This window comes from Mycobacterium sp. 852002-51057_SCH5723018 (genome assembly GCF_001667035.1).
Lineage (GTDB): Bacteria > Actinomycetota > Actinomycetes > Mycobacteriales > Mycobacteriaceae > Mycobacterium.
In genome coordinates, this window is sequence record NZ_LZIR01000025.1 from 1 (window position 1) to 57553 (window position 57553).

Sequence of the window (57553 nt, forward strand, 5' to 3'; positions counted from 1 at the left end):
ACCAGCCCAAGTCCTCAACCGAGTACTGTCGAACCCGACAACAACCACTGTTGCAACTAAACCCTGAATTCACCCCGTTGACGCGTCGTAGTTTGCACGCTCGGCGGTTGAGGCCGCCATCCCGCAGCGCGCATCGCTGCAACCACTCGGGCAATCAGGGTGCCCTGCCGATAGCGCAGCAGCTCGCTGCTCACCCTGACAATCGTCCAGCCCTGGTCGAGCAATGCCGTGTGCCGGTCGATATCACGGTCCCGCTGCGCGGGGTCCGTCCAATGCTGCGGCCCGTCGTACTCGACGCCGACCCGCAGATCCCGATACCCCATGTCGACGCGGGCAACGAAGTCGCCATATTCGTCGCACACCGTGATCTGAGTCTGTGGCGCGGGCAATCCGGCGTCGATGAGCACCAGCCGAGTGCGTGTCTCTTGTGGCGATTCGGCGCCACCGTCGACGAGCGGAAGTACGCCCCGAAGCCGGGCCAGGCCGCGCGTGCCGCGATGTTCAGCCATCACTGCTTCGACGTCGGCCACCTTGACGTCGGTGGCATTCGCCAGCGCGTCGAGCCGTTGCACAGCCTGCAGCCGCGAAGACGTCCATCGGCCAATGTCGAAAGCCGTGCGCGCCGGACTTGTCACCGGCATGCCGTCAACGTCGACCACCTCACCGGGAAGCAGAGTTTCGATGTGCACCGCGATGCCGGCCGGTGGGCGCCGATTGGTGTGGATCAGCTCGGCGTCGAGCGCCGGGCTCACCCACTTGGCGTCGAGCAGCGCCGCCGCCGAGTTGCCGGCGACGACGGCGTGGCGCCGCGACCACAGCCATGCCGCCCGCGCTCGTAGGCGCGCGGTCAGCTCGAAGCTGGCGGGCACGTAAACACCCGGGTACACCGCCTCGTAGAGCGAGCGCATCGCGCGCTCCGGCATGGCCTTGGCGGCCAACGCCTCACGGACCAAGAAGACTTCGGTCATGCCGACATGCTGCCGGCCCACGCCGACAGCACCACGAATGTGCAAACTACGACGCGACACGCCGTGGAAGCGTCGTAGATTGCACGCTCGACGGCAAGGAGAGGCTAGAGCCGTTCGATGATCGTGACGTTGGCCGTGCCGCCGCCCTCGCACATCGTCTGCAACCCGTAGCGGCCGCCGATGCGCTCCAGCTCGTTGAGCATGGTGGTGAACAGCTTGGCCCCGGTGGCGCCCAGGGGGTGACCCAGCGCGATCGCGCCGCCGTTCGGGTTGACCTTCTCGGGGTCAGCCTTGATCTCCTTGAGCCAGGCCAGGACAACGGGCGCGAACGCCTCGTTGATCTCGACGGTGTCGATGTCTTCGATTGACAGCCCGGTTTTTTCCAACGCGTAGCGGGTGGCCGGGATGGGGCCGGTCAGCATGAACACCGGGTCGGCGGCGCGGGCACTGATGTGGTGGATGCGGGCCCGCGGGGTCAGCTTGTGGTCCTTGACGGCCTGCTCGGAGGCCAGCAGCACCGAACTGGCGCCGTCGGAAATCTGGCTGGCCATCGCGGCCGTCAACCGGCCGCCCTCGACCAGCGGCTTGAGGCCGGCCATCTTCTCCAGCGACGACTCGCGCGGGCCCTCGTCGACCCGGAACGGCCCGGTTTCGGTTTCGACGGTGATGATTTCGTTGTCGAAGTGGCCGCTGCGGATCGCCGCGAAAGCGCGCTCGTGGCTGGTCAGCGCGTACTGCTCCATCTCTTCCCGGGATAGGTTCCACTTCTGGGCGATCAGCTCCGAGCCGCGGAACTGGGAAATCTCTTGATCGCCGTAGCGGTGCAGCCACGACTTGGATTCGTTTGTCGGCGAGGTGAACCCGAACTGCTCGCCGACGGTCATGGCCGACGAGATCGGGATCTGGCTCATATTCTGCACCCCACCCGCCACGATCAGGTCGGCCGTGCCGGACATGATCGCTTGCGCACCAAAGGAAATCGCCTGCTGGCTGGAACCACACTGGCGATCGACGGTGACGCCGGGAACCTCTTCCGGGTAGCCCGCGGCCAACCACGAGAGCCGGGCGATGTTGCCAGCCTGCGCGCCGATGGCGTCGACACAACCGGCGATCACGTCGTCGACGGCGGCGGGGTCGACGTCGACCCGGTCGAGCAGTCCGCGCCACCCCAGGGCGCCGAGGTCGACCGGATGCACCCCGGCCAGTGCGCCGTTGCGCTTGCCGACCGCGGTACGTACAGCTTCAATGACGTACGCCTCGGGCATTTCAGACTCCTTCTTTGGTGATCCCGCCAAGCACGATGGCGAGATATTGCTGACCGACCTGCTGCGCGGTGAGCGGTCCGCCGGGTTGATACCACCGCACCGACACCCAGGTGGTGTCACGGATGAAACGGTAGACGAGGTCGACGTTGAGGTCGGGCCGGAAGTAGCCCTCGTCGATGCCCTGATGGAGCACCTCGACCCACATCTTGCGTTGCTGGCGGTTCATGTCCTCGATGTAGGAGAACCGGGGCTGCGCCAGCAGTCGCTTGGCCTCGTCCTGATAGATCACGACCTGCGCATGTCGGTCCTCGATCGCCTCGAACGACGCCATGAACAGCCCGCTGAGCCGTTCCAGGGGGTTGGGCTCGCTGTCGATGATTTCGCGGTACCGGGCGAACAGCCAGTCCAGGAAGCTGCGCAACAGCTCGTCGACCATCTCCTCCTTGGAGGAGAAGTGGTGGTACAGGCTGCCGGACAGAATCCCGGCGCCGTCGGCGATGTCGCGCACGGTGGTGGCACGCAAGCCGCGCTCGGCGAACATCGTCGCGGCGAGCGCCAGCAACTCGTCGCGGCGGCTGTTTGCTTGACCGGGCACTCGGTCCACTCGACCAGGGTATCAACCAAGCGCTTGCTCGGCCAGCCGTCGAGCGCTGACGTGGCGCCTTCCGCTTATGCAACTGCGAATCGCGTCGCTGATCCCAGCATCCGCTGCACGAAAAATAGGGAAATTTCCCGATGATTTGAGCCCGCCCGTCGGCGCACGCTCTCCACAAGTCTACTTGCGGCTCGGTTGTCGGGGTTGGTATCTCACCGGGGCGGCCGGGGAAACGTGTCGGGGTTCTTCAACGTGGGAACCAGGGTGTCGGGCCTACTTAACCTCAGTCGGTTGCCATAGGCTCACGCATGCTGGCTGGATACCGAGATCACCTCTCCGGTCAGGTAACTCGAGTAGTCGCTGGCCAGAAACGCGATGGTGGCCGCCACCTCCCACGGCTCGGCGGCACGGCCGAACGCCTCGCCGGCCGAAAGCCGGTCCAGCAGGTCGGCCGAGGTCGTCTTGTCGAGGAACTTGTGCCGGGCGATGCTGGGCGAGACGGCATTGATGCGCACCCCGTACTCGACGGCTTCTATTGCGCTGCAACGGGTTAGCGCCATCACCCCGGCCTTGGCCGCGGCGTAGTGCGACTGCGAGTGTTGCGCCCGCCAGCCCAGCACGCTGGCGTTGTTGACGATCACCCCGCCGTGCGACGCCTCGCGGAAGTACCGCAGCGCCGCGCGGGTGGCGCGGAACACCGACGTCAGCGTCACATCCAGGACGCGGTCCCACTCGTCGTCGGTCATGTCGACCACCGGGGTCTGTCCACCCAGCCCGGCGTTGTTGACCAGCACGTCGAGGCGGCCCATCCGCGCGGTGGTCGAGTCGATCAGGGCGTCGACCTGGGCGGTGGACGTCACGTCGCACACCACCTTTTCGACCCGGCCCAGCCCCAGCGCGGTCAGCTCGTCGGCGGTCTCCCCCAGCCGCCGTTCGTGGTGGTCGGAGACCACGACGTCGGCGCCTTCGACCAGGGCCCGCCGCGCGGTGGCCGACCCGATGCCGGTGCCGGCGGCCGCGGTGACGACCACCACCTTACCTTCCAGAAGCCCGTGCCCGGCAATCTCTTTGGGCGCTTCGGACAGACTCATCCCTTTACCTCTCGGGGTAAGCCGAGCACCCGCTCGGCGATGATGTTGCGCTGGATCTCGTTGGATCCGCCGTAGATGGTGTCGGCGCGGGTGAACAGGAACAGCCGCTGCCATTCGTCGAATTCGCCGTCGGTCATGCTCATCCCGCGCTTGCCGATCACATCCATGGCCAGCTCGCCGAGATCGCGATGCCAGTTGGCCCACAACAACTTCGACACGTTGTCCTGGCCGGGCTGCTCGATATCCATGGTGGCCAGGGCATACGAACGCATGGCCCGTAGGCAGGCCCAGGCCCGGGTCAGCCGCTCCCGGATGAACGGGTCGTCGGCGGCGCCGTTGCGTTGTGCCAGCTCGGCCAGGTTGGAAAGCTCACGGGCATAACGGATCTGCTGCCCCAGCGTCGATACGCCGCGCTCGAAGGTCAACGTGCCCATCGCGACCCGCCATCCGTCGCCGGGCTGACCCACCACCATCGAGGCGTCGGTGCGGGCGTCGTCGAAGAACACCTCGTTGAACTCCGCCGTGCCGGTGATCTGGACGATCGGCCGGATCTGCACGCCCGGCTGATCCAGCGGCACCAGCAGGTACGACAGCCCGGCATGGCGCTTGGACCCCTTCTCGGTGCGTGCCACCACAAAGCACCACTGCGACAGATGCGCCAGCGACGTCCACACCTTCTGGCCGTTGATCACCCATTGGTCGCCGTCGAGTTCGGCGGTGGTCGAGACGTTGGCCAGGTCGCTGCCGGCGCCGGGTTCGGAATATCCCTGGCACCACAGCTCGGTGACGTCGAGGATGCGTGGCAGGAAGCGCTGCTGCTGCGCCGGCGTCCCGAACGCGATCAGCGTCGGGCCGAGCAGCTCCTCGCCGAAGTGGTTGACCTTGTCCGGCGCGTCGGCGCGGGCGTACTCCTCGTAGAAGGCCACCCGATGCGCGGTGGAAAGCCCGCGCCCGCCGTGCTCGACCGGCCATCCCAGGCACGTCAGCCCAGCCTTGGCGAGGTGCCGGTTCCACGCCCGGCGTTCCTCGAACGCCTCGTGCTCTCGGCCCGGGCCGCCGAGGCCTTTCAGCGCAGCGAATTCGCCGACCAGATTGTCGGCGAGCCACTCGCGGACCTCCGCCCGGAACTCCTCGACGTCCTGCATGCCCTGTAGGCTAACCTACCAAGCACTTGCTTTGTAGGCCGTCGGTGACAGGCGGCCTCGTGAAGGAGCATTCGATGATGAGCGATCCCCGCACCGTGCCCGCGGCGCTGGATCGTTTGGCGGCCCAGCTTCCCGAGCACCCCGCGTTGATCACCGACGAGCGCTCGTTCACCGCCGCCGAACTTCGCGACGAGGTGCACCGGGCCGCGGCGGCGCTGATCGCACTCGGCGTGCGGGCGGGAGACCGCGTGGCCATCTGGTCGCCGAACACCTGGCACTGGGTGGTGGCCTGCCTGGCGATCCACCACGCCGGCGCCGCCATGGTGCCGCTGAACACCCGCTACACCGCCGAAGAGGCCAGCGACATCCTGGCCCGCACCCGCGCGCCGGTGCTGTTCGCGATGGGCCGCTTCCTTGGCACCGACCGGGTGGCCCGCCTCGACGGCCCGAACTCTCAAGCCCTGCCGGCGCTGCGCCACGTCGTGCGGATCCCGATCGAGGCCGCAGAGACTGGTGTCGGCACGTGGGACGACTTCATCGCGCGCGGCACCGACTTTCAGACTGTCGCCCAGCGCGCCGCCGCCGTCACCCCCGACGACGTCAGCGACATCCTGTTCACCTCCGGCACCACCGGACGCAGCAAAGGCGTCCTCTGCGCGCACCGGCAGTCGCTGTCGGCGTCGGCGTCGTGGGCCGCCAACGGCAAGATCACCGCCGACGACCGCTACCTGTGCATCAACCCGTTCTTCCACAACTTCGGCTACAAGGCCGGCATCCTGGCCTGCCTCCAGACCGGAGCGACGCTGATCCCGCACCTGACCTTCGACCCGCCCCGGGCGCTGCAGGCCATCGAGCAACACCGCATCACCGTGCTGCCCGGGCCGCCGACCATTTACCAAACCCTGCTCGACCATCCGGCGCGCCACGACTACGACCTGAGCTCGCTGCGCTTCGCGGTGACCGGTGCGGCCACCGTGCCGGTGGTGCTCGTGGAACGCATGCAGTCCGAGCTCGACATCGACATCGTGCTGACCGCCTACGGCCTGACCGAAGCCAATGGCATGGGAACGATGTGCCGCGCCGACGACGACGCCGTCACCGTCGCCACCACCTGCGGGCGGCCCTTCGCCGGCTTCGAATTGCGCATCGACGCCTCGGCTCCCGGCGAAGCGGGCGAGGTGCTGCTGCGCGGACCGAACGTGATGCTGGGCTATCTCGACGACCCGGACGCGACCGCGGCCGCCATCGACGCCGAGGGCTGGCTGCATACCGGCGACATCGGCGCCGTCGACGAGGCCGGCAACCTGCGCATCACCGACCGGCTCAAGGACATGTACATCTGCGGCGGGTTCAACGTCTACCCCGCCGAGGTCGAGCAGGTGCTGGCCCGGATGGAGGGGGTGGCCGACGCCGCCGTGATCGGGGTTCCCGACGAGCGGCTGGGCGAGGTCGGCCGCGCCTTCGTGGTGGCCCGGCCCGGCGCCAACCTCGACGAGCAAGCGGTGATCACTTACACCCGAGAACATCTGGCGAATTTCAAGGCACCGCGCTCGGTGCGGTTCGTCGACGCGTTGCCGCGTAATGCGGGCGGCAAGGTGGTCAAACCACAACTGCGAGAGCTGGATTGATGGATCTGGATTTAGACGAAAACACGCGGGCCTTCCAAGCCGAGGTCCGCAAATTCCTCGAAGCCAACGCCGAGTCGATCCCGACGAAGTCCTACGATAACGCCGAAGGCTTTGCCCAGCACCGTCATTGGGACCGGGTGCTGTTCGACGCCGGCCTGTCGGTGATCACCTGGCCCGAGAAGTACGGGGGCCGCGACGCGCCGCTGCTGCATTGGGTGGTGTTCGAGGAGGAATACTTTCGCGCCGGGGCGCCTGGGCGGGCCAGCGCCAACGGCACCTCCATGCTGGCCCCGACGCTGTTCGCGCACGGCACCGAGGAGCAGCGGAACCGGATCCTGCCGAAAATGGCCAGCGGCGAACAGATCTGGGCGCAGGCCTGGTCGGAACCCGAATCCGGAAGCGACCTCGCCTCGCTGCGGTCCACCGCCACCAAGACCGAGGGCGGCTGGCTGCTCAACGGTCAGAAGATCTGGAGCTCGCGGGCGCCGTTCGCCGAGATGGGATTCGGGCTGTTCCGCTCCGACCCCGCCGCCGAGCGGCACAACGGCCTGACCTACCTGATGTTCGACCTGAAGGCCGACGGCGTCACCGTTCGGCCCATCGTCCAGCTGAGCGGCGACACCGGCTTCGGCGAGATCTTCCTCGATGACGTCTTCGTGCCCCACGAAGACGTGATCGGCACCCCCAACGACGGCTGGCGCGCGGCCATGAGCACGTCGAGCAACGAGCGCGGCATGTCGCTGCGCAGCCCCGCCCGGTTCGTGGCCGCCGCGGAACGGCTGGTGCGGATGTGGAAGGACCGCGGCTCCCCCGAGGCCTTCGCCGACAGCGTCGCCGACGCGTGGATCAAGGCACAGGCCTACCGGCTGCAGACCTTCGGCACGGTGACCAGGCTGGCCGCCGGTGGCGAGCTCGGCGCGGAATCTTCGGTGACCAAGGTGTTCTGGTCGGACCTGGACGTGGCGATTCACCAGACGGCGCTCGACCTTCTCGGCGCCGACGGGGAGCTGGCCGGCGCGTGGACAGAGGGTCTGCTGTTCGCGCTGGGTGGCCCGATCTACGCCGGTACCAACGAGATTCAGCGCAACATCATTTCCGAACGGTTGCTGGGCCTGCCGCGAGAGAAGAAGTGACCGTGAGATTCGAACTAGACGAACAGCAGCGCGACTTCGCCGCCAGCATCGACGCCGCACTGGGCGCGGCGGACCTGCCGGGCGCGGTCCGCGCCTGGGCTGCAGGCGATCTCGCGCCCGGCCGCAAGGTGTGGGGGCAGCTGGCCGACCTGGGCGTCACCGCGCTGGCCGTGCCGGAGAAGTTCGACGGCATCGAGGCCCATCCGGCGGATCTGGTGATCGCCCTCGAGCGCCTCGGCCGCTGGTGCGTGCCCGGCCCGGTTGCCGAATCCATCGCGGTGGCACCGCTTTTGCTCGCCACTGACGATCAAGCCGAGCGCAGCGCCGGGCTGGCCTCGGGCGAGCTGATCGCCACCGTCGCGATGCCGCCGCACACACCGCGCGCCGTCGACGCGGAGATGGCCGGGCTGGTGCTCTTGGCTAGCGAGAGCGGTGTGACAGAGGCCGCCCCGGGTGAAGAGCACAAGTCGGTCGACCCCAGTCGCCGCGTGTTCGACGTGACCGCGACCGGCAACGCTTGGCAAGCGGATGTCAAGCGCGCCTACGCGTTCGGCGCCCTGGCCACCGCAGCGCAGCTGGTCGGCGCCGCCCAGGCGCTGCTCGACGCCGCGGTCGGCTACGCCAAGCAGCGCAGCCAGTTCGGCCGGGTGATCGGTTCGTATCAGTCGATCAAGCACAAGCTCGCCGACGTCCACATCGCGGTGGAGCTGGCCCGACCGCTGGTGTATGGGGCCGCGCTGTCGCTGGATGCACGCGACGTCAGCGCGGCCAAAGCCGCGGCGGCCGAGGCGAGCCTGCTGGCCGCGCGGGCCGCGCTGCAGACCCACGGCGCGATCGGCTTCACCCAGGAACACGACCTGTCCTTGTGGCTGCTGCGGGTGCAGGCATTACGCTCGGCCTGGGGTGGCCCCGAGGCGCATCGCCGCAGAGTGCTGGAGGCATTGTGACTGAAGAGCGGGAGTTGCTGCGGGAGACCGTGGCAGCCTTGGTCGCCAAGCACGCCGACCCGGCGGCGGTGCGCGCCGCGATGGAGTCCGACCGCGGCTACGACGAGTCGCTGTGGCAGCTGCTATGTGAACAGGTCGGCGCGGCCGCGCTGGTGATACCCGAGGAGCTCGGCGGCGCTGGCGGCGAATTAGCCGACGCCGCAACCGTTTTGCAGGAGCTGGGACGAAACCTGGTGCCCTCTCCGCTGCTGGGCACCACCCTGGCCGAGCTGGCGTTGCTGGCCGCGCCCGAGCCGGACGCCGGGGCGCTGGAGGGCCTCGCCGAGGGTCGTTCGATCGGCGCGCTGGTCCTCGACGCCGACTACGTGGTCAACGGCGACACCGCCGATGTCGTCGTGGCGGTAGCCGAAGGCCAACTGAGCCGGTGGACCACATTCAGCGCGCAGCCGGTCGCCACCATGGACCCCACCCGTCGCCTGGCGCGGTTGAAACCCGAAGAGATCCAGGCGATCGGACCCGACCCGGGCCTCGCCGACACCGCGGCGATCCTGTTGGCGGCCGAGCAGATCGGCGCCGCGGAACGTTGTTTGGAGCTGACCGTCGAATACACGAAGAACCGCGTGCAATTCGGCCGCCCGATCGGCAGCTTCCAAGCGCTCAAGCACCGGATGGCCGACCTGCATGTGGCGGTCGCCGCGGCCAGGGCCGTCGTGTCCGACGCGTGCGACAACCCCACCCGCACCAACGCCGCCACCGCGCGCCTCGCCGCCACCGAGGCGCTCGGTAGGGTGGCCGCCGAGGGCATCCAGCTGCACGGCGGCATCGCGATCACCTGGGAACACGACATGCACCTGTATTTCAAGCGCGCCCACGGCAGTGCGCATCTTCTGGCCTCCCCGCGAGAACTGTTGCGCCGGCTGGAGTCCGAGGTACTGCCCACGTCGTGAACGCCTCCGTCTCGCTGCGCGCCGGCATCCCGCCCTTCTACGTGATGGATGTCTGGCTGGCCGCCGCCGAGCGCCAGCGCAGCCACGGCGACCTGGTGAACCTGTCGGCCGGCCAGCCCAGCGTGGGCGCACCGGAGCCGGTGCGGGCGGCCGCGGCGTCAGCGTTGCACCTCAACCAGCTGGGCTACACCGTGGCGCTGGGCATCCCGGAGCTGCGCGCGGCGATCGCAGCGGATTACCAACGCAAGCACGGAATTGACGTCGAGCCCGACGCGGTCGTCGTCACCACGGGCTCCTCGGGTGGTTTCCTGCTCGCCTTCCTGGCGTGCTTCGATGTGGGCGACCGGGTGGCGCTGGCCAGCCCCGGCTACCCCTGCTACAGAAACATCCTGTCCGCCTTGGGATGTGAGGTCGTGGACATCGCATGCGGACCTGAGACCCGGTTTCAGCCCACCGCGCAGATGCTCGCCGAGCTAGACGCGCCCGTGCGCGGCGTCATCGTCGCCAGCCCGGCCAATCCCACCGGGACGGTCATACCGCCGGGCGAGTTGGCCGCGATCGCGTCCTGGTGCGACAGCGCCGGGGCGCGGCTGATCAGCGACGAGGTGTACCACGGCCTGGTCTACGCTGGTGCGCCCCAAACCAGCTGCGCCTGGCAGACGTCACGAAACGCGGTGGTGGTCAACAGCTTTTCCAAGTACTACGCGATGACGGGCTGGCGGCTGGGCTGGCTGCTCGTGCCGACCGAGCTGCGCCGCGCGGTGGACTGCCTGACCGGCAACTTCACCATCTGCCCGCCGGTGCTGTCGCAGCTCGCCGCGGTGGCGGCGTTCACCCCGGAAGCGACCGCCGAGGCGGACGGTAACCTTCGGCATTATTCGGTCAACCGCTCGCTGCTCCTCGACGGGCTGCGCGAAATCGGCGTCGAGCGGCTGGCGCCCACCGACGGCGCGTTCTACGTGTACGCAGACGTGTCGGATTTCACCAGCGACTCGCTGGGCTTTTGTTCAAAGCTGCTGGGCGACACCGGAGTTGCCATCGCACCGGGCATTGACTTCGACACCGCGCGCGGCAATTCTTTCGTCCGGCTGTCGTTCGCCGGACCGACCAGCGACATCGAGGAGGCCCTGCGGCGAATGGGCCCGTGGTTGGCGGCCCGCTAATCCTCGAGAGGGCAGTGGCTGTCGCGGTGGGGTGGGCAAAAAGTGCACAAACCCCACCGAGTGACTGATGTGACATGCGTTATCCCAAGCCTGGGCCCGGCGCCGCCCCGCTAGGCGTCGAGGATCTCGTCGATGCAGGCCTCGAGCGCACCCCGCTCGCCCGCATCGGTCACGTTGATGCCGAACCGGTCCCCGAGCGTGTCGACCACGGCCGCCGCGTCGTCCAGGCGCATCTTTTCGCTGCCCTCGGCGCGGTGAATGGTCAGGTCGCGGCCGGCCAGGTTCACCCGGGCACCGTCGATCACCCGGGCGGCCATCAGGCCGGTCACGAAGTGCGACGACGGGTGGGTCGAGACGAACCAGCTACCCACCTTCAGGTCGATGTCCGGTGCGGTCCGCGTGCCGAATTCGTAAAGCGGCGTCCACTCGCCGCGGAGCTGGGCCTGCAGGACCAGCCCGTCACGGCGGTCCTCGAGCCGGTACGGCTCGAGCGTGGTCTGTTGGACGCTGCCGGTCTCGATGCGGATCGGAGAGGTCGGTGTCTGGCCGCCGAAACCCACGTCGACCAGATATGGCCCCTGCGAGCCCGGGAACGTCACCGCCAGCACCGTGTGTGTCTGCGCCGGCGTCGGCGCGCCGGGCGGGGCCATCCAGATCACCCGACCGGCCAGTCGCCGCACCCGGAAGCCGAGTTCGCCCAGCACGTAGCCCATCAGCCCGTTCTGCTCGTAGCAGTAGCCGCCCCGGCGCCGGCGCACCAGCTTGTCGATGAGGGCCTCGGGGCCGAGGTCGTCGACCGGGACTCCCATCAGCGGATCGAGGTTCTCGAACGGAATCGTCTGGGTATGGGCGGTGACCAGTCCTCGCAGCGCCTCGAGGTTCGGCTCCGCGGCGCCGCGGTAGTTGATCCGGTCGAAGTATCCGTTCACATCGAGCGTCATATAGCCATTCTGGGCGGGCAACGCCGTGCACTGCATCGACCGGGCTTGTTTTATATCTGTCGAAGATGGGGAATCGGTAGGGGCGCGTGCCACAGCACGCGCACACACGAAACGACGGAGCCCAACATGAGCACCAGCACTATTTGGATCGTGGTCGCCGTGGCAGTGGCCGCCGTGGTGTTTGTCGCCATCCTTCTGGCCGCCACCAGAGCAGCGCGTCGACGCCGCCAACGGCAGGCCGAAGAGATCCGCGAGCAGGCCAAGGTGGAAACGGCCAGGGTGGAACGGCGTCAAGCGCTGGCCGACGAGACGGCCGCCAAGGCGCGCGCGGCGCAGGCCGAGGCCGAAGCCAAGGCCGCCGAAGCCGCCAGGCTGCAGGAACGAGCAGCGTCGCATCACAACGAGGTGGCGAACTCGCGCGAGCAACTCCAGGAACGGTTGCAGCACGCCGACAGCATCGACCCGACGGCGACGACGCGCGACGCGTCGGATCAGCCCGAACACGGTCGCGACGAGGCGTGGAGCGAGGAGACGCCCGTCAGGCACGATGACGTGCAGACCGACAATTTCCGCGACGCCGGCAACTACCGGGCGCCGTCCAGCTGAGTCGGGCCGGCCGACACACCCGGTGGGCCGCCCCCTCAGCGGGCCACCGGGTGCGCCCGGTCAAATTCACACGAGCTGTAGAGCTTCCCGCCGGCATCGGCGGGCGATTTGCTGCTCGCGGGCATACAGCATCCCGTAGCTGAACCCGTTCTCCCCCACCGTCGTTCCCGCCGACACCGCCATCTGCCGCAGCGCGGCGGTAGCCACCACCGTGTCCTGGTGGTCACCCAGCACGCTTTGAATTTGCTTGTAGTGCTTGACCGTTCGCTTGGTCCCCTGGCCCAGGGGCTTGCACAGTTCGCCGGCGTAGCGGGCGCGCTTGGCGGCCTTGCGCGCCCTGTGCAGCATCGCGTCGTCGCCGGAGTGCAGTGCCGCGGCCAGCCGCCGATCCGCCTTGCGCTGTGCGCGCCGGGCCCTTTTTCGCAGCGTCTTGACGTCGATCCGCCGGTCGACGGGCGGCTCGTCGCGCCAGCCGCGCAGCACCGTCAACAACGCCCGGTAGCGCTCGGAGTCCATGGCCTCGCTCAGCCGCGCGCGGGCGGGCAGCTCGACGGCTTGCAGTTCGTTGCGGATGCGGGACCGAACCGGTCCCAGGACCAGTTCTTCGGGCATCGCGTCGAGCGCCTCGTAGAACCGGCGCCGCTGAACCTCACAATCACGGACCTCGCCGAGCAGCGCGGCGAACCACTTCAGTTCACGGTCCACGTCGCCGGTGTCCCCCTCCAGCGCCTTGGCGAATACGCGCAGGGTGCTGCGCAACCGCCGGATCGCCACTCTGGTGTCGTGTATCGGGTCCTCGCCCCGCTCTTCCCCGTGGCGCAACTGCCCGTCGCCGTCTTCTATCTGGTCGATCTGAGCGTTCAGATAATCCACTAACGCTCGGGGGGCCGAGTAACGCATAAGGACCTGCATTCCCGAAAACCGGTGGCCGCCAAACATCAAACCGCGGACGCGCAGGAGTGACTTAAAGCCACGTGTCCTGGGTGGTCGCGGTGAGGAACGCCTCCAGGTCGTCGCGCCACTGCGCCGGCGTGGTCTTGTCGGGCTCGATGCCGGTGTAGTCGCCGCGATAGAACAGCAGCGGCCGTGGCTTGATCTTGGGCGCCTCCGACAGCGATTGCACCGCGCCGAACACCACGAAGTGATCGCCGCCGTCGTGCACCGAAGCCACCGTGCAGTCGATGTAGGCCAGCGACCCCTCGATGATCGGCGATCCCAATTCCGAAGGGCTCCAGTCGATTCCGGCGAACTTGTCGGGCTCCTTCGATCCGAACCGAGCCGACACATCCTTCTGCTTTTCCCTCAGCACGTTCACGCAGAACCGGCCGGTGGCCTCGATGGCCTTGAACGACCGCGACACCTTGGTGGGGCAGAAGAGTACCAACGGCGGATCCAGGGACAGCGCCGCAAACGACTGGCAGGCGAAGCCGACCGGCACGTCGTCGTGCACCGTGGTGATGATCGTGATCCCCGTGCAGAACTGACCCAGCACCTGGCGGAAGGCCCGCGGATCGATCTGACCTGTCATGGCTGGCCTCAGGTTAGGCCTTGAAGCCGACCGAGAAGTCGTGACCCCACAGGCTCACCGCGGTGCTTTCCCGGGCGATCCAGTCGCCATCCTCGACTTTCCTACCCTCACAACCGAATTCGATATCGAACCCGCCGGGCGTCTTCATGTAGAACGACAGCATCAGGTCGTTGACGTGCCGGCCCAGGGTGGCCGACATGGGCACCTTGCGGCGCAACGCCCGGTCCAGGCACAGGCCCACATCGTCGGCGTTTTCCACCTCAACCATCAGGTGCACGATCCCGCTGGGCGTCGGCGCCGGCATGAATGCCAGGCTGTGATGCCGCGGGTTGCAGCCGAAGAACCGCAGCCAGGCCGGCGCACCGTCGGCGGGCCGCCCCACCAGCTGGGGCGGCAGGCGCATCGAGTCCCGCAGCCTGAAGCCCAGCACGTCGCGGTAGAAGTGCAACGACTCGGCGTCGTCACGGGTGGACAGCACCACATGGCCCAGACCCTGCTCGCCGGTGACGAACTTGTGCCCGTACGGGCTAACCACCCGACGGTGCTCCAGCGCGGCTCCGTGGAAGACCTCGAGGCAGTTGCCCGACGGGTCGGCGAACCGGATCATCTCGTCCACCCGGCGATCGGCCAGTTCGGCGGCCGTGGCCTCCTTGTACGGTGTGCCCTCCACGTCGAGACGATCGCGGATCTCTTGCAGCCCTTCGGCGTTCGCGCATTCCCAGCCGGCCTCGGAGAGCCGGTCGCGCTCGCCCGGCACGATCACCAGTCGCGCCGGAAAGTCGTCCATCCGCAAGTACAGGGCGCCCTCGGTGTCGCCTCCCGAAGCAGGTGAGCCCTCGACCATGCCGAGCACCTTCAGGCCATACTCGCGCCAGGCCGCCATGTCGGTGGCCTCGATGCGCAGATAGCCCAGCGACCTTATGCCTGCGCCGCTCATCTCGCGCCTCCCAGGAAATCAATGGTGAGTCTGTTGAACTCGTCGAACTTCTCCACCTGCGCCCAGTGCCCACATTGCCCGAAAACGTGCAGCTGCGCACGCGGAATGGTCTTCATCGCGACCAGCGCGCCGTCCAGCGGATTGACCCGGTCTTCGCGCCCCCAGATCAGCAACACCGGCTGGCGCAGGCGGTACACCTCGCGCCACATCATGCCGAGCTCGAAATCGGCCCCCGCGAACGACGTTCCCATCGCCCGGGTCGCCGTCAGCGACTCCGGGGTGCTGGCCAACGCGAAACGCTGATCGACCAACTCGGGGGTGATGAGGTTCTTGTCGTAGACCATCACCCGCAGGAAGGCCTCCAGATTCTCCCGGGTGGGAGCCCCGGAGAACGCCCCCAGGCGCTTGACCCCCTCGGTCGGGTCGGGCGCGAACAGGTTGACGCTCAGCCCGCCCGGACCCATCAACACCAGGCGCCCGGCCAGGTCGGGGTAGTCCAGGGCGAAGCGGACGGCGGTGCCGCCGCCCAACGAATTGCCCACCAGCGGAACGCGTCCCAGGCCGAGTTCGTCGAAGAGCCCCTTGAGCGCCCGGGCGGCGTAGCGGTTGAACTGTTCGTGCTCGGCGCGTTTGTCGGAGTGTCCGTACCCCGGCTGGTCGACGGCCAGCACGTGGAACTGCTCCGCCAGCACCGCGATGTTGCGCGAGAAGTTCGTCCAGCTCGACGCGCCCGGGCCGCCGCCGTGCAGCAGCACCACGGTCTGGTCGTTGCCGATCCCCGCCTCGTGGTAATGCAGCTTGAGCGGTCCGTCGACGTCCACTTCGACGAATCGCGAGGTGGACTCGAAAGTCAGCTCGTCAACCTCGGACCGGGTACTAGCCATCAGACCATCGTGTCGCCGGGCGGCAACCCGAACTCGTGGTTCCCGAAGATCACGTAGGCGCGCTCGGGATCGTTGGCCGCGTGCACCCGGCCGGCGTGAGCGTCGCGCCAAAACCGTTGCACCGGCTGGTCGTTGGCCAGCGCGGTGGCACCGGACGCCTCGAACAACCGGTCGATCGAGGCGATCGACCGGCCGGTGGCGCGCACCTGGTCACGACGGGCGCGGGCGCGCAGCTCGAACGGGATCTCCTTGCCCGCCGCCAACAACGCGTACTCGTCGCCGACGTTGCCGATCAGCTGCCGCCACGCGGCGTCGATGTCGCTGGCCGCCTCGGCGATGCGGATCTTGGCGAACGGATCGTCCTTGGCCTTCTCGCCCGCGAACGCCGCGCGCACCCGCTTGCCCTGGTGCTCGACGTGCGCGGCGTACGCACCGTAGGCCATGCCCACGATCGGCGCCGAGATGGTGGTGGGATGCATTGTGCCCCAAGGCATCTTGTAGACCGGGGCGGTGTTGGTCTGGTATCCGCCGGCGGTGCCGTCGTTCATCGCCTTGTAGGACAGGAACCGGTGCCGCGGCACGAACACGTCCTTGACCACCAGTGTGTTGCTGCCGGTGCCGCGCAAGCCGACGACGTGCCACACGTCGTCGATGCGGTACTCGCTGCGCGGGATCAGGAAGCTGCCGAAGTCCACCGGCCGGCCGTCCTTGATGACCGGGCCGCCCACGAACGTCCAGCTGGCGTGGTCACATCCCGACGACCAGTTCCACGATCCGTTGACGAGGTAGCCGCCGTCGGTCACGACGCCCGCACCCATCGGGGCATACGACGACGAGATCCGGGTCTTGGGGTCCTCGCCCCAGACCTCGACCTGAGCCTCCTGGTCGAACAGCGCCAGGTGCCAGTTGTGCACGCCGATGATCGAGCTCACCCAGCCGGTCGAGCCGCAGGCGCTCGCCAGCCGGCGGACCGCCTCGTAGAACAGGGTGGGATCACACTGCAGCCCGCCCCACTGCTCGGGCTGCAGCAGCGTAAAGAACCCGACGTCCTCGAGGTCCTGGACGGTCTCGTCGGGCAGCCGGCGCAGGTCCTCAGTCGCCTGCGCGCGCTCGGAAATCCGCGGCAGCAGCTCGTCGACGGCAGCCAAAACCTGCTGCGCGTCGCGCTGTTGAATGGACGTCACTTAGGTTTGCCTCCTGGGCCAGACTTACAAGGTGGACTTACACCAGAGACTAGAACACGTTCCGATTCGTGTCGAGCAGGGTATTCCTGCGGCTGGTAGCGGTACAAAACGGGTTTTCTGTAACATGTTCTAGTTGTGCGTGGCGATCGCAAGAGCGGCGCAGCCGGTCGCAGCGGGGTCGCCACGTGTTGTGAAGGAAAGGCGGGACGGGTCTTGACCGAGGCAATCCCAGACGAGCCACTCGGCACCCACGTCCTGGAGCTGCAGATCGCCGAGGTCGTCGCCGAAACCGACGACGCGCGGTCGCTGGTCTTCGCGATCCCGAGCGAGGAGGGGGACCCCGACATCCCTCCAGGGCGGCTGAACTACGCACCCGGGCAATTCCTGACGTTGCGCATTCCCAGCGGGCGCACCGGCTCGGTGGCCCGCTGCTACTCGCTGTGCAGCTCGCCCTACACCGACGGCGCGCTGACGGTCACGGTGAAACGCACCGCGGACGGGTACGCGTCCAACTGGCTGTGCGACCACGCGCACGCGGGCATGCGCATCCACGTGCTGGCGCCGTCGGGCACCTTCGTGCCCAAGACGCTCGACGACGACTTCCTGCTGCTGGCCGCCGGCAGCGGGATCACCCCGATCATGTCGATCTGCAAGTCGGCGCTCGCCGAGGGCAGCGGGCAGGTGACGCTGCTCTACGCCAACCGCGACGACCGCTCGGTCATCTTCTGCGATGCGCTGCGCGAGCTGTCGGCCAAGTATCCCGACCGGCTCACCGTGCTGCACTGGCTGGAATCGCTGCAGGGGCTGCCCAGCGCGACCGCGCTGGCAAAGCTGGCCGCCCCCTACACCGACCGGCCGGTGTTCATCTGCGGCCCCGGCCCGTTCATGGACGCCGCCCGCGCCGCGCTCGAGACTCTGAAAGTGCCTGCGGCACAGGTGCATATCGAGGTGTTCAAGTCGCTGGACTCCGATCCGTTCGCGGCGGTCAAGATCGAGGACACCGCCGAAGGCGACCAACCGCCGGCCACCGCGGTGGTGGAGCTGGACGGCGAGACCCACACCGTGTCGTGGCCGCGCAACGCCAAGCTGCTCGACGTGTTGCTCGCAAAAGGTTTGGATGCGCCGTTCTCCTGCCGAGAGGGCCACTGCGGCGCGTGTGCCTGCACCCTGCGCAGGGGCAAGGTCGACATGGAAGTCAACGACGTCCTGGAGCAGCAGGACCTCGACGACGGCCTGATCTTGGCCTGTCAATCTCGCCCGGAATCTGATTCGGTAGAAGTCACCTACGACGAGTAGTCCGGTAGCGAACAGGGAAGGGTAGCGCGATGAAGCGGCTGACAACGGGGTTTGCGGTCGTCACGGGCATGCTGGCGCTCGTGCCCGGCCCGGTGTGCTCGGCGGCGAGCAACGACGCCACGACCCTGTTTCCGCTGGACGGCCCCAACCAGCTGGAGACGCACGCCTTCCTCAATTGCTTTAAATCCGATGGTCATTGCGATTTCACCGTGGGCGCCGACATGCGCACGCCCGACGGCGTGACGGGGTTCCCGCCCGGCCTGTGGGCGCGGCAAACCACGGAGGTCCGGTCGACCAACCGGATGGCCTACCTGGACACCCACGCCGCCGGCCAGTACGAAAGGGTGCACAAGGCGATGGGCAACGACGAGATCACCACCATTTACTTCGGTGAGGGTCCCCCGGACAAGTACCAGACGACCGGACGGATCGACTCCACCGATTGGTCGACGGGCCAACCCAAGACGGACATCAATGTCATCGCGTGCACGCATATCCAGGTGGTCTATCCCGGCGTCAACATCACCTCGCCCAGCACCTGCGCGCAGACCACGTTCTCCTAGGCTCTTCCCAAGCCGGGTTTCGCCGAGCCTGTAATCCGCAGGCAAAGTGCGAGGAGAGTGAGGGCCTGTGAAATTACAGGCTCGACGGAAACGGCTAGCGCGGCAGGCCGAGGAGCCGCTCGGCGGCGACGGTGAGCAGGATCTGCTCGGTGCCGCCGGCGATCGTCAGGCAGCGGGTGTTGAGGAAGTCGAACATCGCCCGGTTGTCGACCAGGCCGCCGCCTTCGGAGACATCCATCATGAATTCGGCCAGCGCCTGCCGGTAGCGGACGCCGATCAGCTTGCGCACGCTGGACTGTGCCCCTGGGTCCTGGCCGCCCACGGCGAGTTGGGCGATGCGCTGATCCAGCAGCGCGCCCGTCTGGGCGGTGGCGATCAACCGGCCCAGCCGGTCCTGCTGGGCGGCGTCGAGATCGAGCTCGGACAGCACCTTGAGCAGCTCTTCCATCGGGTTGCCCAGCGCGGTCCCGGTGGCCATCGCGACCCGCTCGTTGGCCAGCGTGGTCCGGGCCAGCCGCCAGCCGTCGTTCACCGTGCCGACCACCATCTCGTCGGGGACGAACACGTTGTCCAGGAAGACCTCGTTGAACAGCGAGTCACCGGTGATCTCGCGCAGCGGGCGGATCTCGATGCCCGGCGATTTCATGTCCACCAGGAAGTAGGTGATGCCCTTGTGTTTGGGGGCGTCGGGGTCGGTGCGCGCCAGGCACACGCCCCACCGCGCCTTGTGCGCCGCCGACGTCCACACCTTCTGCCCGGTCAGCAGCCAGCCGCCCGCGGGATCTTCCGAGCGCACTGCTTTTGTGCGCAGCGACGCCAGGTCGGACCCGGCTCCTGGCTCGGAAAACAGCTGGCACCAAACGAATTCGCCGCGAAGCGTGGCCGGCACGAACCGCTCGACCTGCTCCGGCGTGCCGTGCTCGAGGATCGTCGGCGCCGCCCACCAGCCGATCACCAGGTCCGGACGCACGACGCCAGCCGCCGCTAGTTCCTGGTCGATCAGCAACTGCTCGGCCGGTGTCGCGCCGCGACCGTACGGCGCCGGCCAGTGCGGCGCCAGCAGCCCCGCCTCGGCCAGGGCCACCTGACGCTTCTCCTCGGGCAGCGCGGCAACGTCGGCGATGGCCGCGGCGATCTCGGCCCGCAGCCCCTCCACCTCGGACAGGTCGATACCGAGCCGGCGGCGCACCCCCGCCTGCGTCAGCTCGGCGATGCGGCGCAACCAGCGCTCGGCACCTCCCAGAAACCTCCCGATGCTGTGGACGCGGCGCAGGTACAGGTGCGCGTCGTGCTCCCAGGTGCAGCCGATGCCGCCGAGCACCTGGATGCAGTCCTTGACGTTGGCCTTGGCGGCGGCGATGCCGATGCCCGCGGCCAGCGCCGCCGCGATCGAGAACTGATCCGGGTCGGCGTCGGCCGCCGCGCGGGCGGCGTCGGCGGCGGCCACCTCGGCCTGCTCGGCGCGGCACAGCATCTCCGCGCACATGTGCTTGATGGCCTGAAAGCTGCCGATCGGCTTGCCGAACTGCTCGCGCACCTTGGCGTAGGCGACGGCGGTGTCCAGCGACCAACGGGTGACGCCGGCCGCCTCGGCGGCCAGCACCGTCGCGGCCAGCTCGGAAACCCGCCGTTCCGACGCGCCGAGCACGGTGGCCGGCGCCGAGGTCAATACGACCCGGGCCAGCGGCCGGGAGAAGTCGGTGGCCGGCAGCGGTTCCAGCTCCACGCCGTCGCCGCCGGCGTCGACCACCAGCGCCTGTCCGCCGGCGAGGACGATCAACACGCCGCCTTCCGCGGCGCCCAGCACCCAGGGCAGCGCGCCCGAGGCCGTAGAGGTCTCGGCGTCGAACCGCACCTCACCCTCGAGGCCCAGCCCGGCGAAGCGCTCCCCGGAGGCCAGGGCGGCCAGCAACTCGGGGCAGGCGCCCGCCTCGGCCAGGAGCACGGTCGCCAGCGCGGTGGTCGCGACCGGGCCGGCGATCAGCGCCTTCGCGGTCTCCTCGACCATCGCGCACAGGTCCTCGATGCTGCCGCCCGCCCCGCCGTGGTCCTCGGGGATCGCCACCCCGAACAACCCCAGGTCGGCCAGGCCGGCGAACACCGGCCGCCAAGCGTCGGGGTTGCCCTGCTCGACCTCGCGGATCGCCGCGGTCCCGCCGGGCCCCGAGGTGGTGTTGCGGGCCCAGTCCCGCACCAACGCACGCGCGGCAAACTGTTCGTCGGTGACGGTCGCTACCACCCTGAGGTCCTCCGCGTCATGAATTCACCGGTTATGGCCGGTACCAATACCACTAGAACGTGTTCTAATAGTGCCAGCGATCGAGCGTCAAGTCGAACGCCATCACAGCAGTACACGTGGTCGCGCCCGGCGCGGGGAGGTGGGAAATTTACGCACAGCTTGCGTATCGTTTGCGAGCGAACCACCTGGAAAAGGAGCACCCCCTCAGATGTCGTCGGCGAACCCGAACTCGGCCCGTGTTTCTGACTCGCAGCCGCGCGAGGTGATGAACGTGGCGGTACTGGCCGAGTCGGAACTGGGCTCGGAAGCGCAGCGGGAACGCCGCAAGCGCATCCTGGACGCCACCATGGCCATCGCGTCCAAGGGCGGCTACGAAGCGGTTCAGATGCGCGCCGTGGCCGACCGCGCCGATGTGGCGGTGGGCACGCTGTACCGTTACTTCCCGTCGAAGGTGCACCTGCTGGTATCGGCGCTGGGCCGGGAGTTCAGTCGCATCGACGCCAAGACCGACCGCTCCGCGGTGGCCGGGGGCACGCCGTTCCAACGGCTCAACTTCATGGTCGGCAAGCTCAACCGCGCCATGCAACGCAATCCGCTGCTGACCGAGGCGATGACACGTGCCTACGTCTTCGCCGATGCGTCGGCGGCGACTGAAGTCGACAACGTCGAGAAGATCATCGATTCCATGTTCGCCCGTGCGATGGCCGACGGGGAGCCGACCGAGGAGCAGTACCACATCGCCCGGGTGCTCTCGAACGTATGGACGTCGAACCTGCTCGCCTGGCTCACCCGGCGGGCATCGGCGACCGACGTCAGCAAGCGGCTGGACCTGGCCGTGCGATTGCTGATCGGCCACCAGGAATCCAGCTAGCGGCGATCGCAAGCGCGGCCGGAGCCGGGCGCGGCGGGTCGCCGCCAGAAGGCTAGCGGCGATCGCCGCCAGAAGGCTAGGCCGGCGCGCCGGCGGTTCGGCCGCGGATCAGCTCGGTATCAAGGAGTTCGACGACCGGCAGGCCCGACCGGGGCGGCTTGAGCAGCAGTTCGCCGGCGCGGTGGCCCTTGCGCAGGCTCGGCTGCGCCACCGTCGTCAGCCCGCGGCTGATCGCCTCGGGCACGCCGTCGAACCCGGTGACGCTCATCTGGCCCGGCACGTAAATGCCATGGGCGCGAAGGTAATCCATGGCAGAGAGCGCCAGGATATCGGCGGTGCACATCAGTGCGGTGATCCGGGGGTTGGCCTCCAGCGCCACCTTGGCGGCGGCCCCGCCCGATTCCGGTAGGTGCTCGTAGCTTTCCACCACGGTCAACGAATCCGGGTCGGCGCCGGCGCGCGCCATCGCCTCCCACACGCCGATCATCCGTTCGCGCTGCACGTCGAAGGCCGGCGATTGCAACCGGTCGGCGTCCACCAGGCCCTGCCGGCGGTCCCGACCCAACCGCATGGTCAGCAACCCGATCTCGCGGTGCCCCAGCCCGAGGACGTAGTCGGCCAGCTCGCGCATCGCCGCCCGGTCGTCGATACCGACCCGCGACACCCCCGACAGGCCCTTCGGCTGGTCGACGACCACCACGGGCAACCGCCGCTGCAGCACCACCTGAAGGTAGGGATCTTCGTCGCAGACCGAATACACCAGGAAGCCATCCACACCGGCGCCCAGCACGGCGGCCGTCCCGTCGTCGAGGCTGCGGCTGGCGCCGACCGCTACCAGGAGCAGCCCCTGGCCCAGCTCTTCGCACGATTGCGCCACCCCGGCAACGAAATCCCGCGCCGCCGGGTCGCTGAAGAAATAGGTCAGCGGTTCGGCCATCACCAAACCGACCGCACCGGCCTTGCGGGTGCGCAACGAGCGCGCCACCGGGTCCGGTCCGGCGTACCCCAGCCGCTTCGCCGTGGCGAGCACCCGTTCGCGGAGGTCGGCGGAGAGCTGATCCGGCCGGTTGAAGGCATTCGAGATCGTCGTGCGCGAAACCTTCAACTCGTCGGCCAATGACGCCAGAGTCGCACGCCGGCGCGGTGTGGGACTCACGTTCGGTGACGCTACAGCGGATCGCCCATCGGGCCTACGCGACACGAACCGCCTGGCGGTCGACGGGCCGGCCCCGGGACAGGTCTATGCCAGCACCGGGTGGATCGCCATGCGCGGCCAGCGGCTGGACGACAGCGTGCGTTGACCGTTCGGAACAACGTCGCCATCGACATCGTGACGTGCGTCCACCCAAGCCGGTTCGTCGAACAGATCGCGGCCAAGGTGGCCGGGCAGTAGGCGATGCGACGGGACACCGCCGCAATAAGCTAGGCGGGTGGCCGTCATCGACCTCAACGCCGACTTGGGGGAAAGCTTCGGCGTCTGGCGCCTCGGCGATGACGACGCCATGCTCGGGATCGTCAGCAGCGCCAACGTCGCCTGCGGCTTCCACGCCGGCGATCCCACCGGGCTGTTGCGGGTATGCCGGTCGGCCGCCGAGCGTGGCGTGCGCATCGGGGCGCAGGTGAGCTACCGCGACCTGGCCGGGTTCGGCAGGCGCTTCATCGACGTCGCGGCCGAGGACCTCATCGCCGACGTGGTGTACCAGATCGGCGCCCTACAGGCCATCGCGCGGGCGTCCGGCTCGGCGGTGTGTTACGTCAAACCCCATGGTGCGCTGTACAACACGATCGTCACCAACCGCTCGCAAGCCGCGGCGGTCGCCGAGGCGGTGCGATTGGTGGACCCCGCGCTTCCGGTGCTGGGCATGGCGGGCTCGGCGTTCTTCGACGAGGCCGGCCGGCGAGGCCTGCGCCGGGTGGCCGAGGCGTTCGCCGATCGCGCCTACCTGCCCGACGGCCAGCTGGTTTCGCGTCGCGAGCCGGGCGCGGTGCTCGACGACCCGGCGGCGATCGCCGACCGTGTGGTGACGATGGCGAGTTCGGGCCGGGTCACCGCGATCGACGGCACCGAGATCGCCGTCAGCGTGGAATCGGTTTGCGTGCACGGCGATTCGCCCGGCGCGGTGCAGATCGCGACCGCGGTGCGCGATCGGCTGAAGGCCGCCGGCATCGACCTGAGGTCGTTCTGCTGATGCGACTCAAGCTCGGCCGGCCGGACCTGGCGCGCTATTCGGACCGGTTCGACGTGCCCGCCGCCGGACCCGACGCGCCGCTTTCGGTGACCTGGATGGGGGTGGCGACGCTGCTGCTCGACGACGGCTCGTCGGCGCTGATGACCGACGGGTACTTCTCGCGCCCCGGCCTGGCGCTGGTGGCGGCCGGCAAAGTCTCACCGTCGCCGGCGCGCGTGGACGGCTGCCTGGCCCGCGCGAAGGCGTCGCGCCTGGAAGCCGTCGTCCCGGTGCACACCCACATCGACCACGTGCTGGACTCCGCCTTGGTCGCCGACCGCACCGGCGCCCGATTGGTCGGGGGCCGGTCGGCGGCCAACGTCGGGCGCGGCTACGGGCTGCCCGAGGACCGCATCGTCGTCGCCACCTCAGGCCAGCCAATCCGGTTGGGCGCCTACGACGTAACGCTGGTGGAGTCACACCATTGCCCGCCCGACCGGTTCCCGGGTGCGATCGAGGCGCCCCTGCGGCCGCCGGTGAGGGCGTCGGCCTACCGCTGCGGTGAGGCGTGGTCGACGCTCGTGCATCACCGGTCCTCGGACCGGCGGCTGCTGATCCAAGGCAGCGCCGGCTTCGTCAAGGGCGCGCTGGCCGGCCACCGCGCCGACGCCGTGTACCTCAGCGTCGGACAGTTGGGGCTGCGGCCGCGGCCGTATCTGCTCGACTATTGGGACCAGACGGTGCGCGCGGTGGGCGCGCGCCGGGTGATCCTCATCCACTGGGACGACTTCTTCCGCCCGTTGTCAAAACCGTTGCGGGCCTTGCCGTACGCGGGCGACGACCTCGACGTGTCCATCCGCGCGCTCGACGAGCTGGCCGAACGCGACGGTGTCGCACTGCACATGCCGACGGTGTGGCGGCGCGAAGATCCCTGGATGTGAAGCGGTTTCGACGTTGGGACTGACCGCTGCGCTGTTGCTGCTTGCTGCCGTGCTCGTGTTCGCCGTCGCCCGTCCGCGCGGCTTGCCGGAGGCGGTGGCGGCGGTTCCGGCGGCCGGCATCCTGATCGGGGTCGGCGCGATCTCGCTGCGGCAGGCGGCCGACGAGGTCGCCGGACTGTGGGAGGTGGTCGCCTTCCTGGGTGCCGTGCTGGTGCTGGCCAAGCTGTGCGACGACGAGGGCCTGTTCGAGGCGGCAGGCGCGGCGATCGCGCGGGGTCGCGTCGGCTCGGGCGGCCTGTTGCTGCGGGTGTTCACCGTCTCCTCACTCATCACCGCCGTGCTCAGCCTCGACGCCGCGGTGGTGTTGCTGACGCCGGTGGTGCTGGCCGGGGTGCGCCGGCTGCGGACCCCGGTGCGGCCCTACGCCTACGCCACCGCTCACCTGGCCAACGGCGCCTCGCTGCTGCTGCCGGTGTCCAATTTGACCAACCTGCTGGCCTTTCACCTGGCCAAGCTCTCGTTCACGAAGTTCACCCTGGTGATGGCGGTGCCCTGGCTGTGCACCGTCGCCACGCTCTACCTGGTGTTCCGGTGGTTTTTTGCCCGGGACCTGCGCACGCAGCCCGACCCCGAAGAACTCGGGCCGGCGGCGAGGCCTCCGGTGTTCGTGTTGGTGGTGGTCGGGCTGACGCTCGCCGGGTTCGCGGTCGGCGAGTCGGTGGGGGTGGCCCCGGCCTGGGTGGCCGTGGTCGGCGCCTCGGTGCTCGCGGTGCGCAGCCTGAGCCGCCGGCACACCACGGTCGCCGACATCGCGCGGTCGGTGCACGTGTCTTTCCTGGTGTTCGTGCTGGCGCTGGGCATCGTGGTGCAGGCGGTGATGCTCAACGGCATGGACCGGGCGATGTCGTCGGTGCTGCCGTCGGGTTCGGGGCTACCCGCCTTGCTGGCGATCGCCGTGATCGCCGCCGTGCTGGCCAACGTCGTCAACAACCTGCCCGCCACGCTGGTCCTGCTGCCGCTGGTGTCGCCGGGCGGCCCGGTGGCGATCCTGGCCGTGCTGATCGGGGTCAACATCGGCCCGAACCTGACCTACGTGGGTTCGCTGTCGAACCTGTTGTGGCGGCGGGTGTTGCGCCGCCACGATGTCGACGCCGGGGTGGGCGAATACACCCGCCTGGGCCTGAGCACCGTGCCCCCCGCGCTGGTGCTGGCGGTGCTGGCGCTGTGGGCGTCGGCGCGGCTGCTGGGCGTCTAATTCCGATGGCGGCGACCCGCTTCACCCGGCTCCGCCGCACTCGCGATCGCCGCCGGCCCGATGGCGGCGACCCGCTTCACCCGGCTCCGCCGCACTCGCGATCGCCGCTGGCCCGATGGCGGCGACCCGCCGCTGGCCTGATCAGTCGCCGCCGCGTCGGCATCGCATGATCGAAGCCAGCTCCTCGCGGGATTGGGCTCCTACCCGCTGGCAGGCGCGGTATACGTGGCCCTCCACCGTGCGCACCGACATCACCAGCTGGTCGGCGATCTGGCGGTTGGACAGGCCGGCCACCACGAGCTCGATTACGTCACGCTGGCGACCCGACAGCTTCACACCGGCCGGAGTGCGCAGCGCCGGCGTGTGTAAACCCCCGCATTCGTCGGCCAATTCGCGAGCCAACGCCGCCGCATAGAGCCCGCGCTTGTGTTGTTGGCTTTCGTCGAACGCGACCGAGGCCTGCGCCGCAGCGTCCGCGGCCGTAGCCCGATCACCGATCCGCCGGTACGCGGCCGAGGCCGCCAGCAGTCCTTCGCCCTTTCCGGCCAGCAGCGCCTCGGCATGCGACGCAACGGCATCGGCCAGCGGCAGCGATAAAGCCGCGGCCAGTTCCCGGGCCCGCGGCGCCCCCGACGCGTCGCCCCACTGCGCCGCGGCCTGTATGCAGGCCAGCTCGTGGGTGGGCTGGCCTCGGTCGCGGGCAAGCCGTGCCGCCTCCTGCGCGGTCGCCACGGCCTCGTTCAAGCGGCCGCTGGCCGCCATGGCCCACCCGCTGGACAGCGACATGGCGGTATGCATGAACAGAAACCCGGGCGACACACACGAGCGTGCGTTGGCCACGGCGTCGTTGGCTTCGGCGGGTTGTCCGAGTTTTGCGTGTGCCTCGGCCAACGCGAAATAGCTCGCCGGCTGCAAACCCGTCGTGATGGCGTGCCGTTGCACACCGGCCAGCGCTTCGTGCAACAGCCGGGCCGCGTCGCCGACGGCGCCGCGGGCCAGGTCGGCGTGCCCCAGCAAGAAGGCCAGGTTGGCGTAGGCCAGGCCGGGAATGTCGCGGGCAGAGTCGGCCACCTGCCTTGCGGTGCTGACGAGTTCCTCGAGGCGCCCGGTCAACCGGCAGGCGCGGCCGTACACGGCGCCGAACCAGAAACGCATATGTGACGCCTGAAACGACGTGGTGGCGCGTCGCAGCGCCAGCTCGGCAACGGTCGGGAGCCCGTCGACGCTACCCAGCGCCCCCATCGCCATGATCAGCGCAAGCGAGGCCATCATCGCGTGAAAGTCCGAGAGCGCCGGGAAATCCAGCGCGGCCCTGGCCCTTTCGGCCGCCAACTCGCAGCGCGCCGACACCGCGTCCAGGCACGCCTGCACCGCCTGCCGCTCCGCCACCTGCGCCGCGGTCTCGGGTGCCTTTGAATCTGGGTGGGCAAGCCGGTCCAGTATCACCGCCGCGTCCGCGGGCTTGCCGAGCATCCAGATCAGGTTGGCCGCCCGCACCGTCGACCAGTAATGGCCTTCGGGCGAGTCGTTATCGGCCAGCTCACGCAGCGCCGTCTCGGCCTCCTCGCCGCGTCCCAGCAGCCACAGGTTCATCGCCCGCACCTCGGCGGCCCCGGGCGCCCCGGCCTGCGCGGCGGCGGTGGCGAACCGGTCGGCCAAATCCAGATCCAGCAGCGTCATCGCGTGCCGCGCCGATTCCAGATACAGCTCGGGCTGGGGGTCCAGGTCCGACTCCAGGCTGAGCAGGGCCCGGCGCACGGTTGCCTGCATATCGGCGTCGCCGGTCTTCGCCAGCCGCGTCGCGAGCTTGCCCCGGATCGCCGACAGATACATCTCGCCGGCGGTCGCGCGGCGCAGCTCGCCGAAGAGCGGGTGCGCCAGCCGGGCCATCAGCCCGCCGACGGTGCGCTCAACGCTGACCAGGCCCATCGTCTCGGCGACTGCCAGGTCGCGGCGGGGCACCAAATCGCACAGTACGTCGACGGCCAGCGGCTCGCACTGCGACAGCGTGTCGACCACCAGCGCCAGCCGTGGGCTCAGCCGACCCAGCCGGCGCCCCACCGTGTCGGACAGGCTCGCCGATACTGCGACGTCGCCGTCCCACATCCACACCCCGGCCGATTCCCGCATCCGCCTGGCCGCCACCTGGTCGGAAAGCAACTGCCGGAGGAACAGCGTGTTTCCGCCGGTCAGCTTCCGGAACCGGGCCGCGCTGCGCGCGTCGACCGGGCCGCCCAGCGCGCTCTCGATCACCTCGCGGGTGGCCGCGACCGAAAGCGGTTCGAGATCCAGGCGAACCAGCAACCCGTCCTTCCACAAGGCTGTCACCGCATCGGGCTCTTCGGCGCCGGTGCGCACGGTGACCACCAGCCGCGCCCCGCCCGATTGCGCCAGCTCGTGAATGACGAGGCCGGACAATCCGTCCAGCAGGTGCGCGTCATCGACCCCCACCACGACGCGGCCCCGATGCTGTTGCGCCACAAAAGAATTGATCACGCGTCGCACGTTGGTGAGGGGATCCGACATGGCCTGGCCCAGCAACCCGATGAACGCACCCAGGGGCAACGCACGCGCCGATTCGGTGCCGACGATCCACTGTGTGCGCTCGCCGGAGGCCTCGGCGCACCGCAGCGTTTCGCGGGCCAGCCAGGTCTTGCCTACGCCAGCAGCTCCGGCGATCACCACGCCGGAGTGGTTGCCCGCCCCGCTCAGGGCGCGGCGAATGAACCGCAGTTCGCTATCACGCCCCGCCAGCGGTTTAGCGCTGATCACTCGGCGACTATAACTTTGCATCCGCTTAGGTGGGCAAATTTATCGGCACGAATTGCGTAGCTGACTACGCTATCGGCGCCTACGGTTCGCTGTGAGCATGGCCTTCGTCAGCTAACGGCTGGGTGAAGGCGGTGGGACATGGGCGACGGCAGGGCATCGATCGGCAGTCACGCGGTGGTGTTGGGAGCGAGCATGGCCGGTCTGCTCGCCGCGCGGTCGCTCGCCGACTTCTTCGACGCGGTAACGGTGGTGGATCGCGACCCACTGCCCGACACCACGGCCGGTCGCCGGGGCGTGCCACAGGGCCGGCACCTTCACGCCCTGCTGGCCCGCGGCGCCCAGGCGATCGAGGAGCTGTTCCCCGGCATCCTCGACGAGCTGGTGCACGACGGTGCGCAATACGTCGACGGCCAGGATCTGTCGCGGCTCTACTACAGCCTGGGCGGGCACCTGATGGCGCGCAGCGGCAGCGCCACCTCGTTCACCGCCTACTGCGCGACTCGGCCCTTCCTGGAGGGTCACGTCCGCCGGCGAGTGCGCGACATTCCCAATGTCACGCTGCTCGACGAGCACAACATCGCGTCGCTGACCTGGACGCCCGACCACCACCGCGTCACGGGCGCCCGGGTGGTCGACCGTCGCACCGGCGAAGGAAGCACGCTCAACGCTGATCTGGTGGTCGATGCCACCGGGCGCGCCGCCCACACCCCGACGTGGTTGGAAGGCGCCGGGTACGACCGGCCGCCGGAGGACCGGGTCACGGTGCATTTGACCTACGTGAGCCAGCGGCTGCACATGGCGACGGGCGCGCCACACGAAGATGGGTTCCTCGTCGGGATCGTGCCGGGCAGGCCGAGAGGGGTCGGCCTGCTCCACTGCGAGGACGACACGTGGCTGTTCACCGTGATCGGCGTGGCCGGTTACGAGCCGCCCGGCGACCTCGCGGGCATGTGCGAATCCGTGCAGGACTGGACACCCGCCCACCTGATCGCCGCGGTGCGGGGCGCCGAACCCGTCGACGACCCGGTGCGGCACAAGATGCCGTGCAGTCGCTGGCGCCGCTACGACAAGATGCGGCGCTTCCCCGAGGGCCTGCTCGTCACCGGCGACGCGGTCTGCAGCTTCAACCCGATCTACGGGCAGGGCATGACGGTGGCCGCGCTCGAGGCGTTGGCCCTGCGCGACTGTTTATCATGCAGCACAGAGGATTTGGCGCGGCGATTCTTCCGCGCGGCGGCGGCGCCGATCCGCCAGGCCTGGCAATTGTCCGCCGTGCCCGATCTTGCCCTGCCCGAAATCGAGGGCACTCCACCGTTGCTGGCGCGGCTGTTCAACGGTTACTTCGAGCGTGTTTTGACCGCCGCGGAATCCGACCCGGTGATCGTCGATCGGTTCGCCAGAGTGACCTCGCTGCTCGACCCCGCGACACGGCTGCTGCGCCCGGAGGTGGTGTGGCGCGTCGTCCGCGCCATCCGTCGCCGACGCCTCGATCGCATCGAAGGGCAGGACGCGGCGGCCGGTGTCCTCGCCGAAAGCGTGCCGAGCTAACCCCGGTGGTAGGCCGGCGGCAGCGGCATGCCGAGCTCGGCCAACACCCGCCGCAGCAGTGTCGGAAAGTCGGTGATGATGCCGTCGACGCCGTAGCCGATCTGCTGCCGCATTGCGTCGGCGTCGTTGACGGTCCATGGAATCACCTTGAGCCCCAACGAATGCGCGTGATCGACGGATGGCCTGCCGGTGACCAACTGGTACCGCGGCGAGACCATGTTGGCGCCCACCATCAGCGCCCCGATCATCGGGTCGCCGACGACGGTGGCGTCGACGCCGTTCAGCCACGGCGAATCCGGTGCCCAGGTCTCCTCGTTGTACAGCGCCACCAACGGAATTGACGGCTCGGCCCGGTGCACCATCGGCAGGGTTCGCCAGTCGAAGCTCTGAATCTCCACGCGCTCGACCTTGCCCGCCGACCTGATCGCGGCCAGGATCACGTCGACGAATTCCTGCGGTTCGGCCGACGCGCCCGGATGGTCGGCCTCGACCTTGGTTTCGATGTTGTAGCGGACTGAGGCACCATATGCGTCGGCGAGCGCAAACACCTGCGGCAGGGTGGCTATCTTGTTGTCCCGCACCGCTTCCGCATGCGGGAACTCGGCGAGCCGGCGGCCGCAGTCCAGCGTCTCGATCTGCACCAGGGTGAGCTCGTGCACCAGCTTCCCGACGTAGGGGTAGGCCGGGTCCCCAGCGGAAGCCGGCCCGGTGTCAGCGCACTTCTCGGCATCGATGGTGGGGTCGTGCCACACCAGCGGCTGGCCGTCCTTGGTGATGCCGATGTCGAGTTCGAGTGTGCTGACCCCGAGTTCGAGCGACTTGGCGAACGCGCGCAGCGATTCCTCGGTGGTCTCGCCGCGCCCGCCGCGATGGGCCTGCAAGTCGAACTCGGACGGTTGCGCAGACGCCGGCGGCGCAAGCAGCCCCGCCAGCGCCAGCGCGAACGCCAGCAGGGCGGCCAAACTCCGCGAGCAGACGTAAAAGCCCCCGAAACTCCGGCGTGTCGGGGGTTTTTGCGTCTGCTCGGCGAAAGTAGTCACCTAATGCCTGCGCTGGCGGGCGATTTCGGCGAGGACCACGCCGGCGGCCACCGAGGCGTTCAGCGATTCGGTGTCACCGGCCATCGGGATGGACACCACCTCGTCGCAGTTCTGCCGCACCAGCCGCGACAGCCCCTTGCCTTCCGAGCCGACGACCAACACCAGCGGGTCGGTGCCGTCCAGGTCGTCGAGCGTGGTGTCACCGCCGGCGTCCAATCCGATCACCCGCAGCCCGCCGTCCGCCCAATTCTGAAGCGCGCGGGTAAGATTGGGGGTCCGCGACACCGGGACGCGGGCCGCCGCCCCGGCGCTGGTGCGCCAGGCCACCGCCGTCACCGAGGCCGAACGGCGCTGCGGGATCAGCACGCCGTGGCCGCCGAAGGCGGCGACCGAACGAACGATGGCGCCGAGGTTGCGCGGATCGGAGATGTTGTCCAGCGCGACCAACAAGGCCGGCGGCGTTTGATTGGCGGCCGCGAGCAGGTCGTCGGGATGGGCGTAGTTGTAGGGCGGCACCTGTAGCGCGATGCCCTGGTGCAGGTGGTTGGCGGTCATCCGATCCAGGTCGGTGCGCGGTACCTCCAGGATCGCGATGCCCGAATCGGCCGCGCGGGCCACGGATTCGGTGAGCCGCTCGTCCGCTTCGGTGCCCAGGGCGACGTAGAGAGCGGTCGCCGGTACGCCGGCGCGCAGGCACTCCAGCACGGGATTGCGGCCGAGCACCGTTTCGGCCTCGTCGGTGCGCTTGGCGGGCCGCCGCGACGGGGATTGGGCCCGCTTGGCTGCGGGGTGGTTGGGGCGTAGGTGCGCCGGCGGGGTGGGCCCGCGTCCCTCCAGCAGGCGGCGCCGCTGACCGCCCGAGCCGACGGTGGGGCCTTTCTTGGTGCCGGACTTTCGTACCGCCCCGCGGCGCCGCGAGTTGCCGGCCATCTACTTGCCGTCACCGCCCAACGTCCACTGCGGCCCGTCGGCGGTGTCGGTGACCTCGATGCCGGCGTTTTTCAGCCGATCGCGGATCTCGTCGGCGAGCGCCCAATTGCGTTGCTGCCGCGCCTTTTCCCGGCTTTCCAGCTCCGCCTGCACCAGCACGTCGACGGCGGCCAGGGCGGCCGACGTCTCGTCGCGGGATTCCCAGCGCTCGTCGAGGGGGTCGCAGCCCAGGATGCCCATCATCGCGCGGATCGCGCCGGCGTGCTGTAGCGCGGCCTCGTGGTCGCCGGCGTCGAGCGCCCGGTTCCCCTCGGCGCGCGCATGGTGCACCTCGGCCAGCGCGATCGGCACCCCCAGGTCGTCGTCGAGCGCCTCGGCGAACTTCTGCGTCCACTCGCCAGGCTCGACGCCACCGATGCGGCTGCGCACCCGGTGCAAGAATTCCTCAACGCCGACATAGGCTTTGACCGCGTCCTGCAGCGCGGTTTCGGAGAATTCCAGCATCGACCGGTAGTGCGCGCTGCCCAGGTAGTAGCGCAGCTCGGCCGGCCGCACCCGCTGCAGCATCGCGGGGATGGCGAGCACGTTGCCCAGCGACTTGCTCATCTTCTCCCCGCCCATGGTCACCCAGCCGTTGTGCAGCCAGTAGCGGGCGAAGCCGTCTCCGGCGGCGCGGCTCTGGGCGATCTCGTTCTCGTGGTGCGGAAACACTAAATCCATTCCACCACAATGGATGTCGAATTCCGGCCCGAGGTAGGTACGGGCCATCGCCGAGCATTCCAGGTGCCAGCCCGGGCGTCCGCGGCCCCAGGGCGTGGGCCAGGACGGCTCGCCGGGCTTGGCGCCCTTCCACAGCGTGAAGTCGCGCTGGTCGCGCTTGCAGGTGGCCGCGCCCTCGCCCTGATGGACGTCGTCGATCTTGTGGCCGGACAGCTGGCCGTATTCGGGGTAGCTGAGCACGTCGAAGTAGACGTCGCCGCCCGCCGCGTAGGCGTGGTCGGTTTCGATCAGGCGCTCCATCAGTTCGACCATCTGGGTGATGTGCCCGGTGGCGCGCGGCTCGGCGGACGGCGGCAGCACGTCCAGCGCATCGTAGGCGGCGGAAAACGCGCGCTCGTAGGTGGCCGCCCACTCCCACCACGGCCGGCCCGCCGCGGCGGCCTTGTTGAGGATCTTGTCGTCGATGTCTGTGACGTTGCGGATGAACGCGACGTCGTAGCCGCGCGCGATCAGCCAGCGGCGCAGGATGTCGAAGGCCACCCCGCTGCGGACGTGCCCGATGTGCGGCTGGCCCTGGACGGTGGCGCCACAGAGGTAGATCGAGACGTGCCCGTCGCGCAGCGGAACGAAATCACGCACGGCACCGGCTGCCGTGTCGTGTAGCCGCAGGCGGGCGCGATCGGTCACGACGTGCCAGCTTACCTGCCCAATTGCGGCAACCTGCGACCGCGAGCCGGGTTATCCGGTCGGCACCACCAGCGCCGTCGCGATGGCGGCCACCCCCTCGCCGCGCCCGGTCAGGCCCAGCCCGTCGGTGGTCGTCGCCGACACCGATACCGGCGCCCGCAGCAGACCGGACAACACCTGCTGCGCCTCGGCGCGCCGCGGCCCGACCTTAGGCCGGTTGCCGATCACCTGCACGGCGGCATTGCCGACCCGATAGCCGTGCCCGGCGACCAGTTCGACGACGTGGTGCAGCATGTCGGCGCCGCTGACGCCTTCCCACTGCGGGTCGTCGACCCCGAACACGCCGCCGATATCGCCCAGGCCGGCGGCCGACAACAGCGCGTCGCACAGGGCGTGAGCCCCCACGTCGCCGTCGGAGTGACCGGCACAGCCGTCGGCGTCGTCAAAAAGCAGGCCCACCAGCCAGCAGGGTCGGCCCGGTTGGATCGGGTGCACGTCGGTGCCCAATCCGACCCTTGGAAGGGGGAGCAGCTCGCTCACCGGCGGACGATCGCTTGGGCCAGCAGCAGGTCGAGCCGGGTGGTGATCTTGAACGCGAGCGGGTCGCCGTCGACCACGTGCACCTGGCCGCCGAGTTGCTCGACGAGCGACGCGTCGTCGGTGAAGCCGGTGACGCCGGCCCGCTGGTAGGCCCGCAACAGCAAGTCGGTGGCGAAGCCTTGCGGGGTCTGCACCGCCCGCAGGCCGGCCCGCTCCGGCGTGCCCAGGACCACCCCGTTGGCATCCACGGCCTTGATGGTGTCAGACAGCGGCAGCGCGGGCACCACGGCGGCGCGACCGCCCCGCAGCGCGCCGACCACACGCACGATCAGCCCCGGCGGCGTCAGCGCCCGCGCGGCGTCGTGCACCAGCACGAAGTCGGGGCTCCCGGCGAGGGCGGCCAGGGCCAGGCTCACCGATTCGGTCCGGTCGGGCCCGCCGGCGACGACGGTCGCCCGGTCACCCAGGGCGCGCTTTGCCACGTCGATGCGATCGGCGGGGACCGCCACCACGACATGGTCGACAACGCCCGATTCGAGCAGCCCGGATACGGCGCACTCCAGCAGAGTGCGCCCGTCGAGTTCACAGAATGCCTTCGGAATGCCGGCGGCCAACCGCTCCCCCGACCCCGCGGCCGGAACCACCGCGGCTACCGCGCCAGAGGTTTCCCCGACCACCGAAGCGTCAGGGCCTTCAGGAAGCGGCGGCCAGGACCTCGTCCAGGATGGTCTCCGCCTTGGCGTCGTCGGTGCTCTCGGCCAGGGCCAGCTCACCGACCAGAATCTGGCGGGCCTTGGCCAGCATGCGCTTCTCGCCGGCGGACAGGCCGCGTTCCTGGTCGCGGCGCCACAGGTCGCGCACCACCTCGGCCACCTTGTTGACATCGCCGGAGGCCAGCTTTTCCAGATTCGCCTTGTAGCGGCGGGACCAGTTCGTCGGCTCTTCGGTGTGCGGAGCACGCAGCACCTGGAAGACCTTGTCGAGGCCTTCCTGCCCGACGACGTCGCGGACGCCGACGTACTCGGCGTTGTCGGCGGGTACTCGAACGGTCAGGTCGCCCTGCGCAACTTTCAAGACGAGATACTCTTTTGGTTCCCCTTTGATGGTCCGGGTTTCGATCGCCTCGACTAACGCAGCACCGTGGTGTGGATAGACAACGGTGTCGCCGACCTTGAAGATCATCTGATTAGAGCCCCTTTCGTTACTTCATCCTAACACGTGGACCCAAGCCGTGCGGAACAACGTTGCAGGTCAGGGGCACGACACGCGCAGATTAGGGGTTGACAGGCGGAGCAAGACGTGCAAGGACACACATTACCAACGCCGTTATGGGACCCCTGCACGCACCCCGGCGGGTACTCTGCGCCCCGGCTTGGCGCCCTGCGCTACCGCCCGAAAGGCGTTCCTACTACTGTGCATAGTTGCACAGTCGAACCAGGAGGCATGCAGTGAACCGCTTCGCCGTCGTCGGTCTGTTCGCCCTGGTCGCAGCGTTGCTCAGCGGTTGCGGTGCCGGTCAGGTCTCGCAGACGGCCAACCAGGAACCGGCCGTCAACGGTAACCGGGTCACCATCAACAACGTGGCGTTGCGCGACATCCGCATGCAAGCCGTCCAAACGGGCGACTTCCTGCAACCGGGCCGGAGCGTGAACCTGGTGGCCGTGGCCGTCAACCAGTCGCCGGACGCCGAGGACAGGCTGGTGGGGATCACCAGCGACATCGGAACGGTGACGGTCAGCGGGGACGCCAAGCTGCCCGCCGGCGGGATGCTGTTCATCGGCACGCCCGACGGTCCGAACGTGGCACCGGGCCCCGTGGGCTCCAACAACAACGCGGTCAAGGCCACCGTCAACCTGGCCAAGCCCATCTCGAACGGCCTGACCTACAACTTCACCTTCAACTTCCAGAAGGCCGGGCAGGCCAGCGTCCAGGTCCCGATCACGGCCGGATTGGGACCCCAGCCGGTCTGACCGGCCTGTCACACCGGGGTTGTCGCACCGTCCGGATACGGTCATGACGTGGCCAACGCGCGCTCGCAATACCGCTGCTCCGAGTGCCAACACGTCACCGCCAAGTGGGTGGGCCGCTGCCTGGAATGCGGCACCTGGGGCACCGTCGAGGAAGCGCCGGCGCTCGCGGCGGTAGGTGGCTTTAACCGCAATGGCCGTCGTCCCGTCGCTTCGGCCTCCCGGGCCGTGCCGATCAGTTCCGTCGAGCCCAACGCGAGCCGGCACCGCTCGACGGGCATAGGCGAGCTCGACCGGGTGCTCGGCGGCGGCGTGGTCCCGGGCTCGGTCACCCTCCTAGCGGGCGATCCTGGCGTGGGCAAGTCGACCCTGCTGCTCAAGGTCGCCCACCGCTGGGCGCAGACGGGCCGGCGTGCGCTGTATGTCTCCGGTGAGGAGTCCGCCGGCCAGATCCGGCTGCGCGCCGACCGGACCGACTGCGCCGGGGACGAGGTCTACCTGGCGGCAGAATCCGACGTGCACACGGTCCTCGAGCACATCGCGACGGTCCGCCCCGCGCTGGTCATCGTGGACTCGGTGCAGACCATGTCCACCACCGAGGCCGACGGCGTCGCCGGCGGCGTCACGCAGGTGCGCGCGGTGACCGCGGCGCTGACCGCGGCGGCGAAGGCCAACGGCGTTGCGCTGATCCTGGTCGGCCACGTCACCAAGGACGGGGCCATCGCAGGGCCGCGCTCCCTGGAACACCTCGTCGATGTGGTGCTGCATTTCGAGGGCGACCGCAACGGCACGCTGCGGATGGTCCGCGGCATCAAGAACCGGTTCGGTGCGGCCGACGAGGTGGGCTGTTTCATGTTGCACGACAACGGGATCGAGGACGTCGCCGACCCGTCGCACCTATTCTTGGATCAGCGGCCGGCGCCGGTCGCCGGCACTGCCATCACGGTGACGCTGGACGGGAAGCGACCATTGATCGGCGAGGTCCAGGCGCTGCTCGCGACGCCGTCGGGCGGCTCACCGCGCCGCGCCGTCAGCGGCATCGACCACTCCCGGGCCGCGATGATCACCGCCGTGCTGGACAAGCACGCCAAGCTGAACCTCGGCATCAACGACATCTACCTGTCGACCGTGGGCGGCATGCGGCTGACCGACCCCTCCGCGGATCTGGCCGTCGCGACGGCGCTGGCCTCCGCATACGCGAACCTGCCGCTGCCCACCACCGCGGTGATGATCGGCGAGGTGGGGCTGGCGGGCGACCTGCGGCGGGTCAGCGGCATGGAACGGCGCCTGGCCGAAGCCGCACGTCAGGGATTCAACATCGCGCTCGTCCCGCCCGGGTGCGACGGGCTTCCGGCGGGCATGCGCGCGCTGACCGCACCCACCATCGTCGCCGCCCTGGAGCACCTGATCGACATCGCCGACCACCGCGCCGGCACCCTCGCCGGGCCGCGGCGGCTGGACGCGTAGCACGACCTGGCCGCAGAATGCACGCTGTGACCCGTCCAACACTGCGCGAGACCGTCGCCCGCCTGGCACCGGGCACCGGCCTGCGGGACGGCCTGGAACGCATCCTGCGTGGCCGTACGGGCGCGTTGATCGTGCTGGGCAACGACGAGAACGTCGAGGCGATCTGCGACGGCGGCTTCGCCCTCGACGTCCGGTACGCGCCGACCCGGCTGCGCGAGCTGGCGAAGATGGACGGCGCCGTCATTCTGTCCACCGACGGCAGCCGCATCGTGCGGGCCAACGTGCAGCTGGTGCCCGATCCGTCCATACCGACCGACGAATCGGGCACCCGCCACCGCTCCGCGGAGCGGGCGGCGATCCAGACCGGCTATCCGGTGATCTCGGTCAGCCACTCGATGAACATCGTCACCGTCTACGTGGCCGGGGAGCGCCACGTGGTGGCCGACTCGGCGACCATCCTGTCGCGCGCCAACCAGGCCATCGCCACGCAGGAGCGCTACAAGACCAGGCTCGACGAGGTCAGCCGGCAACTGTCGCGCGCCGAGATCGAGGACTTCGTCACGCTGCGCGACGTGATGACGGTGGTGCAGCGGCTCGAGCTGGTCCGACGCATCGGGCTGGTGATCGACTACGACTGCGTCGAACTCGGCACCGACGGACGCCAGCTACGGCTGCAGCTCGAAGAGCTGCTGGGCGGCAACGACCTCGCCCGCGAACTGATCGTGCGCGACTACCACGCCAGCCCCGAGCCGCTGTCCGTGGCGCAGATGACCGCCACCCTCGACGAGCTGGACGCACTCTCGGACACCGAACTGCTCGATTTCACTTCGCTGGCAAAGGTTTTCGGGTATCCGACGACCGCCGAGGCACAGGATTCGGCGCTGAGCCCGCGCGGCTACCGCGCGATGGCAGGCATCCCGCGGCTGCAATTCGCCCACGCCGATCTGCTGGTCCGGAAATTCGGGACGCTGCAGGGCCTGCTGGCGGCCAGCGCCAACGACCTGGAATCGGTGGACGGCATCGGCTCGATGTGGGCCCGCCACGTGCGCGAGGGGTTGTCGCACCTGGCGGAGTCGACGATCACCGACCCGCTCGGCTGAGTTCGGCTGAGTTCGGCTAGCCCGCGGGAGCGGGCGGCGCTTCGGGCGGCGGGGCGACGGCCGGCTGGCCGGGCAGCGGACCGGGCGGCGGGGGTGGCTGATTCAGGATGAATGGCACCGGCTGCGAGCGCAGGTTGCCCAGCTGCACGACGAGGTTGTAGGTGCCCCCACCGATCGCCGGCCGCGGCAGCGGGCAGTGCGGCGCCGAACCCATGCCCGTCCAGGTCACGGCCGTCGTCACCTGCTCGCCCGGCGTGAAGGTCTTGATCAGGGTCTCGTTGGACGGCGCGCAGTCCAGGTTGGACCACAGCCGCTTGTTGTCCAGCGAGTAGACGTAGGCGGCCAGCACCGAGGCTCCGACATCGCGTTTGCAGGACACCAGCCCGATGTTGGTGACCACCATGGTGAATTTCGGCTGGTCACCGATGAAGTACTGCGGCGCGTTGGTCAGGCCCTTGACGGCCAGCGTCGAATCGGGGCAGTCGTCGCCCTCCTTGAGCACCGGCGGCGGCTGCACCGCGGCGGTGGGCGTCGGTGACTCCGGGTTTAGGCCCTGCGCCGGTGGGGCGATCGGGGTGGCGCCTTCCGGTCCGGACGGCGGAGGCGCCTGCGGCGGCGGCGCGCCCGGCTTGCTTGGGGCCGAGTTGGGCTTGTCCGCGCTGGCGGGTTTGGCGCCCGCGCTGTGGCCCATGAAGGCGATGATCGTTGCGGCCACGACCCCGACGACGACAACCGCGATGCCCAGGGCCAGGCCCCTGCGCCGCCAATAGATCTCGGTGGGTAGCGGGCCACGCGGTTCCACATCTAGCACGAACAAACCGTAGGCCCAGGTCACGCCGATTTGTTACATCCGGCTCGGCGTGTCGCGATGTTTGCTGGCCGACCGCCGTGCTATTCGCCTATGTCGCCGACTTGGTCGACCAACGCCGCGCGCCCATCGGCGAGGTGATAGGTGACGCCCGCGAGCGCCACGGTGCCCGCGGAAACCCGCTCCGAGATGGCCGACGAACGCGCCACAAGTTGTGCCACCGTCTCGCTCACATGGCGCGCCTCGAACTCGTCCACTCGGCTCAGGCCGTCGCGTCGGGCCAGCAGGATCGACGGAGCGACCCGCTCCACCACGTCGCGCACGAAGCCCCCCGGGATAGCACCATCGTCGACCGCGCCCACAGCGGCCTTGACCGCGCCGCAGCTGTCATGGCCGAGGACGACGATTAGCGGCACTCCCAGCACCGTCACCGCGTATTCGATCGATCCGAGCACGGCGGAATCGATGGCCTGCCCGGCGGTGCGAACGACGAACACGTCACCGAGGCCCTGGTCGAAGAGGAGTTCGGCGGCCACCCGGCTGTCCGCGCAGCCGAAGATGACCGCGGTCGGCTGTTGGCCGGCGGCAAGGCTGGCCCGGTGGTCGACGCTTTGGTTGGGATGCGCGGGCTTGCCGGCGACGAATCGCTCGTTACCCTCTTTGAGTGCTTTCCATGCGGTTACCGGGGTGGCGTTGGGCATGGCACACATCATGCCGCACGCGCACATGACCGTCTGCCCAAACGAACTCATCGACTGGTACGACCGGTCGCGGCGCGACCTGCCGTGGCGTGAAGCCGGCGTCAGCGCCTGGCAGATCCTGGTCAGCGAGTTCATGCTGCAGCAGACGCCGGTTGCCCGGGTGCTGCCGATCTGGGCGGATTGGGTGCGGCGCTGGCCCACCCCGTCGGCCACCGCCGCGGCCAGCGCGGCCGACGTGCTGCGCGCCTGGGGCAAGCTTGGCTATCCGAGGCGGGCCAAGCGGTTGCACGAGTGCGCCACCGTCATCGCCCGCGACTACGACGACGTGGTTCCCGCCGACGTCGACACCCTGCTCACGTTGCCGGGTGTTGGCAGCTACACCGCGCGGGCGATCGCCTGCTTCGCCTACCGCCAGCCGGTGCCGGTGGTGGACACCAACGTGCGGCGGGTGGTAGCCCGCGCGGTGCACGGCCTGGCCGACGCCGGGGCGCCGTCGGCAGCTCGCGACCACGCCGACGTCTCGGCATTGCTGCCGGATGACGAACGGGCGCCGACGTTTTCGGTGGCCCTGATGGAGTTGGGCGCCATCGTCTGCACCGCGCGGGCTCCCCGATGTGGGCTGTGCCCGGTCACCCGGTGCGCGTGGCGGGATGCCGGCTCCCCTCCGGCGGAGGGGCCGGCGCGCCGGGCGCAGACCTACGCCGGGACCGACCGTCAGGTGCGCGGATGCCTGCTGGACGTGTTGCGCGGCAACGATTCTCCCGTCACCCGGGCCCAGCTGGACGTGGCGTGGCTGACCGATACCCAGCAGCGTGACCGGGCACTGGCTTCGCTGGTCGCCGACGGCCTGGTGACGCGGACCGTCGACGGCCGGTTCGCGTTGGCCGGCGAGCAGTAGCCGACGCCCGGGGCGATCCGGCGGTATTCGAACGGCCAATGCTGCATATCCGCGCTCACCAGGAGCCTGGCTGGACGTGAGTAGTCGCTTCAAACCGGTTCGCCGGTAACAGATGTCAAGAAGCCATCGGCAACAGCCGCATCGCCGGCTCAGCGGCGGTGTCACTGTCGTGAGCGCGAAGTGCGGCGGATATGAAGGCGATGACCCGTCGGCTCAGCAGCATCCCCAGATGGCCGACGCCATCGATGGTGACGGTTTCGACCTCGGGGTGGAACGGTACGGACCGCATGCCCGGCACGACGATGTCGAGTGCGGCTGTCACCGACAGCCACCGCACACCGTCCGGCAATGGCGTCGCAGCGAGCCGGCGCAACAGTGGCGACCCGCGCCGCAGCGCCCGGACGATCTCGACCAACGGCAGGGCACCTGCCCAGGGCGACCCGCCGAAGGGGGAGCCCAGCGTGACGACGGTATCGACTCGGCCGGCCAAGCGAGAATCCAGGATGGCCTGCGCGATGATCACCCCGCCCAGACTGTGTCCGACCAGATGCACTTTGTCCGCACCCGTTCGGGACAACGTCCTCTGCACCTCGGCGACCAGGTTGTCGGCGAGCTGCTCCACTGAGTTTCCGACCGGCGCGTAGCTCATCGCGGCGACGGTTAATCCTTGAGCGGTCAGCGATTGTGCGACCAACGACCAGCTCGACTTCGCACCCCCGAACCCGTGGACCAATAGCACCGGGCGCGTGCGTGGGACGTGGGGATTCACTTGCGACGACGCGCTGTCCGCAGGTTCGGTGTCACCACGGAATAGGCGTACCGGCGCGGTCGCGGCCACAGACAACAACAGCGCCGCCTCGTGCGCCTGCACCATCGCGGCACGCACCATCGTGTGAACCGCCGGGCGGCCGCCACCAAACCCACGCAGGGACGCCGCCTGCTGCATGCGCCCCTGCCGACCGTGGATACGTGCAGGTTGCGTGGTTGTCGGCTGCGATGACATCGTGTCCCACCTTCGTCAGTGTGTAATCGGCGTCACACTGACAATGCCGTTCGGCGGGTCGGCAGTCTTCACTGCCAGCCGCAGTTCGGTATGCGGGATTGCAGGGGCCACGCACTACTTGGTAGCCGGAAGGCAGACCGGGATAGGCTGCGCTGCTGGGGTTTTCGCTGGCCTGTGCGCACCCGCGGTGTCATACACGCTTCGGGGTGCAAAAGTCTGGCATACCGCGCGCGGCAACGCCTCCGCGAAGGCGCAGTATCGCTCACCCGCTAGCCGCCACGATGCGTGTTGCACCGCTCTAGACGGAACCCGTTACGGCTGTATGGGATTCATCGTTTGGAAGTGACATGTCGAGCGTCGCTCCCCTACGGCCGGGGATAGCAAACCGGAACGGCGATACGGCCGCCAGCCGGCTCCTACGGTTTGCCGCCGCTAGCGCCGGCAGTGAGCGCAACGCGTCTGCGCCTGGCCGGCATCGCCGGCGTCCTGGTGCTGTTGACACGCGATGACCGGCTCTCCCAGGCAGCCACACCCCCGCGATGCCCACTGGCGGGTAGGTGAATATTCCCACTGGTGGGCCCCGTCGATGGGTGCCAGCGGCGACGACACCTGCGCGCTAGAGGACGAGTGTTTGACGCATCGACGAGGTGCTGAAGCCCTCGTACTCGTCAGGAGGTGACGTCATGGCAGCAATGTACGGCCTTCTGGCCGCATTCCCGGTGTTGTGGGGCTGCGCCGGCTATGTGCTGGTGTCCCATCCAGGCACAAACGAGGCTGGTGTCTCCGAAGGGCTCGGAAAATAGGGACCAGCCCGTTGGGTTCGTGTCGCAGAAATTGATGCCCTCGCAGCATGCGCAGTCCAAGTTACTTTCTAGCACCGCGCAGTGCGCCAAGAGTGCCTTTGTTCGGGCCACGTCTGAACACCCGTCAGCCCACGCCCGCGACGACCATTAAGACGCCGCATACGCCGACCATGATGGCGAGGACGGCCTGGCGGCGCGCGCGTATCCAGTCATGCAGGCGGAGCAACACCGCTTGCGTCTTCGCCGGCGTTGCGAGATAGCTGACGAGCGGAAGCTCCGCCACCGCAAACGCCACGAGGGTGAAGCCGAGCGCCGCGCCGACCTGAGCCCCGGCACCTGCTCCCGACGCCAGGATGGCGACGATCGCCCCCAGGTACTCGACGGGCGGGGTCGCCATCGCCATGCCGGCGGCAAAAGCCACCACCAGCGACCCGCGTTCAAGCCGACCTCCGATCGACAGGCGACTGGATCCACTCGGTGGATTCGGCTCCAGTATCAGGGCGGAGCGGCCACCACCCGTAACCGGCACGGGCGTGCGGCGGCGCGCCCAGTAGTGCGCCCCGATCAGCGCGGCGATCTGCAGCGCGAGCACACCGATAGCGACCTGTGCGTGCGCAACAATCGGGCGGCTTAGCACCGAAACCACCACTCGCATAACTGAAAGCGTAAATCCGCGCAGAATGAGGAGCACCACCACCGCAACGGCGATGCCCGTTGTGATGCCGCCGAGCCAGAACACAAACAGGTTGCGCATGGGCCGTGGCCGCGAGATCAAGAGCGCCGCGATCCCGATTCGGACCGGGTCGATGGCAGCTACGACTGCGAGCAGGAGAACTGCGCTACACATAGCCGACGCCTACCGATAACGAATATTGCTGTGCTACTGGATGATTGGCTAATCATGGTATGGCTAGCCGATTCATCCGCTTGGTTGTGGTCACGTATCGGATACCGCGCGATGCGCGCGAATGGCTAAGCACCCGTTGCTCAATCAGGTCAGCGCCACGGGCGACGCCTCCGGTGGCTTCGAAGCCCGCCGCCACCCGTCGCGCGCCGTCCGTCATGGTCATCGCTTCTCGAACCTTGGCTGACAAGCGAGCCGGAGTCAGCTTCTTCACCGGCAGGCGCGTGCCGCAGCGGGCCACCTCAACCCGCCGCGCGACCTCGAATTGGTCGCGCCCGAACGGCACTACGCACACCGGAACGCCGCGGGCTAGGGCCTTTTGGGTCGCGCCCATCCCGCCGTGGGTTACCGCGCATACCGCGCGGTCCAATATGGGTCCGTGCGGCGCGAATTCAAGCACCGTCGCGTTCGGTCCGGGTGTGATGCCGCTGGGTAGCCCGGCGGGCAGGGTTGCGACCACGTGCACCGACTCGTCGGCAAGCGCGGTAATCGCGGTTGCGACAAGTTCTGCATCGGCCTGCTTTTGCGACGACGTTGTGACCAGGACGATCGGCCGGTCAATCGAGGTTAGCCAGTCCGGAACCGTAGCCGTGGCGGGTTCGAACATGCACGGGCCGATCATCTGGACGGCATCTCCCCAATCTGTCTGCGGGTACTCGAACGGCTTGCCGGTTGCGACCAACATCAGCGGCGCCCGCCGCATAAACTCATCCGCCGACGCGACCGGCGGTGCACCGGCGCTCGCGCGAATCTTGTTGCCAAGCGGCAATACCGTCTTCTCCAGCATGCCCATCACGATCGGCCGCAGCGCGGCGTCGCGGACCCGGCCCAGCAGGCCGGGCAGTGGTGCTAGACCCAGCCCGAAGGGAGGCACCCCGGGTGATTGCAGCGCCGGCGTGTAGGGGCAGAAACATGCCCACGGAATGTCCCGCGCGTCCGCGACCGACTGGGCGCCCCAGCAGTTTGCGTCGATGATCAACGCGTCGGGGCGCGTTCGCGTGACCGCATCGGTGAAGTCGGCGATTTCGTACGCAGCGCGCCGACAGAACACGTCGAACGCCATCTTAAGCGCGGCATGGGGATTCGAGGCCTTCCAGTCATCGAGGACGATCGCCTCGATTCGGGGATCGATGATATCGGTGGTGAAACCGAGCCTTCTCCCCATTTCCACGCCCGTGGATAAGGTTCGCAGATGGATCTTGTGGCCGCGGCCGGACAATTCCGAGAGCAGCGCGCTCAACGGGAACAGATTGCCGAGTCCGGGTGAAGTGTAAGCCAATATCGTTGCCATCGTTTGCGCGCCTTCTCGGGTCTCCGGGTTCCATCATCTCCGCAACGTCGACTCCGTCAGGCCGCACACCCGACGATGATGCCGTTGCTTGCGATGTGTTCAGAATCTTTGCTCGGGCGAACCGCCGCCGGCATCCTCGCTGACACCAACGTCGGCATCCAGCTAGCTGGAATCTCTGCCGCGCGTTGTAACGCCGCTTGGACGGGCGGGCGGAGTATCGCGCAGCGCCTTCTCTAGTTGTCCACTCCGACAGAAGGAATCGGTTACCGCTAGCTGGGGGTCGCAACGGCTGCTGACACCCGACGTCAATGGGCGCCAGCGTGGCCGACACGGAAGCATTGATCCACGACACTGACAGCCATGGCAAAACACAACTCCGCGACCATTGATGCGGTGACCGAGGAGATCATCGATCTCGTCCGGGCCGAAGTCGAAGCCGTTGATATCACGGCCGATTCGACCCTTCAGAGCCGAGGACTGGATTCGCTCAAGATCATGTCGCTCATCTTCAAGATCGAGGAACGCTACGACATCTTCCTTGAAGACGAGGACGCGGACAACCTGTTGACGGTGGGCGATCTGGCGGCCTTGGTGCTTCGCCGCGTTCAGGAGCAGTCGTGAAAGGGGCCCCCGCGATCGAGCCGAGGCACGAGACGCTGACTGAGATGCTTGCCACGGCCGCACAAAGCGGCGAGAGCCTGTTCTTCGTGGACCGGAAAGAACAAGACCTGAAAGTCCCGATGGCTCAAGTACGGGAACACGCGCTGTCGATCGCTGCGGACCTGACGGCGCGTGGGGTGCAGAAGGGCGATCGCGTCGCGCTGGTGCTGCCGACCGGCCCGGAGTTCGTGGAGTCCTTGTTCGGCGTGCTGTGCGCCGGCGCCATCCCGGTACCGTTGTATCCGCCGGTCCGGCTCGGAAGACTCGAGGAGTATCACCACAAGACGGCAGCCATGCTCCAGGCGGTGGATGCGGCCCTGGTCGTGACAGACGAGCGCATCCGCCGGTTCCTCGGGGTCGCCGTTTCGATGTCAGCTCCACGCTTGGGCTGTGTGACCGCGTCCAGCCTCGGGGGTTGGAACTCGCTAGAGGTCGAAGTCGCCCCCGACGACGTCGCGTTGATCCAGTTTTCCTCTGGCACGACCAATGACCCCAAGCCGGTGGCGCTGACCCATGCGAGCCTGCTGTCCAATCTCGCCTCGATTGAGGCCTACCTCATCGCGGAGGGAGAGCCGAACCCGGTCGGCGTCACGTGGCTGCCCCTTTACCACGACATGGGATTGATCGGGAATCTGCTATCCGCGTTCTATGTTCCGGCCCCGCTCGTCCTGCTTCCGCCCGAGCTGTTCGTAGCGGTACCGGGTGCGTGGCTTCGCGCCATCTCGCGACACCGGGGCACGGTCACCGCGGCGCCCAACTTCGCGTTCGGACTGTGCCTGAACCGTATTCGCGACGACGAACTCGACGGGGTGGATTTGTCATCCTGGAGGGTATCGCTCAATGGAGCCGAGGCGGTCAGCGCCGCGGTGCAGCGGCGATTCGACGAGCGATTCGCGCGCTGGGGCCTGAGCGTGTCGTCGCTTACACCGTGTTACGGCATGGCGGAGGCCTCACTAGCCATCACCTTCAAGCCAGCAGGCACCTCCTATCGCACGCTTGGGCTGGACGCTGAGAAATTGGCTGCCGAAGGCATTGTCGAGCCGGGAAGCAAGCAGCTGGTGAGCGTCGGGCGTCCGCTGGCGGGCGTGGAGGTGGAGATCCGCGACCCGGACGGGCGGTCGTTGCCCCCGGGCCGCGTCGGTCACATCTTCGTCCGTGGGCCCAGCGTCATGGTCGGCTACTTCGGCCGGACCGACCTAACGGATCAGGCCCTGCACGATGGCTGGCTGGACTCGGGCGATCTCGGATTCACTTACGACGGCGAGCTCTTCGTTTGCGGAAGGCATAAGGACATCGTCATCGTGCGCGGCGCCAATCATGCCCCGGAGGAGTTCGAGGCGGCGCTGGACGGGCTGCCCGGTGTTCGTACCGGATGCGCAGTCGCCGTCGGGTTCGTGCCGGCGGGCGAGGACGACGAGGCGCTGGCCATGCTGGTGGAGACGACATCTGAGGCCTCCGCCACGCTCGCCGAAGATGTAGCGTCGCGCATCCAGGAACGCACCCGCATCCGGCCCGCGCATGTGGAGTTGCTGGCACCGGGAACCCTGCCGCGAACCAGTAGCGGAAAGCTTCGACGACACGAGGCGCGCACCCAATGGCTGGCGGGCACGTTGGCCCCGCCGAAGAAGGTCACCGCCGCGCGACTGCTGGTCAAGGCGGCTCACGGAGAACTGCGCCACGCGCGCGCGTCATTCGCTCGGCACACCGCGGCGAAGAAGCCGTCCGTCACAACCAAGCCGTAGAAGGAATAGCCATGTATCGGGCAGACACCACGATGGACGCAACCGCTTCGGGCGCCTCTGCGCCAACTCACCTGACAGCAAGCGGAATTCGCGTGCGGCCGACGCTGCTGGGCCTATCCTCCGCGCATCCGCCGTACCACGTCACCGTGGAAGATAGCGCACGCTTCTTCCAGCACAGGTACCCGTCGGTTCGGTTCGCGCAGCGCATCATCGAATCGACAGGAGTTAAGAAGCGCCACATCATCTGGGACCCGAAGACGCTGCCGGAAGTCGGCGCCATGCTCACCGGCGACCGGATGGCAGCCCATGCCGAAGCCGTCATCGACGTGGCCTCCCGCTCGGTCAACCAAGCGATCGAGGGTTACGACAAGGAACGCATAGGTAGCTTCGTCATGGCCTGCTCCACCGGCTACGTCAATCCCGGCCCCGATCTCCTGCTTGCCAAAGAGCTCGGCCTGCGATCGGATCTGCGGCGCACCTTCATCGGCCACATGGGGTGCTACGCGGCGCTCAACGTCATCAAGGTCGCCATGGACAGCCTGGCCGCCCGACCGCAGGAGCTGGTGATCGGCAACTGCACCGAGCTCAGTTCGGCACACGTTCGCGACAACCCGATGCCCGACGAGGATCCGCTCGAATCGCTGATCACACAAGCGCTTTTCGGCGACGCCAGCGTGTCGATGCTGATGGGATCGGCACCCGATGGCGCCGGCACGCAGTTCCTGCGGACCCACACCGAGCAGCTCTACGACCAGCACACCATGATGAGTCTGAACATCGGCAACCAGTCGTTTTGGATGACGCTGGCCTCCGGTGTGCCAACGGTGCTGCAGGACAACATCGAGGGCTTCCTGGTCAAGCTGCTGGCTCCGCTGGGGCTGGCCTCCCGCGACATCAGTCACTGGGGAATTCATCCCGGTGGTCCCAAGATCCTCCGGGTGCTGGGGAAGCAGTTGGCATTGCAGCCGGCGCAGTTGCGGGCGAGCTGGGATGTGCTCGCCAACGCCGGCAACTGCGCCTCGGCCACGGTGCTGCTGGTGCTGGAAAACATTTTGCGAGTCGATCGGCCTCGCCCAGGTGAGTACGGGGTGCTGCTGGCGTTCGGGCCGGGGCTCACCATCGAGGGCGCGGTCCTTCGCTTCTGAACGAGTTCGGCGACACACCAATACAGGCGCTATTCGTGAGATGGCGCTGTTCATGAGAAACAGACAGGTCGCGAGATCCAGGTCGGAGGAGACGTGTTAGAAGGCATTGCCCGGCTGGCCATTCGTGCGCCGCGGCGGATCCTGGCAGGCGCGCTGCTCGTCATGGCCGCCGCGGCCCTGTTCGGCCTGCCGGTTGCGAAAAGCTTGTCCGGGGCCGGCTTTCAGGACCCGGACTCACCGTCCGCGCTCGCCACCCGGCTGCTGGCGGACAAGTTCCATCAGGGCGACATGTCGTTGCTGATCACCGTCGGCTGCGCCGACGGCGTGCAAAGTGCCGCCGCCCGGTCGGCCGGCACCGACATCGTCCGTCGGCTTCACGACTCCCCTTACGTGGCGCAGGTGACGTCCCCATGGACGACACCGCCGTCCGCGTCGGCGTCGTTGATCAGCAAGGACGGCAAGACAGGGCTGATCATCGCGGGCATCACCGGCGGTGAGAACAGCGCCCAGAAGCACGCTGACACCCTGAGCAACGAACTGGTCCACGACCGAGACCATGTCACCGTGCGCGCCGGCGGGGAGGCGATGACCGCCACGCAGATCAACCTCCAGACCGAGAAGGATCTGAAGGTCATGGAAACCATCGCGATTCCGCTGAGCTTCCTGGTGTTGGTGTGGGTGTTCGGTGGCCTGCTGGCGGCCGCGCTGCCGTTGGCGGTCGGTGGCCTCGCGATCTTCGGTTCGATGGCCGTGCTGCACGCGATCACATTCGTTACGGACGTGTCGTTCTTTGCGCTCAATCTGTCCGTCGCGATGGGGATGGCGCTGGCGATCGACTACACCCTGTTGATCCTCAGCCGGTTTCGAGACGAGCTTGCTGCCGGCGCCGGGCGAGACGAGGCCTTGGTCCGCACGATCACCACCGCCGGGCGAACCGTGCTGTTCTCCGCAGGGACGGTCGCGCTGTCGATGTCGGCTACGGCACTGTTTCCGATGTACTTCCTGAGGTCGTTCGCCTACGCCGGCATCGCCGTTGTGGCGTTCGTGGCCATCGCGGCAATTATGGTGTCAGCGGCGGCCATTGCCCTGCTCGGCGATCGACTGGGCACCCTTGAGGTTCACCAGATGCTGCGCCGGCTGCTGCGGCGACCCGAACCGGTCCAACGCCCGGTGGAGCAGACGTTCTTTTACCGCTTAGCCACCTTTGTGATGCGCCGGGCCATACCAATCGGGCTCCCGCTGGTCGTGGTTTTGATCGCACTGGGCTCGCCGTTTTTGGGTGCCAAGTGGGGCCTCCCCGACGATCGGGTATTACCGACATCGAACTCGGCGCGACAGGTAGGTGATGAGCTGCGCGCCGATTTCGCTCGCGACCTGTTGACGAACGTAACTGTTGTCATCCCGGACGCGGCCGGGATCACCACCGCGGAGCTTGGGCAGTACGCGGCCGCGCTGTCTCGGGTGCCCGATGTCTCATCGGTGTCCGCACCGGATGGCAAGTTCGTTGCCGGTGTGGCGGTCGGGCCGCCCACGGCCCCGACCGCGATCAGCGACGGCAGTGCGTTTCTGACCGTAGCGAGCAGCGCGCCGCTGTTCTCACACCCCTCCGAGTCGCAGCTCGACCGGCTACAAGCCATCCCGGGACCGTCAGGTCGGCACGCGCTGCTGACCGGGACAGCAGCGATCAACCGCGACACCGTCCAAGCCGTCACCTCACGGCTGCCCAACGTGCTCATGCTGATTGCCGCTATCACGTTCGTGTTGCTGTTCTTGCTGACCGGCAGCGTGTTCTTGCCCCTGAAGGCTCTGGTGCTCAACGCCTTATCCCTGACCGCCGCGTTCGGCGCGGTGGTGTGGATCTTCCAAGACGGGCACCTCGGGGCATTGGGTACCACCTCCACCGGCACGCTCGCGGTCACGATGCCGGCGCTGTTGTTCTGCATCGCGTTCGGCCTGTCGATGGACTACGAGGTGATGCTGGTGTCGCGGATCCGGGAGTACTGGCTTGCCTCACGGCAGACACCGGCCGACAACGACAAATGCGTGGCGCTGGGGCTGGCCCATACCGGCCGGGTGATCACCGCCGCGGCGCTGATCATGTCGATCTCGTTCGCCGCTTTGATCGCCGCCCAGGTTTCCTTCATGCGGATGTTCGGTTTGGGGTTGACGTTGGCGGTGCTGGTCGACGCGACGCTGGTGCGCATGGTGCTCGTTCCGGCGTTCATGCATCTGATGGGCCGGTTCAACTGGTGGGCCCCGAAACCGCTTGCGCGGCTCCATGATCGGCTTCGAATTAACGGGTCCGCCCGCTTGCCAGACGCCTCCGCGAGGGACCTGCGGCGTACGGCTGCTGCGGAGATCGTGGGAAAAGACTTGTCTCTCTTGAGGCCGGTGGCTGCTACGGCGGAGTTGTAGAAGGTCCGCCGACTCGCACGAGCAGCAGGCGGCGCTGCGACCGGTGGCTGCGCTTGTTGCACGAGGAGTGAAGCGTCGGAGGGCTTTTCGGCGGTGGCCGACGAGATGGCCCGACGTGTGGATGCAAACGCGGCGGCGAAACCGGCCGCTGTTAGGGAACCTTTGTGACGACTTCGTCAATCATGATGAAATCGACTAGGATGGGGCGATGGCAGTTCACAGTCAGGCCAGCGCGCTCATCGACGTGCACGCACATTTCCTGACCGATCGCTATGTGAACGCGGCGCGGGCTGCAGGCATCACCCAACCCGACGGCATGCCCATGTGGCCCAGTTGGAGCGTCGGCGATCATCTTCAACTGATGCACGACAACCGCATCGTCAGCGCGATCCTGTCGATCTCATCGCCAGGCGTTCATTTCGGCGACGACAGTGCCGCCGCCGACCTCGCCCGCCACGTCAACGAGTTCGCCGCAGGCGTGGTCGCCGAACATAAAGACCGGTTCGCCTTCTTTGCGTCACTACCGCTGCCGTGCGTCGAAGCCGCGGTAGACGAAGCCGCGCACGCAATGGACGCCCTTGGGGCCCTTGGGGTGGTTCTGATGAGCAACAGCGCAGGGACCTACCTAGGTGATATTCGGTTGGATCCGCTGTGGGAGGCCTTGGATCGGCGCCGCGCCATCGTCTTCGTGCATCCGACGTCCCCACCCAATGTCGGGGCGGTTGCCCTTGATCGGCCGAGTCCGATGTTGGAGTTCATGTTCGAGACCACCCGATCGGTGACCGACCTGATCTTCGCGGGCGTCCAAGAGCGCTATCCGGAAATCCGATTCGTGATCCCGCACTGTGGTGCCACGCTGCCCGTAGTGGTTGATCGCGTCGAGCTATTCCGCAGTCTGCTTCCGGGGTCCAACGACCGCCCTCGGGCAGCGCTGACCACCAGGCAACAGCTCCAACGGTTTTGGTACGACCTCGCAGGCACTCCGTTCCCCGCACCCGCGAAGGCCCTTGTCGATGTCGTCGGGTCGGCGCAGTTGCTCTACGGCAGCGACTTCTGCTGGACGCCTGCGATGGGCGCGTGCCATCACGTGACGCTAATGGACCAGGAGGCGACGGACTGGCGAACGTTGACCACCGCCAACGCCAAGCGCCTCCTCGCCTAAATACAGATGAGTTTGAGCGGAAGGCGCTGGTGTCGTCGGATGCGCGGCGGTGGCTTCGAGCCGTGCCAGACCCTCCGACCGATACAGCCGCCGGATCTCGGCCTAACCGTCCACAGTGATCACTCTCCAATCGAAGGGTGCTCACTTTCCGACCGGAACCGGCAGTCTGCATGCTAACCGGCAAGCACAGATTCCAGCTATCGGGATGCCAGGATTTGCGTTAGCGGTGACGAAATAAGCTGGTGGCCATGCGATCCTGAAATTCTCCGAGCAAACCCAACTTCATCACACCGTCTGGGCGCCACGTCGACGCAGCGGTTTGTCAACCCGGCTACGGGGCCGGACCACACCGCAACCGCGGAGCGGTTCAGGGCAAACAATGCCCGATGCCCGACCGAGCAGCCGATCAGGAGCAACACATGACCGACACGGACAACGACCATAGGTTTAAGGAAGTCGCAATGGACGTCATGTCGGTCGCCCGCGCGGGCGTCAACGCGCTCGAAGCCTCTGGCCTCGATGGCGATGGCGCACGGTCTCAGCTCGAGGGAAAGCGGAACGTCCCGGGTCCCAACAGGACCGCTCACCAACCCGAGACCGTGCCGGCACTACTGCGTACGCTGCAAGTCCGTCAGGCTTCTGCCACAGAGGAGATGGATTCGCTTCGCGGCTGGCTTCGCCACAACACGCCAAATTCCTCGCTGAGAATCAGCTTTCACCTAAACGGCTATGGACGGCTGCTCGGTGAGAGGTTCAGAGGATCGAACAAGCGGACGACTTGCGAATACCGACCGTACTGACCTTCAAGCAGCGCAGTCGATTTCGACGGCCACAATCACCGCGATAGCGACCACCGGGCTCGGGCCCGTGTCGGTCCCAGTTGGTCGAGCCGCCGAAGCCTTGCGCGCCTGCAATTTTGAATCGCTTGCGGGGCAAGCTAATCGAACCGTGCCGAGGCCGGTACACAACCGTTGGGGCGGCGGCGTCCTGAGAGTAGTCGTCATCAGAATTGGACCTGGTCGGTACGGCGGTTCGGCAGGGTAGCTCGATTGGTCATCCAGTGGCTTCCTGGATGTACTCCCCGATCTGCTTTAGGGAGAGGGTGGCCTCGGGGATCTGTGGCGCGCACAGTTGGAACACATGCAGTTGGCCGGGCCAGATCCGCAATTCAGTTGGCACCCCGGCGGCGGCGAGCCGCCGGGCAGCCAGCCGGGCATCGTAGAGCAAGACTTCGGAGCCCGATACGTGGATCAAGGTGCGGGGCAGGCCCGGCTTGATGTGGTCGAGCGGTTCATATGCCTCTTGTGGGCGACCGGCCACGACGTGGCGCGCGGCGGCCTTGGCGGTCAGGTCGGCCAATGCGTCGAAGGCCTTGGCCGGAAACATTGCGTCGGTGCGGATGTTGGGGTGGGCCTTTTTGGGCTCCTTGTTCAGTTGCATGAGCGGCGACAGCGCAACCAGTGCTGCAGGTCGCTCGCGCTCCTCAAGCAGCTGTTGGGCCAGTGCCAGGGCCAGGTAGCCGCCGGCTGAATCGCCGGCCAGCACAATCTGTTCGGGTTGGTAGCCGCGCTGTCGCAGCCAGTTGTAGCCGTGGTAGCAGTCGTTGACGGCTTCGCTTAAGGAGTGCTTCGGGATCAGTCGATAGTTGACGACCAGCAGCGGTGCGTCAGCGTATTTGGAGATCATCGATGTCAACCGGCCATGCGAGTGCGCTCCGCCAGTCAAAAATGCGCCCCCGTGTAGGTAGAGCACGACGCGGCGGGTGCCGTCGGCCGGCAGCACGCCCGTGGCCCGAAGCAGCTGCGCGGTGCAGTGCGGCAGCGCGATGCTGGTGCAGATGCTGCCCGCGATCGGCGGCAGTGCCCGCGCGGCGAAGTCGACCAGGTCCCACGGCCAGGGGAAAAACGGCCGGTGGCTGCCGATTGCCAGTACTGGCCGAATGGTGAGCCGGGCGCCTAGCCACGCCAGCCGGCCCGCGATGCTACAACCGTGTTCGGTGACCTCGACCGGTGCCCCGTCGCTGGCCGGACACCTGCGGTCTTTTGCCGCCCTAGCGGCGCGTATGTGCGCCGGTGGTGAACCCGAAGCCCTACGCGGTGCGGTCATGTCGCACTCCATAGAAGGAGTTGTCCGAACGGCTCGGTGAACTCGGGGACGAATGTGCCGGTCGGTTCGGTCGCGTGCCTGACGGCGGCATCGGCGCCCCGGGAGTCTCGCCGACGTGTTGGACGCTGACCACCGGAAGTGATGCCTCGTGGTATGCCGATAACCATAGCTGCCACAATGTCGTTGCGGGCAGCGGAAATCACCACTGCTGACGCCCATTACCATCCCCGGCGAGCGGTGATCTACGCCTACCTGCCAGCTGCAGATGACATCGTGACCCGGCGTCCGGGGGCGGGTTGTCGAGATTCGCACTCTCCGTTGGCGACAGGGCGGATGGGTCGTAAACCTCATCCAGGTCCGGCACCGTGAACAGGCTGCGATCGATCGCTTCAACGAGCCGAATCACCATTGAACCAAGCACGTTACGCATATCTTTCGCTTGGTTGTCCTACTGCCATGGTCGAAGCGCCGTCGATCCGACAGCCCTTAAGAGGACATGCGCTCATGATGGCGCGTCCTTCCAGCGCCGTTGTCGCAGAAGGGCTTCGGGCCAACGATGGCACTGTCGAAAAGGACATGCGTAGCAGGCCGATGAAGCTAAACGCTTCCGAATCTGGCGGCGATGACCACCGCGTCTTAGCGGTGACCGCTTAAAGCCCGCGGGGCTGCGCCAGGCAGTGGCGTCGTTCTCCCCGCGGTGATTGTGGCATGCGATTTGATTGCGCGCTCGCCGACAACTGAAAAATGCGGTGCTGCTGCTAAATAGGAATCGACCCCCCGCCGCCACAGCCGCGCAGGCGACGGCGGTCGCGGGTCGAGGGTGGTTTGGGCTAGACCTTGCGGTTCTCCGACTTGATCATCCAGGCCAGCTTCTCGAGCGAGTCGATGATCTGGTGCAGCAGGTCGGCGGTGCTGGGATCCTCCGCGTCGACGGCGTCGTGGACGGCACGCAAAGTGTCTGCAGCCGCATACACGCGGTCCGTCACCAGGTCGACGACGTCGCTGGTGCTCTGCTCATCGGCCGGGAACTGCGGCAGGCTGGTCGACTCGGCGACCGTGTCGGACCGCCCGTCGGGAACGGTGTCGAGGGCACGCATCCGCTCGGCGATGGTGTCGCTGGCCTCGCGGGCGGCATCGACGAGCTCGTCAAGCTGCAGGTGTAGGTCGCGGAAATTCCTTCCGATCACATTCCAGTGGGCCTGCTTGCCCTGGAGCTGCAATTCAATGAGATCGACCAGCACGCGCTGGAGGCTGGCAGCCAGCTCGCGGGAGGCCTGAAAGTTTCGGATGTTCTCGGCTAGGCGACGATTGGCATGCCGACCATCCAGAGGCGCAGAAATTGTCATTGTGTAGCTCCATTCGTTGTTCTTGCCTAAATAAACGATTCGGTGCCGCGGTAGCATCCCGAATCCGACGTTCTCTGCCGAGATTGTTCGTGAGTCCAGCGGGGTCACAAGCACCATGACCCAAACGATTCTGTCGCCGGACCACGCGCCGGTCGCAGCCGTCGCCATCTCTGCGGCGCCCCTCCTCACCCCTGATCTCGGACGGTGCCGAGGGTGACCTGCGTGGTCTTGGTACTCCCGGAGGTATCGATATACGACAGTGTCACCTTCTCGCCGGGCGCCTTGGACGCCACCACCGCGATCAATGCGTCAGCGCTGTCAATCATTTGGTCGTCGATCCTGTTGATTACGACGTTGGTGGCCAGGCCGGCCTGCGCTGCGGGGCCGCCGCTGGTAAGCTCGGCGACCATGGCGCCGCGGATGTCGCCGTCGATCACGTCAACACCCAATGAGGCGTGCGATGCTTTGCCGGTGGTGATGAGCTCGTCGGCGATTCGCTTAACCTGATCGACGGGAATGGCGAAACCAAGTCCGTTCGAGCCGCTTTGGGCGCTGGTCAACTCGCCCCCCGGCATCGCGGTCGCGGAGTTCACGCCGATCAGCTCGCCGTTCATATTGGCGAGCGCGCCGCCGGAATTGCCCGGGTTGATCGCGGCGTCGGTTTGGATCACGTCGAGCACCGTCCGCTCGTCGTTGGTGCCTTCGTACCAGGACACCGGCCGGCGCAGCGCACTGATAATCCCGTTGGTGACAGTGCCCTCGTAGCCCAGCGGCGAGCCGACCGCGACGACTTGCTGACCGACACGAAGGTTGGCCGACGAGCCCCAGGTGATTGGTGTAAGTCGGGAAACGCCTTGTGCCCGAACAATTGCAATGTCACTGACCGGGTCGGCGCCGACCACGGTGAACGGCGCGGCTCGGCCGTCGTTGAAGGTGACCAGGGTGTCCGGCCGCCCGTCGGCACCCTTATTGCTGACCGCCACCACATGGCGATTGGTCAGGACCAGACCGTCGGAGCTCAGGACGACGCCGGAACCCAGTTCGTAGTGGTTGTCCATAACGGTGCGCAGCATCGCCACGCTGGTCACCACCTTTGCGGCGACTTGCTCGACCGACCCCGCGGAATCTCCTGCGGCGGACTGGGAAGCAGCAAAGCCACGGACGAACACGCCGTTGCCGGTTGCCGAACCGACTAAATGGAGCGCCAACGTGACGGCTCCGGCAATGGCTGCAAAAACCACTGCCATCACGAGTGCGCCCGCGAACAAGGCCATGGCGCGCGCTTGCTTTCGCCGCGGCGCGCTTCGAATTGCCCTATGGGCTGGGCGGTGGCGCGGACTCCGGGCAGGTGTCACGACGGTGGTATGACGTCGGCGACCGGCTTGGTTTCTAGCAGCAGCCCGTCTGCCTTGGACTCGTGGGCATTTCGCGTTAGGACAGCGCAAGCGGGAATTCTTCCGAGTGGTGTCACCATGCCACCTAGAATCGCGTTTCCGGGCGCCC

51 protein-coding genes and 1 pseudogene are annotated in these 57553 nt (G+C 67.8%); 24 read left to right on the forward strand and 28 right to left on the reverse strand.

What is annotated here, in order from left to right:
* Window positions 1-56: 56 nt before the first annotated feature.
* The 5 genes from A5764_RS06625 to ipdE1 form a co-directional block, all read right to left on the reverse strand.
* The gene (locus A5764_RS06625; protein ID WP_067110640.1) at window positions 57-968 is read right to left on the reverse strand and encodes an endonuclease domain-containing protein; all 912 of its coding nucleotides are present in this window, start codon (window positions 966-968) and stop codon (window positions 57-59) included.
* Between the two features lie 104 nt (window positions 969-1072).
* Window positions 1073-2233 (reverse strand): steroid 3-ketoacyl-CoA thiolase FadA6, encoded by a 1161-nt coding sequence (gene fadA6, locus A5764_RS06630; protein ID WP_067110425.1) that lies wholly within the window; start codon window positions 2231-2233, stop codon window positions 1073-1075.
* Window position 2234: 1 nt separating this feature from the next.
* Window positions 2235-2837: a TetR family transcriptional regulator KstR2 gene (gene kstR2 / locus A5764_RS06635; protein ID WP_156664528.1), complete on the reverse strand. Its 603-nt coding sequence runs from the start codon at window positions 2835-2837 to the stop codon at window positions 2235-2237.
* A gap of 293 nt (window positions 2838-3130) precedes the next feature.
* Window positions 3131-3919 (reverse strand): (5R,7aS)-5-hydroxy-7a-methyl-1-oxo-2,3,5,6,7,7a-hexahydro-1H-indene-carboxyl-CoA reductase, encoded by a 789-nt coding sequence (gene ipdF / locus A5764_RS06640; protein WP_067110430.1) that lies wholly within the window; start codon window positions 3917-3919, stop codon window positions 3131-3133.
* A complete protein-coding gene (gene ipdE1, locus A5764_RS06645; RefSeq protein WP_067110433.1) occupies window positions 3916-5064 on the reverse strand; it encodes an acyl-CoA dehydrogenase IpdE1 in 1149 nt (382 codons plus the stop codon). The genes ipdF and ipdE1 overlap by 4 nt, the downstream gene beginning before the upstream one ends.
* A 74-nt stretch (window positions 5065-5138) precedes the next feature.
* Between ipdE1 and fadD3 the strand changes: the two genes are divergently transcribed.
* Genes fadD3 through A5764_RS06670 form a run of 5 tightly spaced genes read left to right on the forward strand, consistent with a single transcriptional unit; the run spans window position 5139 to window position 10882 of the window.
* On the forward strand, window positions 5139-6692 hold the full coding sequence (fadD3, locus tag A5764_RS06650; protein WP_067110643.1) for a 3-((3aS,4S,7aS)-7a-methyl-1,5-dioxo-octahydro-1H-inden-4-yl)propanoate--CoA ligase FadD3: 1554 nt from the start codon (window positions 5139-5141) through the stop codon (window positions 6690-6692).
* Window positions 6692-7825, forward strand: coding sequence for an acyl-CoA dehydrogenase family protein (locus A5764_RS06655; RefSeq protein ID WP_067110436.1), 1134 nt, complete (start codon window positions 6692-6694; stop codon window positions 7823-7825). The genes fadD3 and A5764_RS06655 overlap by 1 nt, the downstream gene beginning before the upstream one ends.
* The gene (locus A5764_RS06660; protein ID WP_156664529.1) at window positions 7822-8772 is read left to right on the forward strand and encodes an acyl-CoA dehydrogenase family protein; all 951 of its coding nucleotides are present in this window, start codon (window positions 7822-7824) and stop codon (window positions 8770-8772) included. The genes A5764_RS06655 and A5764_RS06660 overlap by 4 nt, the downstream gene beginning before the upstream one ends.
* Window positions 8769-9719, forward strand: a complete 951-nt coding sequence (locus A5764_RS06665) for an acyl-CoA dehydrogenase family protein (RefSeq protein WP_067110437.1) — start codon at window positions 8769-8771, stop codon at window positions 9717-9719. The genes A5764_RS06660 and A5764_RS06665 overlap by 4 nt, the downstream gene beginning before the upstream one ends.
* A gap of 44 nt (window positions 9720-9763) precedes the next feature.
* Window positions 9764-10882 (forward strand): pyridoxal phosphate-dependent aminotransferase, encoded by a 1119-nt coding sequence (locus A5764_RS06670; RefSeq protein WP_067110648.1) that lies wholly within the window; start codon window positions 9764-9766, stop codon window positions 10880-10882.
* A 110-nt stretch (window positions 10883-10992) separates the two neighbouring features.
* Here the strand turns inward: A5764_RS06670 and A5764_RS06675 are convergent, their stop codons facing one another.
* Window positions 10993-11823, reverse strand: coding sequence for an arylamine N-acetyltransferase (locus A5764_RS06675; protein ID WP_067110439.1), 831 nt, complete (start codon window positions 11821-11823; stop codon window positions 10993-10995).
* Window positions 11824-11949: 126 nt separating this feature from the next.
* Here A5764_RS06675 and A5764_RS06680 point away from each other — a divergent pair, with 126 nt between their 5' ends.
* On the forward strand, window positions 11950-12429 hold the full coding sequence (locus tag A5764_RS06680) for a hypothetical protein (protein ID WP_067110441.1): 480 nt from the start codon (window positions 11950-11952) through the stop codon (window positions 12427-12429).
* 66 nt (window positions 12430-12495) lie between these two features.
* Here A5764_RS06680 and A5764_RS06685 read toward each other — a convergent pair whose 3' ends face one another.
* The 5 genes from A5764_RS06685 to hsaA form a co-directional block, all read right to left on the reverse strand.
* Window positions 12496-13302: a CHAD domain-containing protein gene (locus tag A5764_RS06685; protein WP_067110443.1), complete on the reverse strand. Its 807-nt coding sequence runs from the start codon at window positions 13300-13302 to the stop codon at window positions 12496-12498.
* A 91-nt stretch (window positions 13303-13393) separates the two neighbouring features.
* On the reverse strand, window positions 13394-13957 hold the full coding sequence (gene hsaB / locus A5764_RS06690) for a 3-hydroxy-9,10-secoandrosta-1,3,5(10)-triene-9,17-dione monooxygenase reductase subunit (protein WP_067110445.1): 564 nt from the start codon (window positions 13955-13957) through the stop codon (window positions 13394-13396).
* Window positions 13958-13970: 13 nt separating this feature from the next.
* Window positions 13971-14894, reverse strand: coding sequence for an iron-dependent extradiol dioxygenase HsaC (gene hsaC / locus A5764_RS06695; protein WP_067110447.1), 924 nt, complete (start codon window positions 14892-14894; stop codon window positions 13971-13973).
* Window positions 14891-15778, reverse strand: coding sequence for a 4,5:9,10-diseco-3-hydroxy-5,9,17-trioxoandrosta-1(10),2-diene-4-oate hydrolase (gene hsaD, locus A5764_RS06700; RefSeq protein ID WP_067110450.1), 888 nt, complete (start codon window positions 15776-15778; stop codon window positions 14891-14893). The genes hsaC and hsaD overlap by 4 nt, the downstream gene beginning before the upstream one ends.
* Window positions 15778-16962: a 3-hydroxy-9,10-secoandrosta-1,3,5(10)-triene-9,17-dione monooxygenase oxygenase subunit gene (gene hsaA, locus A5764_RS06705; protein WP_067110453.1), complete on the reverse strand. Its 1185-nt coding sequence runs from the start codon at window positions 16960-16962 to the stop codon at window positions 15778-15780. The genes hsaD and hsaA overlap by 1 nt, the downstream gene beginning before the upstream one ends.
* A gap of 213 nt (window positions 16963-17175) precedes the next feature.
* Between hsaA and A5764_RS06710 the strand changes: the two genes are divergently transcribed.
* The gene (locus A5764_RS06710; RefSeq protein ID WP_067110466.1) at window positions 17176-18258 is read left to right on the forward strand and encodes a ferredoxin--NADP reductase; all 1083 of its coding nucleotides are present in this window, start codon (window positions 17176-17178) and stop codon (window positions 18256-18258) included.
* A 29-nt stretch (window positions 18259-18287) separates the two neighbouring features.
* Window positions 18288-18821, forward strand: a complete 534-nt coding sequence (locus tag A5764_RS06715; RefSeq protein ID WP_067110467.1) for a hypothetical protein — start codon at window positions 18288-18290, stop codon at window positions 18819-18821.
* 94 nt (window positions 18822-18915) lie between these two features.
* Here the strand turns inward: A5764_RS06715 and A5764_RS06720 are convergent, their stop codons facing one another.
* The gene (locus A5764_RS06720; protein WP_067110468.1) at window positions 18916-21060 is read right to left on the reverse strand and encodes an acyl-CoA dehydrogenase; all 2145 of its coding nucleotides are present in this window, start codon (window positions 21058-21060) and stop codon (window positions 18916-18918) included.
* A gap of 271 nt (window positions 21061-21331) precedes the next feature.
* Between A5764_RS06720 and kstR the strand changes: the two genes are divergently transcribed.
* Window positions 21332-21931, forward strand: a complete 600-nt coding sequence (kstR, locus tag A5764_RS06725; RefSeq protein WP_197501228.1) for a cholesterol catabolism transcriptional regulator KstR — start codon at window positions 21332-21334, stop codon at window positions 21929-21931.
* A 76-nt stretch (window positions 21932-22007) separates the two neighbouring features.
* On the opposite strand, the gene A5764_RS06730 is transcribed toward kstR, so the two are convergent.
* Window positions 22008-23087: a LacI family DNA-binding transcriptional regulator gene (locus A5764_RS06730; protein WP_067110469.1), complete on the reverse strand. Its 1080-nt coding sequence runs from the start codon at window positions 23085-23087 to the stop codon at window positions 22008-22010.
* A 40-nt stretch (window positions 23088-23127) separates the two neighbouring features.
* Here A5764_RS06730 and A5764_RS29230 point away from each other — a divergent pair.
* From A5764_RS29230 to A5764_RS06745, 4 genes and pseudogenes are all read left to right on the forward strand, one after another.
* Window positions 23128-23226, forward strand: a pseudogene (locus A5764_RS29230) (sensor domain-containing protein); the annotation flags it as partial.
* Window positions 23227-23361: 135 nt separating this feature from the next.
* Window positions 23362-24120, forward strand: a complete 759-nt coding sequence (locus A5764_RS06735) for a LamB/YcsF family protein (protein ID WP_067110470.1) — start codon at window positions 23362-23364, stop codon at window positions 24118-24120.
* Window positions 24120-25040: an MBL fold metallo-hydrolase gene (locus tag A5764_RS06740; protein WP_067110473.1), complete on the forward strand. Its 921-nt coding sequence runs from the start codon at window positions 24120-24122 to the stop codon at window positions 25038-25040. The genes A5764_RS06735 and A5764_RS06740 overlap by 1 nt, the downstream gene beginning before the upstream one ends.
* A 13-nt stretch (window positions 25041-25053) precedes the next feature.
* Window positions 25054-26295, forward strand: a complete 1242-nt coding sequence (locus A5764_RS06745) for an SLC13 family permease (RefSeq protein ID WP_067110476.1) — start codon at window positions 25054-25056, stop codon at window positions 26293-26295.
* 141 nt (window positions 26296-26436) lie between these two features.
* Here the strand turns inward: A5764_RS06745 and A5764_RS06750 are convergent, their stop codons facing one another.
* Complete coding sequence (locus A5764_RS06750; RefSeq protein WP_067110479.1) at window positions 26437-29067, reverse strand: LuxR C-terminal-related transcriptional regulator; 2631 nt, start codon at window positions 29065-29067, stop codon at window positions 26437-26439.
* A gap of 138 nt (window positions 29068-29205) precedes the next feature.
* On the opposite strand from A5764_RS06750, the gene A5764_RS06755 reads away from it, so the two are divergent.
* Entirely contained in the window at window positions 29206-30615 is a 1410-nt protein-coding gene (locus tag A5764_RS06755; RefSeq protein ID WP_067110482.1) for an NAD(P)/FAD-dependent oxidoreductase, read from the forward strand.
* On the opposite strand, the gene A5764_RS06760 is transcribed toward A5764_RS06755, so the two are convergent.
* From A5764_RS06760 to carD, 6 genes are all read right to left on the reverse strand, one after another.
* The gene (locus A5764_RS06760; RefSeq protein WP_067110484.1) at window positions 30612-31577 is read right to left on the reverse strand and encodes a glycerophosphodiester phosphodiesterase; all 966 of its coding nucleotides are present in this window, start codon (window positions 31575-31577) and stop codon (window positions 30612-30614) included. The two genes, A5764_RS06755 and A5764_RS06760, sit on opposite strands and share 4 nt — an antisense overlap.
* A gap of 78 nt (window positions 31578-31655) precedes the next feature.
* On the reverse strand, window positions 31656-32585 hold the full coding sequence (rlmB, locus tag A5764_RS06765) for a 23S rRNA (guanosine(2251)-2'-O)-methyltransferase RlmB (RefSeq protein ID WP_067110486.1): 930 nt from the start codon (window positions 32583-32585) through the stop codon (window positions 31656-31658).
* Window positions 32586-33992, reverse strand: a complete 1407-nt coding sequence (gene cysS / locus A5764_RS06770) for a cysteine--tRNA ligase (RefSeq protein WP_067110488.1) — start codon at window positions 33990-33992, stop codon at window positions 32586-32588.
* A 51-nt stretch (window positions 33993-34043) separates the two neighbouring features.
* Window positions 34044-34523, reverse strand: a complete 480-nt coding sequence (ispF, locus tag A5764_RS06775; protein WP_156664542.1) for a 2-C-methyl-D-erythritol 2,4-cyclodiphosphate synthase — start codon at window positions 34521-34523, stop codon at window positions 34044-34046.
* A 5-nt stretch (window positions 34524-34528) separates the two neighbouring features.
* A complete protein-coding gene (ispD, locus tag A5764_RS06780; protein ID WP_067110492.1) occupies window positions 34529-35209 on the reverse strand; it encodes a 2-C-methyl-D-erythritol 4-phosphate cytidylyltransferase in 681 nt (226 codons plus the stop codon).
* Window positions 35210-35225: 16 nt separating this feature from the next.
* On the reverse strand, window positions 35226-35714 hold the full coding sequence (carD, locus tag A5764_RS06785) for an RNA polymerase-binding transcription factor CarD (protein WP_067110494.1): 489 nt from the start codon (window positions 35712-35714) through the stop codon (window positions 35226-35228).
* Between the two features lie 266 nt (window positions 35715-35980).
* On the opposite strand from carD, the gene A5764_RS06790 reads away from it, so the two are divergent.
* Genes A5764_RS06790 through disA form a run of 3 tightly spaced genes read left to right on the forward strand, consistent with a single transcriptional unit; the run spans window position 35981 to window position 39066 of the window.
* Window positions 35981-36502 (forward strand): hypothetical protein, encoded by a 522-nt coding sequence (locus tag A5764_RS06790; RefSeq protein WP_067110497.1) that lies wholly within the window; start codon window positions 35981-35983, stop codon window positions 36500-36502.
* 48 nt (window positions 36503-36550) lie between these two features.
* On the forward strand, window positions 36551-37966 hold the full coding sequence (gene radA, locus A5764_RS06795; RefSeq protein ID WP_067110500.1) for a DNA repair protein RadA: 1416 nt from the start codon (window positions 36551-36553) through the stop codon (window positions 37964-37966).
* Between the two features lie 17 nt (window positions 37967-37983).
* Window positions 37984-39066: a DNA integrity scanning diadenylate cyclase DisA gene (disA, locus tag A5764_RS06800; RefSeq protein WP_156664533.1), complete on the forward strand. Its 1083-nt coding sequence runs from the start codon at window positions 37984-37986 to the stop codon at window positions 39064-39066.
* A 16-nt stretch (window positions 39067-39082) separates the two neighbouring features.
* Here disA and A5764_RS06805 read toward each other — a convergent pair whose 3' ends face one another.
* Together A5764_RS06805 and A5764_RS06810 are read right to left on the reverse strand one after the other, a co-directional pair.
* Window positions 39083-39877, reverse strand: a complete 795-nt coding sequence (locus A5764_RS06805; RefSeq protein WP_156664534.1) for a hypothetical protein — start codon at window positions 39875-39877, stop codon at window positions 39083-39085.
* An 80-nt stretch (window positions 39878-39957) separates the two neighbouring features.
* On the reverse strand, window positions 39958-40575 hold the full coding sequence (locus A5764_RS06810) for a carbonic anhydrase (RefSeq protein WP_067110503.1): 618 nt from the start codon (window positions 40573-40575) through the stop codon (window positions 39958-39960).
* Here A5764_RS06810 and A5764_RS06815 point away from each other — a divergent pair.
* Entirely contained in the window at window positions 40574-41473 is a 900-nt protein-coding gene (locus tag A5764_RS06815; RefSeq protein ID WP_067110506.1) for an A/G-specific adenine glycosylase, read from the forward strand. The genes A5764_RS06810 and A5764_RS06815 overlap by 2 nt on opposite strands.
* 115 nt (window positions 41474-41588) lie before the next feature.
* Here A5764_RS06815 and A5764_RS06820 read toward each other — a convergent pair whose 3' ends face one another.
* The 3 genes from A5764_RS06820 to A5764_RS06830 form a co-directional block, all read right to left on the reverse strand.
* Complete coding sequence (locus tag A5764_RS06820; RefSeq protein ID WP_082951543.1) at window positions 41589-42476, reverse strand: triacylglycerol lipase; 888 nt, start codon at window positions 42474-42476, stop codon at window positions 41589-41591.
* 927 nt (window positions 42477-43403) lie between these two features.
* Window positions 43404-44126, reverse strand: coding sequence for a GAP family protein (locus tag A5764_RS06825; protein ID WP_067110511.1), 723 nt, complete (start codon window positions 44124-44126; stop codon window positions 43404-43406).
* A gap of 52 nt (window positions 44127-44178) precedes the next feature.
* A complete protein-coding gene (locus A5764_RS06830; protein ID WP_067110515.1) occupies window positions 44179-45474 on the reverse strand; it encodes a glycosyltransferase in 1296 nt (431 codons plus the stop codon).
* A 393-nt stretch (window positions 45475-45867) separates the two neighbouring features.
* On the opposite strand from A5764_RS06830, the gene A5764_RS06835 reads away from it, so the two are divergent.
* From A5764_RS06835 to A5764_RS28115, 6 genes are all read left to right on the forward strand, one after another.
* Window positions 45868-46095 (forward strand): acyl carrier protein, encoded by a 228-nt coding sequence (locus tag A5764_RS06835; RefSeq protein WP_231989632.1) that lies wholly within the window; start codon window positions 45868-45870, stop codon window positions 46093-46095.
* The gene (locus A5764_RS06840; protein ID WP_067110521.1) at window positions 46092-47876 is read left to right on the forward strand and encodes a fatty acyl-AMP ligase; all 1785 of its coding nucleotides are present in this window, start codon (window positions 46092-46094) and stop codon (window positions 47874-47876) included. The genes A5764_RS06835 and A5764_RS06840 overlap by 4 nt, the downstream gene beginning before the upstream one ends.
* 92 nt (window positions 47877-47968) lie before the next feature.
* Window positions 47969-49021, forward strand: coding sequence for a type III polyketide synthase (locus A5764_RS06845; RefSeq protein ID WP_231989633.1), 1053 nt, complete (start codon window positions 47969-47971; stop codon window positions 49019-49021).
* 93 nt (window positions 49022-49114) lie between these two features.
* Window positions 49115-51436 (forward strand): MMPL family transporter, encoded by a 2322-nt coding sequence (locus A5764_RS06850; RefSeq protein WP_156664535.1) that lies wholly within the window; start codon window positions 49115-49117, stop codon window positions 51434-51436.
* 208 nt (window positions 51437-51644) lie between these two features.
* Window positions 51645-52598: an amidohydrolase family protein gene (locus A5764_RS06855; RefSeq protein ID WP_067110527.1), complete on the forward strand. Its 954-nt coding sequence runs from the start codon at window positions 51645-51647 to the stop codon at window positions 52596-52598.
* A 419-nt stretch (window positions 52599-53017) separates the two neighbouring features.
* The gene (locus A5764_RS28115) at window positions 53018-53398 is read left to right on the forward strand and encodes a hypothetical protein (RefSeq protein WP_156664536.1); all 381 of its coding nucleotides are present in this window, start codon (window positions 53018-53020) and stop codon (window positions 53396-53398) included.
* 253 nt (window positions 53399-53651) lie between these two features.
* Here A5764_RS28115 and A5764_RS06860 read toward each other — a convergent pair whose 3' ends face one another.
* From A5764_RS06860 to A5764_RS06870, 3 genes are all read right to left on the reverse strand, one after another.
* Complete coding sequence (locus A5764_RS06860) at window positions 53652-54704, reverse strand: alpha/beta hydrolase fold domain-containing protein (RefSeq protein WP_067110664.1); 1053 nt, start codon at window positions 54702-54704, stop codon at window positions 53652-53654.
* An 830-nt stretch (window positions 54705-55534) separates the two neighbouring features.
* Window positions 55535-56050, reverse strand: a complete 516-nt coding sequence (locus A5764_RS06865) for a Dps family protein (RefSeq protein ID WP_067110668.1) — start codon at window positions 56048-56050, stop codon at window positions 55535-55537.
* Window positions 56051-56235: 185 nt separating this feature from the next.
* Window positions 56236-57324, reverse strand: a complete 1089-nt coding sequence (locus tag A5764_RS06870) for a S1C family serine protease (RefSeq protein WP_067110529.1) — start codon at window positions 57322-57324, stop codon at window positions 56236-56238.
* Window positions 57325-57553 lie beyond the last annotated feature (229 nt).

What these genes read in the sequence shown, in the direction of transcription:
- A5764_RS06625 (WP_067110640.1), bottom strand. Translation starts at nt 968, where the DNA reads ATGACCGAAGTCTTCTTGGTCCGTGAGGCGTTGGCCGCCAAGGCCATG.
- fadA6 (WP_067110425.1), bottom strand. Translation starts at nt 2,233, where the DNA reads ATGCCCGAGGCGTACGTCATTGAAGCTGTACGTACCGCGGTCGGCAAG.
- ipdF (WP_067110430.1), bottom strand. Translation starts at nt 3,919, where the DNA reads ATGAGTCTGTCCGAAGCGCCCAAAGAGATTGCCGGGCACGGGCTTCTG.
- ipdE1 (WP_067110433.1), bottom strand. Translation starts at nt 5,064, where the DNA reads ATGCAGGACGTCGAGGAGTTCCGGGCGGAGGTCCGCGAGTGGCTCGCC.
- fadD3 (WP_067110643.1), top strand. Translation starts at nt 5,139, where the DNA reads ATGATGAGCGATCCCCGCACCGTGCCCGCGGCGCTGGATCGTTTGGCG.
- A5764_RS06655 (WP_067110436.1), top strand. Translation starts at nt 6,692, where the DNA reads ATGGATCTGGATTTAGACGAAAACACGCGGGCCTTCCAAGCCGAGGTC.
- A5764_RS06670 (WP_067110648.1), top strand. Translation starts at nt 9,764, where the DNA reads ATGGATGTCTGGCTGGCCGCCGCCGAGCGCCAGCGCAGCCACGGCGAC.
- A5764_RS06675 (WP_067110439.1), bottom strand. Translation starts at nt 11,823, where the DNA reads ATGACGCTCGATGTGAACGGATACTTCGACCGGATCAACTACCGCGGC.
- A5764_RS06680 (WP_067110441.1), top strand. Translation starts at nt 11,950, where the DNA reads ATGAGCACCAGCACTATTTGGATCGTGGTCGCCGTGGCAGTGGCCGCC.
- hsaB (WP_067110445.1), bottom strand. Translation starts at nt 13,957, where the DNA reads ATGACAGGTCAGATCGATCCGCGGGCCTTCCGCCAGGTGCTGGGTCAG.
- hsaC (WP_067110447.1), bottom strand. Translation starts at nt 14,894, where the DNA reads ATGAGCGGCGCAGGCATAAGGTCGCTGGGCTATCTGCGCATCGAGGCC.
- hsaD (WP_067110450.1), bottom strand. Translation starts at nt 15,778, where the DNA reads ATGGCTAGTACCCGGTCCGAGGTTGACGAGCTGACTTTCGAGTCCACC.
- A5764_RS06715 (WP_067110467.1), top strand. Translation starts at nt 18,288, where the DNA reads ATGAAGCGGCTGACAACGGGGTTTGCGGTCGTCACGGGCATGCTGGCG.
- A5764_RS06740 (WP_067110473.1), top strand. Translation starts at nt 24,120, where the DNA reads ATGCGACTCAAGCTCGGCCGGCCGGACCTGGCGCGCTATTCGGACCGG.
- A5764_RS06755 (WP_067110482.1), top strand. Translation starts at nt 29,206, where the DNA reads ATGGGCGACGGCAGGGCATCGATCGGCAGTCACGCGGTGGTGTTGGGA.
- rlmB (WP_067110486.1), bottom strand. Translation starts at nt 32,585, where the DNA reads ATGGCCGGCAACTCGCGGCGCCGCGGGGCGGTACGAAAGTCCGGCACC.
- carD (WP_067110494.1), bottom strand. Translation starts at nt 35,714, where the DNA reads ATGATCTTCAAGGTCGGCGACACCGTTGTCTATCCACACCACGGTGCT.
- disA (WP_156664533.1), top strand. Translation starts at nt 37,984, where the DNA reads ATGCACGCTGTGACCCGTCCAACACTGCGCGAGACCGTCGCCCGCCTG.
- A5764_RS06815 (WP_067110506.1), top strand. Translation starts at nt 40,574, where the DNA reads ATGGCACACATCATGCCGCACGCGCACATGACCGTCTGCCCAAACGAA.
- A5764_RS06810 (WP_067110503.1), bottom strand. Translation starts at nt 40,575, where the DNA reads ATGCCCAACGCCACCCCGGTAACCGCATGGAAAGCACTCAAAGAGGGT.
- A5764_RS06820 (WP_082951543.1), bottom strand. Translation starts at nt 42,476, where the DNA reads ATGTCATCGCAGCCGACAACCACGCAACCTGCACGTATCCACGGTCGG.
- A5764_RS06825 (WP_067110511.1), bottom strand. Translation starts at nt 44,126, where the DNA reads ATGTGTAGCGCAGTTCTCCTGCTCGCAGTCGTAGCTGCCATCGACCCG.
- A5764_RS06830 (WP_067110515.1), bottom strand. Translation starts at nt 45,474, where the DNA reads ATGGCAACGATATTGGCTTACACTTCACCCGGACTCGGCAATCTGTTC.
- A5764_RS06855 (WP_067110527.1), top strand. Translation starts at nt 51,645, where the DNA reads ATGGCAGTTCACAGTCAGGCCAGCGCGCTCATCGACGTGCACGCACAT.
- A5764_RS28115 (WP_156664536.1), top strand. Translation starts at nt 53,018, where the DNA reads ATGACCGACACGGACAACGACCATAGGTTTAAGGAAGTCGCAATGGAC.
- A5764_RS06860 (WP_067110664.1), bottom strand. Translation starts at nt 54,704, where the DNA reads ATGACCGCACCGCGTAGGGCTTCGGGTTCACCACCGGCGCACATACGC.
- A5764_RS06865 (WP_067110668.1), bottom strand. Translation starts at nt 56,050, where the DNA reads ATGACAATTTCTGCGCCTCTGGATGGTCGGCATGCCAATCGTCGCCTA.
- A5764_RS06870 (WP_067110529.1), bottom strand. Translation starts at nt 57,324, where the DNA reads ATGGCCTTGTTCGCGGGCGCACTCGTGATGGCAGTGGTTTTTGCAGCC.